The organism is Psychrobacter sp. S1-30-MNA-CIBAN-0213, from assembly GCF_040309845.1.
Classification (GTDB): domain Bacteria; phylum Pseudomonadota; class Gammaproteobacteria; order Pseudomonadales; family Moraxellaceae; genus Psychrobacter.
Genome location: NZ_JBEOPE010000005.1, coordinates 115,344 through 173,014, shown reverse-complemented (window position 1 = coordinate 173,014; position 57,671 = coordinate 115,344). Strand labels below are relative to the sequence as shown.

Below are 57,671 nucleotides of genomic sequence, written 5' to 3'. Positions count from 1 at the left end.
TGTCAATGAATTGAGTTGATTACCAAAATAATGATTTTAATAAGGAGCGTGCATGTCTGTTATAACGCAAGCAATGATTTTGGCCGCTGGCAAGGGGACACGCCTGCGTCCATTAACTCTTGAAACCCCCAAACCTTTAGTTGAAGTCGGTGGACAGCCGCTAATTGTCTGGCATATTCAAGCGTTACAAGCAGCGGGCATCACTGATATTACTATCAATGTCTCATGGCTTGCTGACAAACTAATGGATACACTGGGCGATGGGTCGCAATACAGGGTGACTTTGCATTGGTCAGTTGAAGATGATGAGCCTTTAGAGACCGCAGGTGGGATTTTTCAAGCGCTACAAATGGGTAAATTACGAGATGAACCTTTTATCCTAGTCAACTCCGATGTCTGGACGACATATGATTTTGCTCAGTTGCAGAATTATGAGCTAAGTGCCGATCAGCGTGCACATCTATTATTAATTGATAATCCAGAACATAATGATGGTGGTGACTTCGCTATCAATAATGGTTTGGCCAGTGAGAATCCAGTTGGTGATGCGGACAAATATACCTTTGCCGGTATTAGCGTGATGTCACCTAGATTGGTTGATGGACTGGTAACGGGGCAACCAGCGGCACTAGCGCCATTGCTTAAGCAGGCGATGATTAAGTTTCAGATTACCGCTGAAGTGATTAAAGATAACTGGATAGACGTTGGTACGCCTGAGCGTCTAGAGCAAGTAAATGATTTTATTAACAGTAAAGGCGCGGATAATCATTATGGCGCTTGATTAGTACGATAATGAAAGAAGTTTGATAATAAAAAGCAGCGCTAATCTTATGATCAGCGCTGCTTTTTTATCACATAAATAATATTTTAAACGCCCATCGCCAATTTGATTAATTGGGCAATAGTAAAGATAACTAAAAAACCTGCTAGATATAAACCAATGAACCATGCCCATTGGGATTGTTTCTTACTAAGCTTTCTCATGGTGACCTCCCAATTTGCGTTTTGATTGTGGCTGCTATCATTTAGTACAGCAGCTACAATCATTCTAATTTATCCATTGCATACTACTATTATTGATTAATACATAGGATTATGATCAGATTTACCTTTAAAGGTATAATACGCAAAAGCGGTGTAACTTAAGATAATCGGCAGCATAATAACTGCACCAATAAGCATAAAGGATAGTGAGGTATCGGCAGCGGCAGCTTCATAAATCGTCATCTGATACGGTACTATATAAGGGAATATGGCGAAACATACACCGATGTAACCCATCAAGAATAGAGCGACCGTCAATAAAAATGGACGATATTCACGCTCAGTATTTAAGTCCTTACGCATTAAGAAGAATAGCAGTAATACAATAATTGGCATTGGTGCAAGATAGAGCAAACCTGGGAAGCTAAACCAGCCTTCAAGAGCATCGATATCTGAGAAGAACATAGATATCGTGACGGCAATCATCGCGGCTACTAATGCCATTAGCATCCAGCCAGAGACTTTGCGCGCCCAAATTTGCAGTTTATGCTCAGTTTTGATAATCAGCCAAGTAGAGCCAAGTAACGCATAACCGATAATAAGTGCAAACCCGCACATAATTGGGAAAGGCGAGAACCAATCAAAAGGGCCGCCAGTATACAAGCGGTTGCTTGCCTCTAACCCTTGAACCAATGCACCAAGCATAATTCCCTGAGAGAAAGTAGCTACCACAGAACCTACAAAAAAGAAGGTATCCCAGACATGACGGCGTGAGGAAGCTTTAAAGCGAAACTCAAACGCCACGCCGCGCATAATAAGACCAAATAGCATTGCGGTAACGGGCAAGTAGAGACCCGTCATAATAATACCGTAAGCGACTGGGAAAGCGGCAAACAAGCCACCACCGCCCAATACTAGCCAAGTCTCATTACCATCCCAAAAGGGAGCAATAGAGTTCATCATCCGGCTACGGTTTTTATCTGAGCCCGCAAAGGGGAACAAAATGCCACAACCTAAGTCAAAGCCATCAAGCAGTACATAAATAAAGACAGATAGAGCGATTAGTCCGCCCCAGATTAAAGGTAAATCTAATACATCACCGTAGTTAAACATTAGCGCAACCCTCCATCTTCTTTATCATTCGCTGGCGTATCAAGATCTTCAGAGTCATGTTGCTCCATCTTTTCACTGGCATGGCTATCACCACTAAGCGTACGACCTTGACCCTCAGTGATAGAATGCTCATAAAAGTTGTCATCCGCAGGGTCTTCATACGGTTTAGGCCCTTGAGCAATCAAGCGTAGGATATAGAAACTACCCGCACCGAAAACAAAGATATACAGCACGATAAAGCCAATCAGCGTTGTTGCCACTTGCTGTGCAGCAACGGGTGACATACTTTCAGCAGTACGAATCACGCCATATACCGTCCAAGGCTGACGACCAGTTTCGGTAACGAACCAGCCAGCAAGCAGAGCAATGAAACCAAGAGGCGTCATCATCATCCATGCACGGTGGAACCATTTACTTTCAGGATTGAACTGCTGTTTTTTAAAGTATTTATAGAGGCTAAATAATCCTACTAACACCATCAGCGTTCCAATACCTACCATAACGCGAAACGACCAAAATACGATAGGGACATAAGGCTGGTCCTCTGGGGCCCAGTTCTTAAGCCCTTTAACTTCACCATCTAATGAATGAGTTAAAATCAGACCAGATACATAAGGTATTTTGACTTCATAATGGTTTTTTTGTGCCTCTTGGTCTGGGATAGCAAACAGGATTAATGGCGCACCGCGCTCATCTTCCCAAAGCCCTTCCATCGCTGCAACTTTGGCAGGTTGATGTTCAAGAGTATTTAAGCCATGCATATCGCCAATCAAGACCTGCGCTGGGGCGACAAAAATAGCCATGACCATCGCCATACCTAACATAACGCGGCCATGCTGACGATGTTCGGTATGCTTTTTAGACTGAATATAATAAGCACCGATACCACCAATCACAAAGGCAGTGGTCAAAAATGCTGCCGTCATCATATGTGCATAGCGGTAAGGAAATGAGGGATTAAAAATAATCTCAAGCCAGTTGGTTGGATAGAGTAGACCGTCAGCGCCCATCATAAAACCCTGCGGCGTTTGCATAAAGCTGTTAGCCGCCAAAATCCAAAACCCTGAAATGAGCGTACCAATGGCTACAATAGCGGTCGATGCAAAGTGCATGCGCTTACTGACTCGGCCCCAACCAAATAGCATAATTCCTAGGAAAGAAGCTTCTAAAAAGAACGCGGTCAGAACTTCATAGGCGAGTAGAGGACCTAAGACGTTACCAGCTCTGTCTGAGAATACTGCCCAGTTGGTTCCGAACTGATAGGACATGACCACGCCCGATACCACGCCCATGCCAAAAACAACGGCAAATATTTTTACCCAATGTTTATAGACTTCAGCGTAAATAGGCTCGCCGGTCCTGAGCCAGCGAAATTCAAGCACTGTCAGAAAGCTGGCAAGTCCAATAGAGAATGCAGGAAAGACAATATGAAAAGAGATAACAAAAGCAAATTGGATACGCGCTAGCATTAGCGCATCCATCTGATCAATCATAAACGTAGCGAACATAAACGGTTACCTTTACCTGTTAGCTGACTAGCGATAGCTTCCATGATACGCTCAAGTAACTGTCCGTAATCAGTAGTACGAGCATTACGGGCAATAGCCAATTGTTATTTAGCTACAAATGACATTCAGCTAAGAACGTCTTAAATAAAGATATCTTTATTTAAGACGTTCTTAATTGCAGTAGATAACTTATATCCTTATAAATTAAAGTCATTTGTCTATAAAATCAGTAGATTAATATGCATTAACGTGCATATATTATGCGCCACCATAGGTACACACGCAAGCTGTGCATAGTAAGCGTCATTAACTCAATGACTACTAGTCCGTCATTAATAACCACCAATAATTAAGGGGTGTTTTACCTATAATCAAAGCTCTGAGAAAGACCATCAATGTTGACTAGAGCTATGAATAGTTTGCTACCAGCAAAAGCATAACAAGCTACTCATTATTCTAAATGAAGTTTACTGTTGTAATTGTTTGTGCAAGATGCGGCGCAACGTCAAAATAGTTTGTGGGTTAGCTTGGATACTATGACCGCCACTGATTACTGTTTCGGAGGCAGCACCATCGAGATGGGCACTGGTGTAAGGCACAATGCCATCAGATAAACGCTCAGTGAGTGCTTGGCTAATATCTTCATCTACCATCACTGCGGCGACCAGTGGTGCGCTCGGTATAGAAGATATATCAGTATCACCACTTGTATCCGCTTTTGTTGCTTGGGATAAGTCTATCCTAGCTCCACCGGGCTGCATTCTTGCCAAGCCTTGAGTGATATCTGTATCATTATTGGCAATAATGGAGTGATAGGTAATACGATCGTTGATAATGATGTCTTTAGTCAACTGAATAAATGAGGACTTGTTACTCAGTTGACTTGCACCATTTTGCAGATATAGCGCACCTAACGGGTTCTGTGCCAAATCACCTTGAGTTGCAATAGTAGCTAAATTATCAGTAACGGTTTTTACTAAGCTTATTGGCAAATATATAATACGCCGTAGTGCACGGGTGAACCAGCGGTCTGCATAATCAGTACCCTGAAATGGCGCAGACAAAAATACAGCGGTATCAACCTGTGGTAAGGTTTGCAGCTGGAAACGCTTACGAATCTCTTCCTTACCAAAAGCCTGTCTGAGAGTTTGATCAATTTGACGTTTTGCGCTATCTGAAATTAAGTTCTTATCATCTAATGCGTCGAGATTTTTTGCCAAATTGTCGTCAGAGAGCATCATACGAGAAATAATAGCTCCCATACTGTGGCTGACAATCACGCTGTTTTTACTAGCGCGATTTTGTCCGTTAGGATCTGTTTGTTGATAAGTGGTTTCAAGAAGCTTTTGAATCTGATAGCGATTTTCTAGAATAGGCAGGTTGGTCGGATAAAATATTTGCCATACTTGATAGTTGTTACGTAGCTTGTCATCACTGAATATATCGTTGGTTAAGTTAACCCATGTCGCAGGACTGGAAGCTAAGCCATGTATCATGACAATCACACGCTTATTAGGATCATAAGGTTCAAGCATAAATAGTTTAGGCAGTGTTGTTTCTTGACGCCGCGTCAGTAAGTTCAAATAACCGACACCGTCAAGCTGGTTCTCTGCCAACCACAGTCCATAACCTGCAGAAAAGTTAGCGGCAAGCGGATAGTCATTACCAAGGATATTGACGCTGTTACTACGATAGGGATTATATAAGTGAATATCGAGCTGATTGCTACTAAGTACGTCAAGCACACTGTCACCTATTGGCTTTACCACACCGGTCATAAGTAGATGCCCAGTAGGATAGATGCGCGTGCTCGTTTCGCTATCTTCCATGCTACCGTTGCTTGCCATTGCAGATAGCTTACCTGATAGCGATGAAGCTAATAGTTGGCGGATAGTAGTCGTATAACGGTCATCCAGTGAGGCAACCAAGCTGACACCAAGACCTGGACGCTTACTGACTGAGTTTAGTCCCGTCAAACGCAGCTCATAAGTTGAAGTCAAATCAGCAAGAGCAGAAGCTTGCTTATGTGCGTTTTGTAGATAGTTGTTTTCATTAGGTAGATAAACGTTGAGGTCATAGTTGTCGACTTGGATATTCATGACGTTAATCTGATCAGTAGGCTTACCACGCAACGGCGCTCGATTGGCAATTGCTGCCTTGTTACTAGTATCAATCGTAGCATTGGTTGGCAGGTACTTTATTTTGGTATTGTCCATCATGCTATTTGAAGAGTCTGTTGAACGATATAACTGTGTAACAACGCTGTTAGTGGCCGCATTATAGACGTCTTGAGTTTGGATATCGATATCGGTTGGAATACGTTGGGGTTGGCGCACGACAGTTTTGTCAGTACTAGCCTCTTCAAAATCGTGGGTTAAGCTATCATAAAATAAATAAGTATAACTAAGTTTAATCGCATCAAAAAGCCGCGCCTGATAACTGTTGACACAGGTGTTGGTATTTTGCTCTTGAGTATCTTTTTGCTCTGCTGTCAAAGGAGCATTAGCGTAATAAGGGTCAAGGGGTGGTCGTGATAAAGCCTGTTGACAATCTGCTGAGTTAGCAAGTTGAAGCGCCTTTGCATAATGAATCTCAGCGTAGACAGCAAGTGCGGATCTATAGTGTTCGTTGAGTATGCTATCGGTTAATTGTGCTAAACATTGGTCAAAATACTGTATGCAGGCTTGCTCATTGAGACCGGCAGACAATAGGGTGGCAGAAGTAGCCGTACTAAGCTTATTTTCAGTAACGATACTACCACGCTGGTTTTTAATGGTTTTTGCCTGAGTTTGCTTATTGACTGAGACTGTACTACAGGCCGTCAATAGCATCATGGTCGCTGCCATTGCTACTGACGCGATAGGCATAGGTTTTTTCTTAACATATGCTGACAGGACTGCAGTAAGACTGGCAAATGACATAGAAGACCTCAGTAGATGAATTTTGTAAAATAACGCTTTCAATAAGTGCTTCTATAACGAATGCCCATATACTTACGAGTGTAGCGTACCTTGTGCGCTTACACTATATGCATTAACTGTTAACGTTTAAATCTTAATTATTGAACGGCGCAGACTGATAGAAGTAATGGTTAATATTATGGTTTTATAGATAGTTTCTTAAGACAGATATCTTAGCCCACAAAAAAGCGCGTTTGTTTTATGATTGATGCAATATCAATATAAAACGAACACGCTTTTTAAGGTAGCTCTTTATTTAATAATATAGATCAACGGTATGTATTTATAACAATAAATCTAGGTAATTGGAGAGTTCGGTTTAACGTTGATGTTCGGTGCCGGTAAGTCCCAGATGTAGAATTTGCCATCTTCAATCAGCTTGATCTGTTGACGAATGATGCTATTGTCCGGCACTTGTTGTTCGAGTCGACGTAGGCGATCTAAGGCTTCGTTACGGCGATCGCTCAATAAGTCTGACTGAGCTAGGCTTTGTTCTGCTTCGGTATAACCAAGTGAAACAGCCTTGTCCAGATACTTTTTCCCTTCTTTAAACCCACCACCTTCTGATAACATCATGCCATATAGGAAATTGGCTTCACCACTGTCAGGTTTGGCTTTGATAGCGCGATCGACATATTTACCACCGCGAACGGCAAAATCTGAACCTAAGTCTAAGTTACGACCCATACCGTTAAGTTTTGCAGCACGCAAGAGTACATCGTAAGAGGCATTAGGTGCACTGGCGTACGGTTCAATCCACTCGGTCATTACTTTAATTTTTTCGCGAGCATAGTGGCGCTGTGAGCGGTTAGGGAAGTTCGGTGGATAATGACGCGCGTTAGGTGACAATTCTTTAATAAAGTCATCAAGTAAACTGACATCAAGCTTGTCTGTACCAAGCCCCGTTGTCTGCGGAATCAATAGCGTAGGCACAAAACTGATATCTGAGATACGTACTTGTGGCGTTGGAAAATTGCCCAGCTGACCACCGCTAATGTCAACACCAGTACTAGTAATAGGACCACGTTGATAAACTTGCGTGGCACCTGTAGGTTTCGGAGTTACAGGAACCACAGGTGTGTAAGGGGTTGGCTGAGCTGGCGCAGCTGCACTGTTTTGCTGAGGCGTAGACTGAGCGGTAGTTGGGGTAGTAGCATCGGCTTCAGGAAGGCTTGGCTGTACACTACTGATAGTTGCATTTGGCTGTGCACGGCGAATAATGCGTTTGCTTGAGTCAATAGCACTCGGTGCGCTGGTACTGATTGCCGGTGCAGCAGTCGTATCAGGGGTCGCAGCTAAGGCAGGAGCTGAAAGCATCATTGTGCAAGCCGTTGCTAGGGCGGTTAGAGTAGCAAATTTATGGTGTTTATCGTGACTTATGGGTTGGCTCATGGCAATCGTTACCTTGGTTGTTAATAAGTTATTTTTAATCAATGATGTTCCATTAACATCTGCAATACTGCATGCAGTTAAAACGTTTGGCTAATAAAATATGCTCAGTGCTATAAAAACTGATGAAAAACTGTACAAATTTTTTATACCCTATCAAACTAGCATCAAGCCTCTCAATAGTAGGATTGTTAAAAATCCTACAGATTAGCTTCAGTTATCAGAATTTTGAAGTACTTTATCGACTAAAAGATTTTATGAGATTTTGAATTTTTAGCGGGCTATTTTGATTGTAAAATATATTTTTTGACTTTACACCTTTATAAATGATAAGCAGTGGCTTTCATACGATTGGCCATCCAGCGCATGGTATGGCGAATAGGGGGCGATAATGCTGTACCGCCGCTATTGATTGCCAGCTCCCGATGATGTAGCTCTTCAATATCCATCTGTGCCAGTATCTCACGCGAGCGCTTATCTTGTATGGGTAGCTGTCCTATATGATCTTGCAAATGCTCACTCACTTGAGCTTCAGTTTCAGCGACGAAGCCTAAGCTAAACTCATTCGAGATAGCACCAGCAACCGCGCCAAGACCAAACGACATGCCATACCATAATGGTGTAAAGACACTAGGATGACTACCCAGCTCTTGCAGACGAGTCTCACACCACACCAGATGATCTACTTCTTCCTCAGCTGACTGCTGCATGGCTTGCTTCACGCCATCATCTTTTGCACTAAAAGCTTGCCCATGATATAGCCCTTGCGCGCATACTTCACCAGTATGATTAATACGCATGAGCCCAGCCACGTGCCGTGCTTCAGTGATACTCAGTTCAGGAATAGTATCATCGCTGACAGGTAGCGGGCGAGTACTAGGATTGGAATGTGGAACGACTGCCCGTAGCGCCTTGTCGACGCCAAGTAACAGATTGTCTATCTTAGATAAGGAACGCAGTGCCATGATTAGCTCCTGATGTAGCTTTGTTTCGTTAGTGTCTTAATTTAATTTTGCAAAAATAATAATTCATTACTATAGCAAACAATATTGATTATCGGCATTAAAGTTCTGTTAGATCGATATTATCTACACCACATTAGTCTTGCCTGCTGAATGAGTCATCATCGTCAGTTTGCATGACAGCCTGCCTGAGATGTTTATTGAGCTTGGTATATAAAAATACACCAAAAACAATATTAAGTATGCCAGTGACCAAAAACAACTGTGGCAGCGACATATTTAACGTATTTAATACTACGATAGCAAATATGGCAGAGGTGACCATAAAAATAGCATTAAAAATATTATTGGCACCAACAATACGCGCACGATGGCTTTTGGGTGCATAAGCTTGCATAGATGCATATAAAGGCACGATATAAAGGCCGCCACTAAAGCCCAAAAAGAATAAATCAGCAAACACGCGCCAGCTGCCATTTATACCAAATAAATCGCTAATACCTAATAATGCTTCAGAATTAACGTTAATATTTAGACCTGATAAGGAGAAATAAAGGTCAATAGCAAAGATACTTAAGCCTGCAATACCAAAAGGTAATAAACGCAAGCTAACTTGGTTCTTGGTTAAGCTTTTGCATAGTAATGAACCGATAGAAACCCCAACGGAAAATAGGGTTAATAGGAAAATAACAACGGACTCATCACCATGTAAGATGACTTTGCTAAATTCAGGCGTTTGGGTCAAGAATGTTGCACCATAAAACCAGAACCAACTATTGCCCAAAATTACAAAGAACAAAAACGGCAAAGAATATAAATAGCGCACTGTGGCCATACTGGTGGTAAAAATATTCCAATTAATAGTTAGGTTAGGCTGCATTGCTGGCATGATGGGGATAAAGCGCGCTGCTACATAGCCTAGTATTGCTACCAACACAACCGTTACACTAATCCAATAAAGCGACTGCGGCAATTGCGTCAATACGCCAGCGATAATCATACCAAGCAAAATAGCAAGGGAAGTACCCATCTGAAACAAACCATTGGCACCGACTAGCTCGTCTTTTTGCATTGCCTGGGGTAGATAAGCATATTTAATCGGACCAAAAAAGGTAGAATGCGTACCCATCAAAAACAGCGCCACGAATAATAGCGCATACCACTCAAATATAAATCCTATGGCAGCGACCGTCATAATAACCAGCTCAAGTAGCTTCACAAAGCGAGTTAGTTTGGATTTTTCAAATTTATCGGCGATTTGGCCAGCCAATGCGGAAAACAAAAAATAGGGCAAAATAAATAGCATCGCTGCCAAATTATTTAAAATACTCACTTCTACGCCGATTTGACTGGCAGCGGTATAAGTCAAAACTAAGATTAACGCTTGCTTAAAAATATTGTCATTAAATGCACCCAAAAACTGGGTAAAAAACATAGCGTTAAAGCGACGACGCTTAAATAACTGAAACTGATTTGCCATGTGGACTCCTATAAGCGGCAGCGTCTAATGCATAAAGTGGGCTAAACATAGGCAACACAAGGTGCTTCTATGTTATATAATTATTAATATTATCAAAAACTTATCAAAATATAAGATAGGTTTTATTATTTTTAGACCGTATAATAGCAAGGCTTTGCTATAAATACATGTGCTAGATGCTATGATTTGATAATTAACTAAGCTATGATTTGTAAGTTTGACATGCTTTTATCGACGTTGATTATAAGCACTATTAATTTTAAATGTGATAAGTATATTCACCGGTAAGTATAGGCGGTATCCATCGTCAGTATAAGCATGCCGCGTGAGGTGATAGGAAATAAGTATGATAAGACAGCAGCCCTCAACGCAATCAGGTAACTTGTCAAACTTGCCGCGTACCTCTTTTACTCGCTCAACACTTTTTACTGCGCTGGCGAGTGCGTTAGTCGGTTTTGGCGCAGCATCTCCTGCCATTGGTGCTGATGATGTTAATACAAAAACCGATGGCTCAGCTCAGCTTTCAAGCTTGTCCAAATACAATGCTCTAATGTCTGATCAAGAGACCGAGCTTGATGCCGCTTTAGATGCGCTACGCCTAAAAAAAGCAGTAGAGCAAGGTGTTATTGATCAATCGGTATTAGATGATTATAGTGAGAAAAGTTTAGGTGGGAAGTCGCAAAAGTCTTTATCAACCAAACCCATCAAGCGTAACCCTAACGTCTCAAAAAGCTCAGATAGCTTAAATGATGTGGATATACTGCAAGCCAATATACCCGATGATAATCTGTTAGAGCAGGCAGCCACAGTGCAGCAGCAAGGCTATCAGATGATGACGCCTGAACAGATTGAGCGTGAACTTGCTGCGGTAGATGCAGAGAATAATCAAAACGATTCTGAAGGTAACAATTCTTCAAGCAACAATAGTAACAATGCTAATGATGGTTTTGATAATCCTGTCGCGACTTTAGATAGCCAAGAGATTCCTATTGGTTTAGATCCAAGCCTAGATGCGGCAAGTTTACCAGCGCCGACCAATCTTGATACCCTTGGACGTGTGCAAAATGCTGCAGAGCGTGCTGAGACGGCTGAAATCCTGTCACGTCCGCTTGATGTGAGTGATTCTGTTAGCAGTAGTAATGTCAATGATAGCCGACAGAGCCCTGCTCAAACTCTCGCACAGCAAGACAGTGATCCGGTGACTGGCGCTGAGGACACTATCGCTGAAATCAAGGCTGAGGCAAGTACAGGCAAATTACCTATCCAAGGTGAAACGGTAGGGCAGCAAGAAGGTGCGCAACCAAAGGCCTTGAATCCTGATGACTATTTACCTGAATACCAAGCTGTCTCTGAGACGCAGGCAGTCACTGACAGTATCGTGCAAGCCTCTAAACCTTCGCGCAAAAACGGTAATATTGTCAAGCGCCTATACAACCGTTTGTTTAACGGTGGGGTAATGGCGTTGCCAAACGTAGAAACGACTATTTACTTACAGCAAGCTGCCACTAATGATAATGCTCAGCCAAAATTGATCAAGGCTGACGACGACAGTCAGCCAATCAATAACATCAAAGCGGCACTTGATGATACGAACGTGCAATCTGTTGCTGATTTTACCGCCGCCTTACCACGTCTACGCCAAACTGCATTAGATGCCGCGCGTGCAGTTGGTTATTACGATGTTACCCTACGCCTGCGCCAACCAACTATTGATACTATTGACGTCATTATCGAAGAACTTGGTGAACCTGTGCGCGTTGATAGTCGTATTGTAGATATTCGCGGTGAAGGTATCGAACAACCTGAATTTCAAGCGCTCGAAAAAGATATGCCGCCACAAGAAGGAGATATCTTTAATCATCGTGTTTACAAAAACAGCAAAGCCGCACTTGAAGCCTTAAGTAATACCTATGGTTATTTTGATCAATACTGGTTAAACAAATCAGTCGATATCATTTTGCCGGACAACACAGCTGATGTTTCACTGGTTTACAATACTGGTAATCGTTATGATTTTGATGAAGTGGTGTTTTTTACCTACGATGAGGCGACAGGTACTCTTACACGAGATCCTGAAAAACTTCCGGTTGAGACTTCATTATTGAAACAGATGTTTGACTTTGAAGCAGGCGATCCGTTCTATCGTCCGGCCATTACCAAACTTGGTAATGACTTATCAGCGACCCGTTATTTTAATACCGTCAACGTTGAGACGATATTGCCACCGGATGAGCTCAGCGAAAGCAGCACCTTAGCTTTTGATAATACTCCGATAGATGCTGATAATGATGGCATCATAGATGATGATGTCGACAGTACGGCTAATGTTAACTCTTCTGATAACGGCAATAGTGGCGAGTCGGCGATGAATACCGTCAATGCTCAAAGTGCTGACGATAATGTTGATAGCAGCGATGATGTCGAGAACAATGGTGATAACATTGAAGCCAATAGTGGCGCTACTGTAGATGCAATGGATGTTGCTCCTATTGAGTTTGAAGTCGATCAAGAAACGCAAGACAAGCTGCTAGCTATCAAGCGTAAAGCAGATCGGTTAAGTGGCTTGCCAGATGATCGGCTGCTCGATGAAAAGACGCAAGAAGCAGATAGTATTCTAGGAAAAATCAGTGACTCCATTAGTAAAGTTGCCAAAAAGATCTTCCCTGATGAAGAAAGCATACTGGCTGATGAAAACTTTGTACCGCCTACACTTGCAGGACGTAAAACACCCCAGCAAGTTCAAGAAAGTAAAAAAGTACCACTGTATGTCTTTGTCTATGCTGATAAGCCACGTGATGCGCAAGTAGGTATTGGTTATGGCACAGACACAGGTGTGAGAGCGACTGCTAAGATAGACTATAACTTAATTAATCGTAAAGGTTATCAAGCAGGAGCAGAAACTGAGATCTCACGAATCAATAAAAATGTTGCCGTCTATGCCAGTCGACCATGGAAACATCCGCTCAATGATAAGCTAGAGGGACGTCTTACTTATGAAGAAGAAGTGATCGATCAGGGCGAAGGTAACTTTGATTTATCCACCAAAACGCTAAAAGCAGCATTAGCCCGTAATATTCGCCGCGAGAACGGCTGGAATCGTAGTTATTCTGTGCGCTATCGCTTAGATGAGCTGGAAACTGGCGTTGATGATACTAAGTTGGATGATCTGCCTATACGTTTTACCTCCTCTAGGCCTACGCAAAAGGCACTGCTACTTGGCTATGGTATAAATAAAACGGATGTCGATAGTGCTACTAATCCGACTCGCGGTATACGTCAATACTATGCTATTGAAGCAGGAGCAGATAAGGCGCTTAGTGATACTGATTTGGCTATAGTTCGCGCTGGTGTTAGTGGTATCTATAGCTTCGGAGACTCTAATAAGCATCAAGTGCTTGGTAGTTTAAATACAGGGTATATTTGGGCGGATGATTTTTATGAAGTACCTTATAAGTTGCGCTTTTTCGCTGGTGGCGATCAAAGCATTCGCGGTTATGATTATGAAAGCTTATCGCCATTAGAAAATGGTTATCTAACGGGCGGACAAGTACTAGCAGTCGGTAGTGCCGAGTACAATTATGAATTTATTCCTGGCTTTCGTGGTGCAGTATTTACCGATGTAGGTAATGCTTATGATAAAGACTTTGAGACTGAAACCAAAGTCGGTGTCGGTGTCGGTATTCGCTGGGCATCGCCTGTGGGAATCGTACGTGTAGATGTCGCTGCTGGCGTGACAGAAGATAGTGTTCCAATTAGACTACACTTCTTTATTGGCTCGCCTTTATAGCTGAAATTACAGACTCAATCGTCAACGTATAGGTTAAGTCGATCAAACTAGAAAAGCCCAATGAGTCGCTTTTATTAATTCTACCAATTGCTGGTAATAATCTTTTAACGTAGTTGAGTGTCATGTTGACCAAAAAGACCCCGCCTGACCGTTCACCGGATGAAGATCCTGCCCAAAGAGATGCCCGCGCGGTAAGACGCTGGTATCCACTATCCTTTGTACTCAAACTACTGGTACTGATACTTATCGTTCTGCTGATTATGTTTGCGATCTTCTTTTACATGACGGGAACAGAGTCAGGTACGAAGTTTATCTTAGAAAAGATAAGTGCTGAGACGGGGATTGAGCTTAAATACGGTAAGGGAAATTTACGTGACGGCATTTGGGTTACGGATATAGATATCCAAGCGACTGAGGATCTTGAAATATTGGTGGACAAAGCTTATGTAAAAATAGGCTGGCGTGCTGTCTTTGCTAAAGAAGTGCATCTTAGTGATGCTGATATTCAGCGTATAGAAATTATTAATAATAAACCTCCAACTGGTGAAGCATTTGATTATAAAACGCTTAAACTTCCGGTTAATTTGCGTTTTGATCAAGCAAAAATAAAGAATATCGTTTACAAGCAAGTAACCAAAGATCCTATCGTGGTGCACGATATTAATGCTCGTGATTTAACGTGGGTAGGTAGTAAAGTGACGGTTGGTCGTGGTGATTTACGTTATGCAGATATTGTCAAAATCAGTGCATTGCAAGGCAGTATAGATTTACAAGGCGACTATCCGTTAGATCTCAGTGCTATCGCTGAAGTCAGTGCGTTAGAAAAGGCCTATATTGATCCACTAAACGTGACAGCGACAGGAACTTTAAAGCGCACAGTAGGTAAGGTGCGTAGTCGTTACAACGAGGGCGATGTCCGAGGTGAGTTTGTGGTGCAGGGGCTTGATAACGACGCACCATTCCAAGCTAAATTGCAATGGGATGATGTCGTTATTCCTTATGTAGATGCACAAAATATTCATTTAAAAAGTGGCACCGCTATCGCAAATGGGGTTATTTCTGAGATACGTCTACGTATTAATACAGAATTGACTGCTAAAGACATCCCTTCAGGACATTATCAAGGACGCGCAATCATTGCCAATAGTCAACTGCGTATTGATCGCTTAGATGCTGATGTACCAGCTGGACGTTTAGTATTGCAGGGCATTTTAGACTGGCAAGACAGCTTCGATGCAAAAATACGAGCGACAGGTAGTAACTTTGATATGCGTCGTGCTATTCCTGATGAATATACTGATTTTAAAGCGTATGCGCCGCAAAAGCTCAACGGCCGGCTATCAATGCATTATCAACAACAAAATAGCGCTGGGAATACGCAGATTGATGCTGACTTGCGTCAGCGTGATGGCGAACACGTCAATGCCAATATTGTCCGTGGCAAAACGTCATTAAAATCTAAGCAAGTGGCACCTTGGTACATTGATGCTAAATGGCAAAATCTCACTCGTCGCAATGTACCTAACATTGGCAATATTGACAGTCCAAATGGACAGGCTGATGTCATCGTGCGCGGCTCAAGCTTATCGATCGATGCCAAGGCTCTTATCAATGAGCTAAACGCAGCGCCTAAAGGTAACTACGATGTAAAAGTTCGTAAAGTTGGTAATGTCATCGATATCAACGGTCTTAATTATAAAGGTATAGTCGGTGATTTATCAGGTAATGGGCAGATTCAGCTAGCGACTAAGCAGCGACCGTTGACATGGCAGATTGATGCACGTACCAATGGTTTGCTACCCAAACAATACCGTGACGATTTGCCACTTGAGCGCCTGACAGGAAGTCTCAGTGCTCGTGGTCGTTTGCTCAATATTACTAAAAACGGTGTCAAAGGTCAGCGACACATCATTAATTTGAATAAGACTGACTTGCAGGCTCAGCTTGATGCTACCCAAAATGGTCGCGACATTGGTATAGCAGGTAATGGCGATGCGAGCATTGATGTTGTCGGTGGCAAGCTATCAGTATTTGATGTACGTTTTAATGGTCAACTTGATACTGCTGATGTTCCCAATGGTCGACTATCGATTGATGCTGCTGGCACGCCAAAGTTAATCAACGTGCGTAAGTTGGATTATGCTGGTGAAGCTGGTGCTGTTAATGTGAAAGGTGTGATTGATTTGCGCCAAGATATTGGCTGGACAGTGAATGGGCGTTTTAACAATTTCGATCTAGGTTATTTTTTACCGAACAATCCAGCCATTCTCACTGGTGATTTGAACACGAGTGGACAATGGCAACCTGCGCCCAAAAACCGCCCTGATGCAAAGAGTAAATTGCGACGCTTTGCTATAAATTTCGATGGCGTACTGGATGCCAAGCAGCTCCCTGCTGGCAAACTGACTATTGATGCTAGTGGAGACTCACAACTCATTCGTATTAAGCGTTTCCGTCATGTGGGTGCCGCGGGTAGTATCGATGCTCAAGGGTCAATAGACGTGAGTAAAGGTATTGCGTGGGATATCAGCGCAGTGATGGATCGCTTTAACCTAGGTTACTTCCTAAAAGACACGCCAAGTACAATTACTGGCAGCATAAAAACGGATGGAAGCTGGAGTAAAGCGCAGCAAATTATCAATCTACAACAAATCAACCTAAATGGTACTTTAAAAGGTCAACCTCTGAGTGCTAAGGGTAGTTTAGCAGCCAAGTTAAACTTGCCGGAAGATTTAAGCAGTTATTTCCAGCGTCTAAAAGCCCAAGATGCTAAAGCTCAATATCAGCAGGTAAACGCGCTCATCGATAGTCTCAATGCTAATAATCTTGTGCTACGTTGGGGTGATAACTATCTGACTGCCAATGGCAACGCTAAGCAGCTACAAGCAAAGATTAATATTACTAGTCTCGATCAGCTTTCAGAAAAGCTTGCAGGTAAAGTAACTGGCGGGGCGACTTTGTCCCAGCCAGCAGGACAAGCGTTACCGACTATTTATATAGATCTAGTAGGTGAGCGTATCGCATTACCTGGGTTTATATTACGTCAAGGCCGCATACGTGGTAAGTTAGTGAATCTAGCAAACAGTCCTAGCCAGTTCATTATTAGTGCCGAAGGTTTGGATGCAGCTGGACAAAGCTTTAAAAATGTTAATGCGTCGTTCAGTGGCACCGAGCAGGCACATATCGTTAATCTTGAGGTAGCTAATGAGAAATTAGATATCTCAGCACGGCTGAAAGGTGGCTTTAACCGTGACCAGTTAAGTTGGTCAGGTGTGATAGGTAAAGGTCGCATCAAGTCACAGTATGCTACTTTGAATCAGTTGCAGCCTGCACAGGTAATCGTTAACTTGCCAAAACCAGAAAAAAACGGCGGTACTAGTGATCTAAAAGTTCAATTAGCGGCACATTGTTGGCAAGCAAAAGATCAGACTGGCAAGCTATGTTTACGTGAGAATCTCATTGCTTCAGCCGCTGGTGGACAAGTCAATCTTGCGTTACAAAAGCTCGATGCATCGCTGTTTTCAGTATTCTTACCTAAAGATATCGATTGGCATGGTCAGATTAATGGTAAAGCTATTGTGGGATGGCAACGTGGTAAGCCACCTACTATCAATATGACTTTGTATTCTGACAATGGCAAAATAGGTCTGATTCAAGATGGTGATGCTGCCCCTATAACCCTACCTTATGAGCGCGTATCTCTCATCGCATTGTCAATACCTGAAGGACTAAAACTGCGTACAGATATCAATACTGGAAACGGTGCTCGCGGCTATGCCGAAGTAATCGTAGACCCGTACAAAACACCCAAACCAATATCAGGTGCGCTAGTACTCAACGAGCTTAATCTCGCTGTATTCAAGCCTTTCTTCCCAGGTATGCGCGTACTTGAAGGTAATATTACTATGGCAGGGGGCGTTGGTGGCACCCTAGATAAGCCACAGTTTTATGGAGATGTAAAACTTGCTAATGGCCGTGTTGCCATGCTTGATTTACCAGTTAATCTATCTAACGTCAATGTAGCTGCTAAAATTCGCGGCACCCAAGCGACGATTGATGGAAAGTTTAACAGTGGTACAGGTACGGGTACGTTGATCGGAACAGTTAATTGGCAGCAAAAGCTGCAAGCTAAGCTCAGTGTTGTTGGCGAAAGATTGGTATTGACGCAACCACCATTGTTGTTGGCTGAGGTTAACCCTGATATTGATATAATCGTACGCCCAGGTGATCGTTACGTTAATATCGAAGGGGCGGTCAGTGTACCATCAGCGACTATTCGTCCTCCCGAAGCTAGCGAAGATATTATTACCCAGACCGAAGACGCTGTTGTGATTGATAGACGTTTAATTGGCAACATTGAGGACGTTTTGGCAGTCTCGAAACCATGGTCTATCAATGCTGATATAGGTATCGATTTGGGTGATGACATTAATTTCCGTGGTTTTGGTGCTGTTATTCCTTTGGCAGGTGCTCTCAATATTAATCAAAACGGTACTGGCATTATGCGAGCCAAAGGGGTTGTCCAAGTATCCCGTCGTACTAATATCAATGCCTTTGGTCAGAGCTTAGAACTCAATTACGGGCAAGTACGCTTCAATGGCGATGTTATGAAGCCAAACCTTAGTATCGAAGCAGTCAAAGTTATCGATGGCAAGACAGTAGGTTTGCGGGTTAAAGGTAATACTGAAAGTCCGAATATCATCGTCTTTAACAATGCAGGACTTACCCAGCAGCAAGCGATGAATGCATTGGTAACTGGCCGTATCAATAATACAGGTGCGACCCAAATCAGTGAGCAAGGCTTTAAGTCTCAGGTAACCAACAACCTAGCCGCTGCTGGACTAAGCTTCGGCCTTAGCGGTACACGTAGTTTAACTAATCAAATAGGTCAGGCTTTTGGTCTGCAAAGCCTAACTGTTGATGCTTCAGGAAGTAGTGAAGATACGAATGTTAATGTCACAGGTTACGTAACCCCTGACTTATATATTCGCTATGGAGTAGGTGTCTTTAATGCTCAAAATAGCTTGTCTATTCGTTATCAATTAACGCGCCGTATCTATGTTGAAGCAACTTCTGCAGCTGAAAATGCAGTGGATGTGGTCTATAGTTGGCAGTTCTAAACGGTAACGCTCTACATGCTTTCTTAAAAAGTGAGCGCAGTTGAAGACTATAATAAGAAGCTGCTATAAATAATCAGTACCCATTATTTTCCAATAAAAAACGCCTTTCGATAAAGGCGTTTTTTTGTAATAGCTTTCACATTATTTAGTCAGGATTAAACGATTATTACGAGTCAAACGCAGGCGGTATTCCTCACCTTCATGCTCAATACGCACCTCTTTAGTGAGTGCAAATAAATGCTGCGACTGAAGAGTAGGTAGTCGATTTTCACGGCAGTTCAAGTAACGAGAGATGACCATGCTCATAGTAAATTCCTTTTGATGAAATAGCTGTTTAAGTAATGACGATGCAATATTAATTAACGATAATAATTATCATTTACATTGGGGTTTTTTGCAAGGTAATTAATAAAATAAAATGCAGTCATTATGTAAACTTATCTGCAGTAGTCGTCATAAAGTGGTTATCAAGGAAGTTTTGAGTAAGATTTCGAGTAGATTAAACAGCTTCTTAAATTAACGTCAGCCTTACACCCTAATCTTTGTAAAATAATGAAACAGAGCGGTGATAAAAAAACCAATATAAGAACAGTAATAAAGGACATTACCATGCCAAACCAGTCAGATAAGCAATCAAAAAATATTCCAGTAACCATCGTAAATGTCGCTATCGCCGTCATTCATTATAAAGACAAATATTTGCTTGGGTTTAGAGATGCGTTGCAGCATCAAGGCAATCGCTATGAGTTTGTTGGCGGCAAGATAGACAACAAGGAAACGGCGAAACAGGCATTAATACGTGAAGTCGCTGAAGAGACGGGTATTGAAATTTCTGACAATACAATCGTTAAGCTTGGGCGCTTACATCATGACTATGGTAATAAGCAGGTAAGCTTACAGGTTTATAATATCGAGCTGACAACACAGCAGTACGAAAAATACAAACCTCTTAGCTACGGCTTAGAAGGGCAGGCTCTGACATGGGTAAATAAGTCTGAGCTATTGGCAGGGAACTATAACTTGCCAGCTGCTAATAAAACGATTCTTGAATGGCTACGTCTGCATTCAAAGATAGTGATTACCTATCCACTGGCACACTTTAGTACAAACCCTGACCCAGCGGCAGCATGGTTACAGTTTCATCAAAAACACTTAGCTGAAGAAGCTTGGGTATATATACGGGTCAAGGATGCAAGCTCAGAGAATATGGCAGAGCAACTGATGCGTTCACGTCCAGATATCTTCTCAATTATGCCTCATAATGATGATTGTCATTACTTGACAACTAGTCATCAAATAATAGCTTACCATTTGACGCATACTGCATTGATACAATGGTTCAATGCAGTTGAAAATAACTCTGTATCTGGTCAGTTATTACCTCCTAGTCATTCACTGATAATAAGTTGTCATGATGCAGACAGTATCTATGCAGCCAATAAGCTTGCCTCTGCACGTTTAGAGCAACAGCTGCCTCCAATAATCGGTATTTTTTTATCGCCAGTACTAGCAACTCAAACGCATTCTAATGCTACGCCACTGGGTTGGGAGGAATGGTCAGCATTGGCAGTGCTTGCGGATATGCCTGTCATTGGCCTAGGTGGATTGTCACCAACTCTATTGGAACAAGCAACGCACTATGGAGCGACCAGCATAGCTGGTATTCGACATTTTTTGTAATATTATGATAAAAGCTTCAAAGTAATAAAAAGACTGGCTATTATTTGATGAGCTATTGATTGCAAATCTCGATAATGCTTTTACATACGAGTTACTATGTGTTCGGTTTTTCAGATTAGAATAATATTACTTACAAACCGTTGCGTTTTCCTACATTGCCACACTGTTTTAAGATCAATCATGTCGTTAATATTGCATATGAAAGTATAGGGCGCTAAGTAAAAAGTAACAGTATTAGACACACAATACTCATTCTATTTTAACTAGATATTAAAGAACTCTATATTTCTAATATTCTATATTATTTTATAGATAAAATTTTTCGATAAACAAGATTCTAACCTATAAACCTCGATGGTATTTTTATGAAAACCAATGAGTTACCTACGCCAGAATGCTCTGACTTGCAGGCAGCTGGTTCTCAGTCTGGACGGACTCACCAATCAAGTTACAATTATTTGATGGGCGACAAAACAAAAGTAGTCGGTAATACCAGTTGTGCCAGTAATGATGCTAACTACAATGATAAGGCTGTGCACATGTTCTTAAGCGAAGAGATATCGATAGACGACGACTCTGCCGACGAGTGTTCAGATCATATTGCTGACATTACATCGATAAAAAAAAGCCGTTATAAGAAAAGTAAAGGCTTAGCATCAACCAAAGTATATGGCTCGAACGAACCTAGGGCAGCATCGCTCCATGCCTCTATAGATAGTAGCGAAAATAAAAAGCTTTCTAAAAATGATACATTACTAGCCGCAGCTGCTCAATGTAGCGAAGTTCCGGAGCGCGTATTTATGAATGGTCTTATCAAACATACTGGAATTGCGCTGGCAATTATTGTTCCGTTGGCAGCATTTTCTGCTTACGCTGCCACGCCACCAGCGACAACTATTCAAGCGGCAGGTACAGATACAGTAAATACTGAAAAAACGACAGCGGCGCTCATAGATATCAAGTCATCTTCTATCGTTCATAATTCAGCTACTGAACCAACTACTGTAGATAGTCTAGACTTAGCAAAATATAGCGGAACATGGTATGAAATTGGACGCTTGCCGATGTACTTCCAACGAAAGTGTGCCAGTGATGTGACTGCTACTTATACGCCAAAAACTGAAGGCTCTGGTATTACTGTACTTAATCAATGTTCTGCTGAAGATGGCAAATCTATTACTGCTGAAGGATTGGCAAAGCCTGCGGACAGTACAGGCAGTAAGCTTAAAGTTACTTTTTTACCTTCATGGATTCGTTGGTTACCTGTAGGCCGTGCAGATTATTGGGTGCTAGCACATGACCCGAGTTATAAAACAGCACTAGTCGGTACACCAGACAAAAAGTATTTATGGTTGCTGGCACGTTCACCAAATGTTTCGCAAGAGACTTATTCGAACTATCGTAAGATTGCTCAGCAGCAAGGATATAACTTAAAAGAATTTAAACTGACTGATCACCGTAATCAAACGGTTAATCTAGTACCTTAACTTTTAATAATTTAACCTCGTATTAGGCCATGATAGCTAGCAGCTTACCTATTAAGAGTTTGGTACTGGTTGCAAATTTGAATTAACAAATAATCGAAGAGACAGCTAGATAGGCTGTCTTTTTTATACTTACAAATGTGATTTTTGTTAAAAACAACAGATTAACAAGGTCAAACGTTAGCAATAAGCGTTATCACTGGCAAAATTAGGCATTTTGAGCTAAAATACACACCAATTAAAAGCCAAGATAAAGACTGCCAGAGAGGCTACAAACTTACATAAAAAAGCGGTTATAAATAAGTAGTTATAAGTAGCAATCTTATCTAAGTAACGATTAACCCAGTTCTTTATATTTTTTAGTACTTCTATAATTTTTCATATCCCACCAACTATATTTTACTGACCATAAGGATGTTCCTCGTGAGCCAAGCTAATACCTTACGCCAATTGCATCAAGACCGTCTAAACAGCTATAACAATCAAGAACAACAAGCTATTGAGCTGATTGGATTGTTAAATAAACTATATAACGAGCAAGACGTGCAAGTTACCTTGTTCGGTGAGACTCTTGACACAACTTCAGTGGGTCAAGTGCTAGCCCTGCATCAAAAAGCTGCAATTCGTGAGCAGAATGGCAAGCCTATCGCTATTGCTGATACTTTAGAGATGGTCAAAGCGTTAGCAACCAGTGGTGACATTCAATCCGCACGTGTGGATGTCGGTCAACTGATTGCTAATGACACCGATTTGCAAGATGCTCTGCAAGCCATTGGTGATGATAAAGCTGCACAAAATGGTACTACTGATGTAGTGTTGTATGGCTTTGGTCGTATCGGTCGTGTGTTGACACGTCTGTTGTTATCGCAAGCATCAAGCGCAAGAGGCTTACAACTAAAAGCTATCGTCGTACGTCCAGCTGCTGCAGGTGATCTTGCCAAGCGTGCGTCACTACTTGAGCGTGACTCAATCCATGGTAGCTTTACCGGTGGCGTCAGTATTGATGATGACAACAACGGTATGGTTATTAACGGCCGTTTTGTCCAAGTTATTTATGCTAATGATCCAAGTGAGATTGATTACACTGCCTATGGTATCGACAATGCGTTAGTAATCGATAATACAGGTATATGGAAAGATGAAGCGGGTCTAGGTAAACATCTGCAATCTCAAGGCGTAAATAAGGTGCTATTGACTGCTCCTGCTGGTGGTGAGATTAAAAACGTTGTTTATGGTGTTAATAACGATACTGTTGGCGATGACACTATTGTCAGTGCCGCTAGCTGTACGACTAATGCTATTACCCCAACGTTAAAAGTATTAAACGATGAATACGGTATTGAGAACGGTCATGTTGAAACGATTCACTCATTTACCAACGATCAGAACTTAATTGATAACTATCATAAAGCTGATCGTCGTGGTCGTAGCGCTGTACTAAATATGGTTATTACTAGTACTGGCGCTGCTAAAGCGGTGGGCAAAGCGCTACCAGAGCTTAGTGGTAAACTGACTGGTAATGCTATCCGTGTACCTACGCCTAATGTTAGTTTGGCGATTTTGAACCTAAACTTAAAACAAGCACCAAAGAGTGCGGATGCACTAAACGAGTTCTTGCGTAAGATGGCCAACAGCAACACTTGGCAATCGCAGATTTCATATACCGATTCGACAGAAGCGGTATCAACTGACTTTGTTGGTACTAAGCATGTCGGAATTGTAGATGCGCAAGCTACTATCGTTACTGATAACCATGCCACTGTGTACATCTGGTATGACAATGAAGTCGGCTATAGCACCCAAGTATTACGCTTAGCGACTCAAATGGGCGGCATTAGCTATACGCAAATTCCTGCGTAAAACTTGTCAATATTAAGTTAAGCTTTTATTGAGCCGCTTTTTATAAGTACATTGTTGCGTAATTGGAATGCCCTTAATGTAAAACAACACCCGATATTCCATTTGGTTATCGGGTGTTGTTGCTATAATAGCTCGCATAGTGGTTCTAAGAGTTATAAAAAATTTCTAATACCTTTATAATATGACGATAAAAGCTTTGCTAACCAGTATCTAGTTTGAATTCATAACATACTTGCTTTATGGTAAGCGTATCTTGAAGTTAATTTAGGTCATTAAGCATGAATTTGATAACTAATCGATAAACAGACTAGTAGACAGATGATTAGCAACCTAGACAAGCATACAGACACCTTGTAAGCACAAATATAAAATCAGTCAATGACTGTAATCCAGAAAGTAAATTAAGGAACGTAACATGCGATTTATTGATGAAGCCGTCGTAACGGTAAAAGCAGGTGACGGTGGTAACGGAATCGCCAGTTTTCGCCGAGAAAAGTACGTCCCGCGTGGTGGTCCTGATGGTGGTGATGGTGGTAGTGGCGGTGATGTATATGTCATTGCTGACGACAACACCAACACTCTAGTCGATTATCGTTATACTCGTCGCTACGATGCGATGCGCGGTGAGAATGGTCATAGTAGAAATTGCTCAGGTAAAGGCTCTGAAGATGTATTTTTGTCAGTTCCTATTGGTACTACCGTTATTGATACCGAAACTGATGAAGTCATCGGCGATATGACCGAAATAGGTCAGACGTTATTAATCGCTAAAGGCGGTGATGGTGGCCTAGGTAACACACATTTTAAAAGCTCAACTAACCAAGCACCGCGTAAGGCAACTTCAGGCTTTGAAGGCGAGTTGAAAATATTAAAGCTTGAACTGAAAGTTGTAGCTGATGTTGGGTTGATTGGTCTACCTAATGCCGGTAAATCTACTTTCATTCGTCAAGTATCTTCAGCTACACCTAAAGTTGCTGATTATCCATTTACGACTTTAGTACCCAATCTAGGTGTGGTTGATATTGGTATACATCGCTCGTTCGTGATGGCTGATATTCCAGGGCTTATCGAAGGTGCATCAGAAGGTGCAGGTCTTGGCATTCGCTTCTTAAAACATGTGGCACGTACCCGTCGTTTACTGCACATCGTTGATATTCAACCTCTTGACGGTAGTGACCCTATTAATAATGCTCGTATCATTCTAAACGAGCTTGAGCGTTTTTCTCCTGAATTGGCCAATCTTCCACAGATTTTAGTTTTAAATAAAATCGATCAAGTGGTTGATGAAGAAGAGTTGAATGAGCTGTGTGACCGTATCGTCTCCGAGCTTGGCTGGACAGGCGTGGTATTTCGCACTTCAACGTTAACTGGTGATGGCGTAGATCCAGTCAAATATCATTTGATGAACGAGATTGAGCTAGAACGTGAACGAGAAATTGAAGAGCCTGCCTTTGCTGAAGCACAAAAAGCGCGCTTTGAGCGTTTAGAGGCAGAAGTGCGTCGCAATACTGATGCACAACGTGAAGCTTATCGTGCTGCTCGTAAAGCTCAGCGCGAAGGTACTGATCTGGCAGATGACGATTTTGACGATGATGACGGTGTCGAAGTAATCTATACCCCTTAAATCGCCCATCTAAAATGTAGCGACATAACAAGCCGCATATTAGAAACAAAGAAATGCTAGCCGTAATGACGACTAGCATCCTCTGCTAACCATTATACAAATTTGTTATTATTATTTGTGAGCTTTAATCAGTTCCTCGTATTACAAAAGAACAGGTTGCCTATTAATCTTTTAAATCAATCCCCACAATATACAGGAGTTTTTATGGCAGATGACATGGAACAAACGACCGAAGAAGCAAGGTTCATCAAACAGGACCGCAACTTTGATATTCAGCGCGTTATTGTCAAGATTGGCTCATCATTGTTAACCAATAATGGTCGAGGGCTTGATCGAACTGCTATTTATGAGTGGGCTAAACAGATTGCTAATCTGCATAAACAAGGAGTGGAAGTACTACTGGTGTCATCAGGTGCAGTTGCTGAAGGCGTAGTACGTATGAACCTTGAGGAGCGCCCAAAAAAATTGGCGGCATTACAGGCCTGCGCTTCTATTGGTCAGATGGGTTTGATTGAAACTTGGTGGTCAGCACTAATTCAACATGGGATACAAAGCTCTCAGCTATTGTTAACCCATGATGACTTGTCTAATCGTAGCCGTTATTTAAATACGACTGGCGCGTTAACCCAATTGTTAGAATGGCGTGTGCTGCCAGTAATTAATGAAAATGACACCATCACTATTGATGAGATCAAGTTTGGTGATAATGATACTTTAGGCGCGATGTCAGCGGCTATGGTCAATGCCGACTTATATATTATCTTAACGGATCAAGAAGGCGTATTTACTGATAATCCGCGCAATAACCCTAACGCTAAAATGATACGTCAAGAGCGTGCAATGGCAGATTATCTCTTTGACATTGCAGGAGATGGTGGCAAGCTTGGACGTGGCGGAATGCTAACTAAAATTCGTGCTGGTCGTCTTGCGGCAATGGGCGGCTGCCCAACCGTTATCGTGAGCGGTGCGATTGATGATGTCATTACTCGCGTGGTATCTGGTGAAGCAGTCGGTACACTATTAACGACTAACGATGCTGATAAGATTATTGCGCGTAAGCAGTGGTTAGCAGCGCATTTGCGCATGTCAGGCACTCTCATTGTTGATGCTGGTGCTGCCAAAGCGCTGACAGAGCATAATAGAAGCTTATTGCCAGTCGGTGTGGTAGAAGTGCGTGGTGATTTTGATGAAGGCGATGTAGTAGAAATCGTTCACCAAGATACAGGCGAGCGTTTAGCAGTTGGGCAAATGAACTTCTCATCTAATGATGCGCGCCGTGTTGCTCGTGAGCGTACTGAGCAATTTGATAGAATTCTCGGTAACAAGGAAGAGCGTGTAGTAATGGTACATCGTGATAATTTAGCACTATCCATGTGATGTTATCTATTAAATGTAGATAGATGGCTTAAAGTGGTACGGATACATAGCTGGTCTATGAAAAACACTCACTATTGCCTAAGATTACTAAATAGTAGTAAGCATCGTTACTTTTTAAAACTAATGCCATATTAGATTCTTTCTTTATGGCATTAACTATGTATACGTTTATATTTGCTAATAATTGATAGTAACCTGTATTTGTTTTATATATTTTCAAGCTTAATTTTTCTTCATTTTTAATAATGATAACAATGAATATCGTACTCTTTTGGAGATTTGTGCATGAGTGCCTCAAATAGTATTAACACACCTCAGCAAGATTTTGCGCCCTTAAAAAATGACAGATTGTTACGCGCATTACGCTTTGAGCCTATAGATACCACACCGGTATGGATGATGCGTCAAGCTGGTCGTTATTTACCAGAATATAAGGCAACTCGTGCCGAGGCTGGGGACTTTATGAGTCTGTGTAGAGATACGGATCGGGCGACAGAAGTGACCTTGCAGCCATTGCGTCGTTATGATTTAGACGCTGCTATCTTATTTAGTGATATTCTGACTATTCCAGATGCCATGGGTTTAGGTTTATATTTTGAGACTGGGGAAGGGCCTAAATTTAAACATCCTATCCGTCAACAGTCAGATCTTGATAGATTGCCAACGCTTGATGTGAATGACTCTCTTGATTACGTCATGCGCGCTGTGACTAGTATTCGTAAAGCTTTAAATGGACAAGTACCGTTATTTGGTTTTTCTGGTAGTCCGTGGACGCTTGCTACTTATATGATTGAAGGCGGTAGCTCAAAAGATTATCGTTATACTAAAGGTTTTTTGTATAGCAATCCTGAGTTTTTACATCAGTTGTTAGATAAGCTAGCAACTGCTGTAATTGATTATCTAGATGCGCAAGTCATTGCTGGGGCCCAAATTTTACAGATATTTGATAGTTGGGGCGGGGCGCTCGGGCATCGTCAGTTCGTTAATTTTTCACACGCCTATAATAAGCGTATCGTTGCAGAATTGAAAATACGTCATCCTGATGTGCCAGTCGTATTGTTCACCAAGGGCGGTGGCCTCTGGCTTGATATCCAAGCTGATAGTGAGGCTGATGCTTTAGGCTTAGACTGGACAATGCCGATTAATCGTGCTCGTCAAGTGTTGATTGAAAGCCAGCGTCAGTTGACCAAACAGCATAAGAAGCTCCAGAGCAGTAAAGCCATCCAAGGTAACTTAGATCCAGCGACGTTGTACGGCTCACCTGCGACTATTCGCTCTGAAGTAAACGCCATGCTTCACAGTGCTTATATTGGTGGTGAAAAGACAGGTTACGTGGCAAACTTAGGTCACGGCATCACTCAGTGGGTTAATCCTGACAATGCTAAAATATTTATTGACGCCGTACATGATTACCAAATTTAAGCGTTATTAATCTAAGTACAAGCCTCAGAATAAACAGAGCTTTTAACTTCAATTAATCTAAAGCTTAGTAAGTGTAATATTTAATGACTAACTATTAGAAGGATATCTTATGATTTCAGCAGCTATTGTTGGCGGTACAGGCTATACAGGTATCGAGCTTATTCGCTTGCTATCAGCACATCCTAAGGTGTCCATTGATTTGTTAACGTCGCGAAGTGAGGCAGGAACACGGGCGGACGAGATATTTCCAAGCTTACGTGGTATCTCTGATCTTGTCTTTAGCGACTTAGGAGATGATACGCTATCTGCTTTGCAAAAATGTGATGTAGTGTTTTTTGCTACGCCACATGGGGTAGCGATGAAGCAAGCTGAAGCATTAGTTCAAGCTGGTGTGAAGGTTGTCGATTTAGCAGCTGATTTTCGCTTACAGTCATTAGCAGATTTCGAGCATTGGTATCAGCAGTCTCATGCCTGCCCTGAGCTGCTTAAGACGGCAGTATATGGGCTCCCTGAGCTTAATCGTGATAAGCTTGCGGCGGCATCAATTGTAGGCAACCCTGGTTGTTACCCGACCACAGCCATCCTAGGATTAAAACCCATTATTGAGATACAAAATAAAAAAGCAACACGATTGATTGAATCACGTATCGTCATCGACGCTAAATCTGGAGTATCAGGTGCTGGTCGTCAAGCAAGCCTTGCACTAAATTATGCCGAAACGACTGATAATTTTAAGGCTTATGGCGTTGGCGGACACCGTCATTTACCTGAAATTGAACAAGGCGTTGAGCAATTATTGGGCAGTCAATTCTCGCAGCAGATTCGTTTTTTACCCCACTTAGTGCCAATGATTCGTGGTATGTTTAGCTCTATTCATATGGTGCTAACAGAAGCTGGTAGTAGCGTGGACTGGCAGCAAGAGTTTGAGACTAGCTATACAGGGGAAGCCTTTGTGGATGTTTTACCACGCGGCATCTATCCTGATACGCGTAGTGTACGTGCTAGCAATCGTTTACGTATTGCCGTACATCAAGATAATGCACGCGGAGAGTTAACTGTGCTAGTAGTACAAGATAACCTCGTAAAAGGCGCAGCAGGACAGGCAATACAAAATATGAACGTAATGTTTGGGCTTGATGAGACATTAGGGTTAAACGCTGCACCGATTGTACCGTAAAATATAAAGCTTCAAAGTTAAAAGAGATATTTATACGGAATGTAGTACTGACTTATCACAGAAACTTTACTATTAAGTCATCACGCTTACAGCGCTATGCTAGGTATTGACTTTAAATTCCGTTATAATATCTCGCCTTTACTGTTAAGAGATATTGTCCAGATGCGTGTTAAGAATGCCCCCCGCTTGCGCTCCCAGCCAGCACGATCATCGTGTCACGCGTCTGCATTTGTATCTTGTCAATCTGTTTCTGATGATACGGTACAGCCGTTAATAAATAGGAATGACCATATAAAATATAATAAAGGCATTGGCATTAGACAACAAGGCACATCAACATGGCTGCTGGCATTATTCGTGGTAGCTATACTGGTGACCGCGATAGTTGCTATTTTACTGGGGCATAAGCTTGGCTATCAACGCGGTTATTACGCTTTAAAGTCAGAAACTCAGCAAGCGACTATCAATAGTCAGGAAGCTACTAATGAGCTCAAAGATCTACGCATTAGTCATAAAGTCTTGACTAACCAAGTAGAGACAGCTAAGCAAGAGCTTACCATTAGCCTAGCAAATTTAGATGAGCTACGTCAAAAGCAACAAGACTTGAAGGTCGATAACAGACAAGTCTCGCAGTTGAATGACTTATATGCCGAATTTATCGCTGAACAAGGAGGCATGCCTTTACAGATATTAGGTGCAAAAATTGAACCGTTACCCGAAAATGCCTTCGAATATGGTTTTGATGTAGGGATGCTTAGTGAGGATGGTCTCGCCAAAAATCTTAAGGTTACGTTGACTCTACAAAATAAAGATAACTTTGTCGAGGTTCCATTAGATCCTGCACGTTATGCTATTGAAGGAATTGTTCGTATTCGCGGTCGTTTTGTGATGCCTACAGGGTTTAAACCGTTACAAGTTAAGCTCAGCTTAGAAGCAGGTGATCAGCAAGTCGAGCAACTATATGACTGGAAGCTCGGTGCTATGATAGATAGTATGCCATTATCATTAATGGACTTACCAGAGGTTGATCAAAGTCCTATTGAGCCATAAACAGGTTACACACGACTATTATAAAACAGTTTTTAGGTAGAGTTTATATTGACTAACTCTTCCTAATTATCTTACTTCTTTATAACCTACTATTTATTCTATATCAATTATTCTTATACTAAACTCTCTATTGAAACTACCTTTATTATGACTAAAAAACAAATAATAGCGCACCCACAACCTACTGTTGCTGACTGGCATTTTCCAAGTATCCCAGCCGATCACCGTGCTCAAGATGGTGATACTGACAGCGAGACAGCTCCACAGGCAGACGTTTTGGTTGCAGAGCCTGAAGTAGCCAAGCCACCAATGTATGCTGTGGTTATGTATAACGATAATTATACTCCGATGGAATTCGTTGTATATGTTTTACAGTCGGAATTCCGCCATAACATCGACTCAGCGGTTGAAATCATGCTGACCATTCATAATAGCAGTAAAGGTATTGCCGGTATTTACCCTAAAGATATCGCTGAAACTAAAGCCAAAAAAGTAAATAGCTTGGCTCACCGTGAAGGCTATCCATTGCTTACTCAAATTGAACCTCATCAAGGCGAATGAAATTATCCATCTTATAAACTAATATCCAGATAATAAGTCAAACTCACACCTATCTTCGTATCCAATATAATCCCTCTACTCTTGATTTTTAATAATGATAGCCTTATATAAGGCTTATCGATAAATTTTGTTTACCTTGTCACTTCATCTACTTAAATCATTATATTTCGTTAATATTAATATTAATCTTATCTTACTTCTAAACGTTTTTGATTTGATAATCTAGGACGTCGTTTTCCCGTCTTTTTTACTTTGGTTTTTTGATTCAAAAACTAATTATTAGCAATGTTCCTTATCAAAACCTATCCCCAATTTATCGTCATTTTCAGCTTGATTGATATTATAAGTAGAGCTATCTGGATTGCGTAGTACGTGCTCTTATGTATAAAGTGAAGCTTATAATGCATGAATCCTGATAATTATACCCTTTGATACATTTTAGTACGTGTTAATAGATTGACTATATGTAACTATCATGTTGAGATGAATAAGTGCTGATGCTAAATGTGGTTGCAATTGTATTATAGCCAATGTCTTTTGATAACTATCATGTTTTGACCTTGAACAATCCCTTTGTCGCCCTGATTTATCAATTAAGCTATTAAATTATTATAAAGAGTTGTATAACCGTAGGAATTTCTTATGTTAAGTCGTCACCTTGAAGTCTCTTTGCGTTTGGCAATGACGCTTGCGCGCCAAAAATCACATGAGTATCTCACTGTTGAGCATTTATTATTAGCCCTTCTTGAGAACACGCATGCTGCTAATACCTTAACTGCCTGCAATGCAAATGTTTCAAATCTACGTACGGAGCTTGAAGCTTATATTGATAAGCACACGCCTACGATAGATGTAGATATGGAGCAATCACCACAGCCTACCCAAAGTTTTGATCGTATCTTGCAGCGAGCTATTTTTCATGTTCAGTCCATCGGCGGAGGCCGTTTGGTTGAAGGCTCAGATATTTTAGTATCTATGTTTTCTGAGCATGATACCTATGCTGTCTACTTGCTCAAAAAGCAAGGTATTAGCCGCTTGGAGCTTACTCAATATCTCTCACATGGACAAGATAAAGATGAGCCATCTGAGCCACGTGCTTCTATTACTGGAGAGCGACGTAGCGCCTCAGAGAAGACTAGTAAAGATCCGTTAGTAGAGTTTGCGAGCAACCTTAATCAGCGTGCGGCAGAAGGCAAGACTGATCCATTGATTGGCCGTGCTTCTGAGATTGAGCGCACCGCACAAGTACTATGTCGTCGCCGCAAAAACAATCCGCTATTAGTAGGTGAACCAGGGGTCGGTAAAACCTCTATTGCTGAAGGTTTGGCGTGGCTAATCATCAATGATAAAGCACCAAAACCGTTAAACGGCTGCGTGATTTATAGCCTTGATATTGGTGCACTGATAGCAGGTACTAAGTATCGTGGTGATTTTGAAAAACGTATGAAATCGCTACTCGATGCACTTAAGAAAAAACCTAATGCTATCTTATTCATTGATGAGATTCATATGATTATTGGTGCAGGTTCATCAATGAGTAGCAATATGGATGTGTCAAATCTGATTAAACCGGCTCTTGCAAACGGCGAGTTGCGCTGTGTGGGTTCGACGACCTTTACTGAATATCGTCAAGTGTTTGAAAAGGATCATGCGTTATCACGTCGCTTCCAAAAAATCGATGTAAAAGAGCCGAGTGTCGAGGATAGTATCGATATTTTACGCGGTCTCAAACCACGCTATGAAGAGTTCCATAACGTTGAATATACTGATGAGGCGCTAGTAACTGCAGTACAGCTATCGTCTAAGCATATTCATGAACGTTTTTTACCAGACAAAGCGATTGACGTTATCGATGAAGCTGGTGCCTATAAGCGTCTAGGGGTTATTCCAGATGCGGACGATATCAATGCAGAAGACAGTTTAATTGCTGATTTAGATAAAAATATCGGTGATCAAGATTATGAAAGTATCGATACTGACAATGCTGATATTGATAATGAAATGCAGGATGAGGCAGCCGCAGCTAAAGCAAATGATCAGTCTAAGAACTATGAAGATTTGCAAACTGCTAACAATAAAAAGCCACCGATGAAAATTGATGTTGCTGATATTGAAGCTATTGTAGCGAAGCTTGCACGTATCCCGCCCAAGTCAGTTTCCAGCGATGACAAGAGTATTCTTGAGCATTTAGATCGCGATCTTAAGCACTTAGTATTTGGACAAGATGAAGCTATTGCGACACTTGCAGATGCAATTAAGCTTTCGCGAGCAGGTTTGAAAGCTCCAGAAAAACCTATCGGCTCATTCATGTTTGCAGGGCCTACAGGGGTTGGTAAGACAGAAGTGTCGCGTCAACTAGCAAATCTATTAGGAGTAGAGCTTGTACGTTTCGATATGTCAGAGTATATGGAAGCGCATACTGCTTCACGTCTAATTGGCGCGCCTCCAGGCTATGTCGGTTATGACCAAGGCGGTTTACTTACTGAGAAGATTAATCAGCATCCGCATTGTGTGTTGCTATTTGATGAGATTGAAAAAGCGCATCCTGATGTTTTCAATTTATTGTTACAAGTTATGGATCATGGTACGTTAACCGATAATAATGGTCGTGTGGCTAGTTTTAAGCAAGTTATCGTTATTATGACTACCAACGTGGGTGCAGATAGTATTAGTCGCTCATCTATGGGCTTTACCCAGCAAGATCATAGCCGTGACAATACTGAAGCATTGAAACGAGTCTTTACGCCTGAATTCCGCAACCGTTTGGATGCAATTATTCAATTTAATCCATTAGATACATCGGTAGTTATTTCTGTCGTTGATAAGTTCTTAGTAGAGTTACAAGTACAGCTTGATGACAAACAGGTTACCTTAGAGATTGATGACGAGGTACGTGATTATTTGGCTGAAAAAGGTTATGACCGTCTGATGGGCGCGCGTCCGATGCAGCGTTTAATCCAAGATGAGATTAAAAAACCATTGGCAAATATGATTTTATTTGGTGATTTGGTTAATGGCGGGGTGGTACATATAACCCTAGAACCAGAACAAAATGATGAGCTAGATATCGCTGCTGATAGTGTTTCGCTTGACAAGAATGAAGCTACGCAAAGTAGTAACGTGCCAAGTGGCAACATGCAAAGTGATAAAGGATCAGCAGATAGCCGGATTATACTGACTGTCGTTGAAATCCATGAACCACGTTCAGATTCTGAGTCCCTAGCAAGCTAATTACCTTCTACTTCTAAATTAAAAAACGGTTACTTCGGTAGCCGTTTTTTTATGATTTTCGTTTATGCTATTGCTATACTTTATAACAAAGCGAACATAACATTTTGCTAGTATAGATTTTAAGATGAGTTTTGGAATATTACTGCCTATCTTTTATCTAACTGATAACGAATAAAAAAAGGATACATTATGGAACTGTTCAGTGAACAGACGACCAAAACAGCAGAGCAAAAACAGGCAATTTTAGACAATGTCCGTCTACCAGAAGACTGGAAAACTGCATTAGCAGATGAATTAACGTCTGAGAATATGGATAATCTACGTGAGTTTCTAAAGGAGTCTTATCAATCAGATGATAGTGTATATCCACCTGCTCCTTTGATGTTCAATGCTTTTAACTTAACGCCTTTATCACGAGTTAAAGTCGTTATTTTAGGACAGGATCCTTATCACCGTCCAGGTCAGGCAATGGGGTTATCATTTTCTGTACCGAAAGCAATTCCTAAACCACCTTCTCTTAACAACCTACTTAAAGAGATGGCAGATGATATCGGTACTAGTTACTCGGCACATGGCGATTTGACCTATTGGGCGCAGCAGGGTGTTCTATTGTTAAATAGTTCCCTAACAGTCAGAGAAGGTGAGCCAAACAGTCATCAAAATAAAGGCTGGGAGCAGTTTACTGATGCTGTCATTGATGTGGTCAATGAACAAACAGAGCATACCGTATTTATATTGTGGGGTAGTAAAGCACAGAAAAAAGGTAAATATATAGACACTGACAAACATCTTATTTTGACAGCAGTACATCCTTCACCTCTTGCAGCCAATCGCGGTGGATTTTTTGGTTCTAAGCCGTTTTCTAAGACCAATGATTATTTAGTACAGTACGGTCAAGCTCCGATTGACTGGCAGTTGCCACAATAAATGATAAATTACCAGAATATGAATTTACAGTCTTATGACTTAATAGATAGCCAGTTAATAGCTAATAAATTCGCTGATATCCAACTCGCAACCAGTACGTTTTGGTCAATCCAAGACGTTAAATGGATGCAGGAGGCTCTTAGAATTGCTAAGCAAGGTGCTGAGCGTGGAGAGGTGCCAGTAGGAGCAGTTCTAGTGCATAATCAGCGAATTATTGGGCAGGGATTTAATGAGCCAATTGGTCGTCATGATGCGACTGCCCATGCTGAGATAGTAGCACTAAGAGATGCCTGTACGCGTTTAAAAAATTATCGTTTGCCACTTCAGACCACACTGTATGTGACTTTAGAGCCTTGCACGATGTGTATTGGTGCGCTGATTCATGCACGTGTTGATAGATTGATATACGCAGCGAGCGAGCCACGCGCTGGCATGGTTGGTAGTCAAATGAATTTACCAATACAGTCCTTTTATAATCATAATATTGAAGTACATAATGGTTTATGTCGAGCACATAGTAGTCAGATGCTTAAGCGCTTTTTCCGTGAGCGTCGACAAGTAGTGAAAAAAATCAAGCACAATATTAATAATAAACAAGATATGAGTCTTGGTGATAGTGAGGTTTCTTTGCTATAATATTGCCCTATTTGATGGCTAACCAGTTAATCTGTTGTCAATCGTTTGATAAATAAGTAAATACTGTCCTAGGTTGCTATCACATAAGTAGCGTCTATTATTAAGTGAGTGTTATGACTGTCTCTACACCTAATGCTAACAACAGTAGCCAAATGCAGCCTTTGAGCTATCCTGTCATTTGTATTGATGGGCCAAGTGGCGCAGGTAAAGGCACAGTAACATGGCGATTAGCACAAGCGTTAAATTATCAGTTGTTAGACTCAGGTGCTTTATACCGTATTGTAGGACTGAAAGCTTTTGAGGCGGGATTGATTAGTGCAGATGCAAGCGAAGCCATTGATGAGATGGCTGTATTAGCGTTGACTCAAAGCTTAGAGATTGCTTTTGTACCTAATAATAATTCAGGGCGTGTCGATATTCTTGTCAATGGTGAGGCGGTCGGTGCACAAGTCCGTAACGAGACCATTGGAGGCTATGCATCACAGATAGCAATATTTCCGAAAGTTCGTCAAGCATTGTTAAAATTGCAACAAGATATGGCAACTCGTTCAGGGTTGGTTGCTGATGGTCGCGATATGGGTACGGTGGTGTTCCCAGACGCTGATGTAAAAGTGTTTCTGACTGCCAGTGCTGAAGCGCGTGCCGAGCGCCGTGTCACACAGCTATCAAGCGCCGGTCAAACAGCAGATTTTGAAGCGATTTTAGCCACGATTAAAGCCCGTGATGATCGTGATGAAAACCGCGCAACTGCACCATCAAAACCAGCAGAAGATGCATTGCTACTCGATAGCTCATCCTTAGATGCTAATATGGTTTACGAGAAAGTTAAAAAACATTGTCAGGATAAAGGTATTTGTTTTAATAGATAATAAAAACAACATAGTAAGTGCCAAAAACTTTGCTATAAGGTGTGGTTTTAGTATAAAATCATAGTAGTAAAAATCTATAGATTTTAGAATTCTATTTGTAGACATCGTTTAATAATACAGATACGTCTATAGTAGATATAAAAAATCTTAATGTGAGACAGTTGTTGCTAATGAGTTCGCCAAATAATTCGCTTATTATCAACAAACGTTTTTTTATATGATTGTATAAGATATAAAACCAGTATTCTCGTTTTATGTAATCATAAATTTGATCCGTACTGTGCTGGACAGGCTACGGCTATACAAAGGTAGACATAATGGAATCATTTGCTGAACTATTTGAAGCGAGCATCGAAGAAACAGGTCTGGATATCGAGCGTGGCTCGGTTATCACCGGTACTGTTGTGGCCATCGATAACGACTGGATCACTGTTGATACTGGTCTGAAATCTGAAGGTATTGTCGCTCGTGAAGAGTTTTTAAGCGAAGAAGGCGAACTTGAAGTTGAAGTTGGCGATAGCGTTGATGTCGTGGTTGAAGCAGTTGATAACGGTATGGGTCAAACCTTACTGTCACGCGAAAAAGCCAAACGCGTTGAAACTTGGAATATCCTTGAAAAAATCTCTGACAATGATGAGATCGTAAAAGGTATTATCTCAAGTAAAGTTAAAGGCGGTTTCACTGTAGATATCGGTTCAGTACGCGCATTTTTACCCGGTTCATTGGTAGACGTACGTCCTATCCGTGACACTACGCATCTTGAAGGTAAAGAGCTAGAATTCAAAGTTATCAAACTTGACCAAAAACGTAACAACGTTGTGGTAAGTCGTCGTGCAGTTATGGAAGCTGAAAACTCAGCTGAGCGCGAAGAGCTATTGAACAAGCTTGAAGAAGGTATCGAAATCGAAGGTATCGTTAAGAACCTTACTGATTACGGTGCATTCGTTGACCTTGGTGGTATTGATGGTCTATTGCACATCACTGATATGGCATGGCGCCGTATTAAGCACCCATCAGAAGTTGTTGAAGTGGGTCAAGACCTAAAAGTTAAAGTATTGAAGTTTGACCGTGAGCGTAATCGCGTAAGCCTAGGTCTAAAACAACTTGGTACTGATCCTTGGGATAACGTTGGCGGCACATACCCAGTAGGTAGTGTGGTTAAAGCACGCGTTACTAACTTGACTGATTATGGTTGTTTCGCTGAGATTTCTGAAGGTATTGAAGGTCTAGTACACGTATCAGAAATGGATCATACCAACAAAAACATCCATCCATCAAAAGTCGTTCAAGTGGGTGATGAAGTTGAAGTAATGATTCTTGATATCGATGAAGAACGTCGCCGTATTAGCCTAGGTATCAAACAGACTCTAGCTAATCCATGGGATGAGTTTGACAAGAAACATGAGCGCGGTGATAAAATCACTGGTACGATTAAATCTATCACTGACTTCGGTATCTTTATCGGTCTAGACGGTGGTATTGATGGTCTTGTTCATCTATCTGATATCTCTTGGAACGAAACTGGCGAAGACGCTATCCGTAACTACAATAAAGGCGACACCGTTGAAGCAATGGTATTGTCAGTAGATGCAGAAGCTAACCGTATCAGCCTAGGCGTGAAGCAGTTAAGCTCTGATCCATTCAACGAATACCTAGTCAACAATGACCGTGGTGCTATCGTTAATGGTAAAGTGAAAGAAGTGGATGCTAAAGGCGCTACTATCGAGCTTGCTGATGAAGTTGAAGCTTACCTACGTGCCTCTGAGATTCAACGTGACCGCGTTGAAGATGCTACTAAGCATCTAACTGTTGGTGATGATGTTGAAGCGAAAATCATCAGTGTCGATCGCAAAACACGCAACATCAACTTGTCTATCAAAGCGAAAGACGAAGCTGAAGAGCGTCAAGCGATTAAAGATCTTGGTAGCACGAGCACTACTGCTACTCCAGGTTCTGATGCACAGCCAAAAACTATTGGTGACTTGATTAAAGAGCAAATGCAGTAAGCTGCACGCTTTTGATATATTAGTAGCATAAAAAGAAAGCGACTTCGGTCGCTTTTTTTTATTTAATTTTTATCACTACTTATAAATAGTTATAATTTCATTTTCATTGCTATTAAATTCCGCTATTATTTGCAACTCTGAGTAACGAAATGTAAACTACTACCCGTAATCTAATATGTCATAGAGATTTAAACTATGACTGTCTATATTATAATTTTTTGAAGTACGCTACTCGAAACAGATTTTGACATTATATTAGTAACTTTTAAATGAGGGAGTTGGTTTAGATATTATGTTTCGCAATTAGCGTTAAGTTGCGAATCCAATGGTAGCTAGTACCTTAGTTAGCAAATATCTAATACTTTACTCATGTAATCAAGATGATGACCATAAATTAATAAGGCAAGTGTAACAATGCAACAAGCGATTAATAAGTCCGACTTTATTAGTAATTTGAGTGTGAGCTGTGACACCATGACTGAAATGGTCGTTGATGATGCAGTACGAGAAATACTAAACCTAATGGTAGATACTTTGGCGAATGATGGCCGTGTTGAGGTTCGTGGTTTTGGTAGTTTCTGTTTGCACCATAGAAGAGCTCGTATGGGACGCAATCCAAAGACAGGTGAAAGTGTACCTGTACCTGCTAAAGCTATTCCACATTTTAAGCCTGGTAAAGCACTACGTGAAGCAGTCAACGATAAAGTAGCATCATAGTCAATACAGGGTGGTAATTAACAGAATAGGTATAAAATGATAGTTGTTTATGATTTATCATAAGCAATTATTATCTCTATTATTTACCATAATATTATTTGCTGTTATTGAGCAGATATTTCTATCTACTATTGAGGTATATGTATCATGCGCTTTTTATTGTTTGTCCTACTATTTTTAAGCTTTGCTTATGCGCTTGGTTTGGTATTAGCAAATAATACTGAAATCGGGGTAAATCTACTATTTTCGCAAGCACCTACGATGAATTTGGGATTACTGCTGATACTTTGCTTAATACTGGGTATCGTAATTGGCATGTTATTGGCGCTATTGATTTTCCGTGTATTACAAAATAAATGGGAAATCTCACGTTTGCAAAAGTTGAATGCTAATTTGCAAGAACAAGTGACACAGGCTAATGTTGTTATCGATCGTCAAGCAAATGCTCCAACGGTAGAAGAAGCTGTCTATGGAGCAAATACAGGCCAAGTACAAGACGAAGTAACTAATACCCTTGATGATGAAACTATGCTTACTAAACGTAAGCGAGATTAACTCGATTGATGAGTAATCTGATATTGATTTGTATAAAAATATGATGCTTTAATAACTCCGATATAAAATGGCACAATTATGAATAACAATGTGATAACTTCTCCAGTCATTGTTGCTTTGGATAATATGACTGTAGATGCAGCGTTAGCGTTGGCCGATAAACTAGATCCAACGTTATGTCGGTTAAAGGTAGGTAAAGAGTTGTTTACGCGTTGCGGTCCTTCGATTGTAGAAGCTTTACATCAACGCCAGTTTGAAGTGTTTTTAGATCTTAAGTTCCATGATATTCCTAATACTACCGCACAAGCTGTGTTAGCAGCAGCTGAGCTTGGTGTATGGATGGTTAATGTCCATGCAAGTGCAGGTTTAGAAGCGATGTCTTTAGCAAAGGAACGTCTGTTAGCAGGTAATTATAAAACGTTGCTGATTGCGGTAACGGTGCTCACTTCTATGAGCAAAGACAACCTAGTACAGGTTGGTATCGCTGATGATTTAGATGATCAAGTGAGTCGATTAGCAAAACTTACTCAGCAAGCTGGTCTTGACGGAGTAGTTTGTTCAGCACAGGAAGCAAAAGCTCTAAAAACCCTGTGTGGCACTGACTTTAAATTGGTTACTCCAGGTATTCGGTTGCCTGAAGATAGCGCAGACGATCAGCAGCGTATTTGTACTCCGAAACAAGCTCTAAGCGATGGATCAGATTATCTGGTTATTGGTCGTTCAATCACTCAAGCGCCAGATCCTGCTGCTAAACTACAAGCGATAATAAAAGGTATTTAAGGTTTTTATTACTGTATAAATACTTTATTTACTTTTAAGAAATAATAAAAAGGACAGCTGAAAAGCTGTCTTTTTTACTTTTTGCTGGTAGATGGAAAAGTGCTACACTACCTTGATTTATGCTTATACCAATTCTAAAGATATAATTAGCTGTGTCAAACTCGCTTGGTCTGCTAGATATAGTGCTTACGCGTGTTTTCTTGGATTTTTAGAATTGAAACTATTGGATAGTATTGGATAATATGAAATTACAGATATTGAGTGACTTACACATTGATAGTTATGCTCGTCAGTCACACCCTATCGGGCACATTCCTAAAACTGATGCAGACATAGTGCTAGTGGCGGGCGACACTGCCAATAGCGATAGTGGTATGCCATGGTTACAAGAGCAAGCTACGCGTCTACAAGTGCCTTTAATCACTATTGCGGGCAACCATGAGTACTTTAATGAAGATGTGCTACATTTCGATAAAAAGCTCGCTATGTGGGACAACTATAGCGAAACGTCAGGTCAAGGCGTACGAGTACTTCAATGCCAGCATATCGATATCGGTGATATACGTATATTAGGGTGTACGCTATGGACGGATTATCAGTATCAGGCCAACGAAGATACAATGGTGGTTGCTAAACGTTTTATGCGTGATTATAAGCAGATATATGCAGGTAGCGAGCTATTCTCACCTGAGGTATCGATGCAGCTGCATGAAAAGCAGCGTCAGTGGTTAAAGCAAGCACTAATAACTGCACAGCAGCTAGGTAAAAAAACTGTTGTTATGAGTCATCACAGTATCAGCCCATTATCAGTTTCTGAGAAGTATGCCACGTTGCCGAGCAATGCTGCATTTGTCAGTGATTTTTCTGCTTGGATGCATGAATCTTGGGCGCCAACCTTATGGGTTCATGGACATACTCATGAAGCGTTCGATTATCGTATTGGCAATACGCGTGTGATTGTCAATCCGCGTGCTTATCCGAATGAAGTCAGTAGCACCGAGATTGAGTTTGCGTGGGATAAGGTAATCGATATCGGTTAAAGTACTTTAGATTATGTTATTGGTTCATTGTAGTATCCATGAGTATGAACATTAATCCTTTTAAAGCTTGATTGTTTTGATGATTGTTAGCTATGTTTTTTATTGCTAGTCAGCTGTTATTTCGTTCACTACCGTTCAAAAATCTGCTACGCTAGCTACCATGAGTAAACTCCCTGATACCCCAAATTCCGAGCAGTCTGAGACGACAAAGCCTCTTAAGATGAGCGCGCCTGCACCCGCGCATCTGCCTGATAGCATGATATCCTCAGTCAGCTTGTTGCCTACTGATAAACGCCTGATTTTGTTTACCAGACACTCACTACGCGAGCGCTCTGATGGTAATGGGTTTGCCAGCTATCAGCTACCATTGACTCCTAAAGGCCGAATATTAGCGAAGTCTTGGGGGCGTTGGCTAGCAGGTCATCTGCCATATTCTCTCGACGTAGATAGTATCTCAAGCCCAATCGGGCGTTGTATTGATACAGCGCAGCTAATGCAAGAAGGGGCTGGGTTACAGCGTGATATAGCCCATCAGTCGCTATTGGTTGAGCCAGGTAGTCTAGTGACTGAGCCTGATATTGCTAATGCAGTATTTAAAGAGATTGGTGTACTCAATTTTATCAATCGCTTCTTGCAAGGGAATCTCGAAGGCACCAAAAATGCCTATCAAGGTGGTCTCGATATCTTATCGCTTTTTTATCAAAACCAGCCACAGCATGGACATTTAATGCTAGCTGTTAGCCATGATACGTTGCTGTCTGCTTTCTTAGCGGTAATGTTTGATGTGAGTGAGATTGATTGGAATGATTGGCCAAAAATGATGGAAGGCGTATTTTTATGGTTTGATGATAAGCCATTCGAGCAGGCTAATGCTTATTTTGTATGGCGTGGTGAGATTTATGTACGTCCGATCAACACGTTGTTGGATAGCTACCGCGCTGCTGGTTTTCACCCTAGCAAACTATTATTACCACCAGAGGTAAAGTGGACATAATGACCAGCATGAATATTTGGGTTACTGTTTTAACTATTACATTTTGAATAGACATAAAAAAACCTTGCCACTAGGACAAGGTTTTTTTGATAACCGGTTATTAACGCAGCTGATCTTAAGCTTGGAGAGCTTTGATAGCTTTGTTTAGACGGCTCTTACGACGGGCAGATTTATTCTTATGAATAATGCCTTTGTCAGCCATACGATCAAGAACAGGTACCGCTTTTTTGTAAGCTTCGGTAGCTGCGTCATAATCTTTAGATTCGATTGCCGCATCAACACGCTTTAAATAAGTACGAACCATAGAGCGTTGTGACGCTGAATTCTGGCGACGTTTAGTGTTTTGACGGGCGCGTTTACGAGCTTGTGCAGTATTAGCCACGCGTATCTCCTTTATGAAAGACAGATAAAAATATGAATGTTGATTGCAATAATGGGTTTAACAATCATCGGTGACGAGCAGCCGTCTCGCCAAACATGATGTCGATGCCAAATATAAGCCATCGCAAGCGTCAAAGCCATTTGGAATAATTAAATAGCTATGACGTGTAAAGCCGGACATCTTAGCAAATTATTGCGCTTAGAACAATATATTTGACCATCAAAGCGTAAAGAAGTTGTATGTATTGCCATACTAAACCTTCTATAAGGTGAAATATGAATAAATAAACGGCTAATATTCAAGCGTTTGATAAAAACTCTTACAATAAATCATGGATAGTAGCGACAGTTATAGGGTAACTTAGTTATGATACTGCGCTATGATATCAAGATGATACGACTTGACGATTATAAATAGTTTTTATAACACTTTACGATTATGAAAAAATGGATAGGATATGCAGCAAAAAGCAATTTTAATTGGCGCGACAGGTTTGGTAGGTCAGCATCTTGTCAAACAGCTTAGCGAGCTCTATGATACTTTAATAGTGATTGCAAGGCGTCCGCCACGGTATATCAACGCTAGCATGAGGTTTTATCAAGTTAGTGACTTTGATAACTTAGCCGAAATTTTTGCAAGTGTTGGTGCAGATCGAACGACGGATGCATTTAGCTGCCTTGGTACAACTAAAAAGCAGGCAGGTAGTGATGAGGCATTTAGAAAAGTAGATCATGACTACAATGTGAATTTTGCCAAACTATGCCATGACAAAGGGGTTAAGAACTTCTTTTTGTTATCGTCCATGAATGCAGATATTGATAGTCGATTTTTATATAATCGAGTAAAAGCTGAAACTGAACAGTCGATTATGGCGTTAGGCTTTGAGCAATTAGCTATCTTCCGCCCTTCATTATTATTGGGTAAGCATAAAGGTCGTCCACTTGAGAGCATTAGCCAAAAAGCCTTTCAAATTATCTCACCTTTAGTTTCTGAGTCGTTACCGTTGCATCCTATTTCAGCCAAGCGCGTGGCAATTGCTATGGCAATGAGCGCTCATGATGTATATGAACGTCGTAAGTATAGTGAATATCGTTCTGAGTCAAAGCCTAGTGCTACTGATATCATCGAAAATAAACAAATGCTGGCGATGACCCGTGTAAAAAAGTGAATCGTAAAACAACTGATAGTCATCAACAAGGAGTGTATAACTATGTCAGAATCAACAACAATGAATAAAGAGAACTTTGTAACCTGTGATCTGTTGGATGCCAATCCAGAGTCGCAAGTATGCTTGCCAAATATTGAAGGTAAGTCTTTTTATAGCTTTGGAGCAAAAGATAAATTCTGCGGTGAGATTGTGACTGTTAAATGCTTTGAAGATAACAGCCGTGTAAAAGCATTATTGAATAGTGATGGCAAAGATAAGAATGGTGAAGGCAAAGTATTAGTCGTCGATGGTGGTGGTTCTATGCGTTGTGCTTTGCTTGGAGATATGATTGCACAGTCAGCGATAGATAATGGCTGGGCAGGTGTAGTGGTCTATGGCTGTGTTCGTGATGTAGATGATATGGCGCAGATGGAGATAGGCGTCATGGCGCTAGGTTGCATCCCGCGTAAATCTACCCGCCGCGATGAAGGCCAGACGGATATTGAAATTAGCTTTGGTGACTTGACTTTAAATTCTGGCATGTTTGTTTATGCAGATAATAATGGCATTATTGCTAGTAATAAATCACTGCTGTGATAAAGAGTTATTACATCTTAAGTGACTTTTTCAGTCACTTTTTCAGTCACTTTGTGTCTTAGGCTCTTATCATTGATATATACAAAGTAAGTAAGTGCCAATTAATAACAGTCAAAACCAGAGCCTAAGAAGCAACTTAAAATCTCAGCTCCTAAGCTGGGATTTTCTCATTTAAGAATATTATTTCTGAAATTAAAGGTTAACTATGAGTGATCCCGTTTTTACTCCACTCTGAGTGACAAACCGTTACGGCATTAATTTTGGTCAATTGCGAAAATATTCGTATAATAACCCCCAGACTCTTAACTTGATCCTACCTGCTATGTCTATCACTGCTTTAACCGACGCTTTTGCTCCCATTAATGATCAGCTATTTCCTATCCAAAACTCGCAGCGACGCTGGCTGGCACCTGTTCATGGTGCAGTCGGTAGTCTATGGCTGGCCAGTTTGGTTAAAACACCCATATGGGAGATGGCAGATCGTCTAAAAGTCGTTGTGGCTCGGGATCAAAATCAGCTCAATCAAATAGAAACTGAACTGGCTTTTTGCGGTGTGGATGCTTACGTGTTTCCAGATTGGGAGACCTTGACTTATGATGAGCTGTCTCCGCATCAGGATATCGTTAGCGAGCGGATTAATCTGTTGACGGATATGCCAACGTCAGGTGTGCTACTTATATCGGTACAGGCTTTGATGCATCGTGTTGCACCGCCCAGTTGGCTGATTGGACAACACTTTGATTTAAGCATTGGTGATCAATTTGATATTAATACCCAACGTGAGCTACTAGCGAAGGCTGGTTACCGCGCGGTTGAAAATGTATTCGAACCCGGAGAATTTGCGGTACGTGGTAGCATTATTGATATCTTTGCGATGGGGCAGCCGTTTCCACTGCGTTTAGATTTATTTGACGATGAGATTGAGACGATTCGTTTTTTTCATCCACAGACTCAGCGCACACTGACTAATGATGATCTAAAAGCAATGATGTCAGGTAATGACAGTAGTATGGGTCAAGAGTCGCTATCGCTTTTGCATAAACTGCCAGATATCTCTAAACCTATTCAGAAGTTTCAAATCCTACCAGCAAAAGAGTTTCCTTTAGAAGAGGGGAAAGAAACTTTTCGCATGAACTTTGCTGAGATGTTTCCAAATGCTAGTAGCCGTAAATTTGAGCTGCACAAAGATGTAATGGCAGGGATTGCAAGTAGTGGACTTGAATATTACCAGCCATTATTTTTTGATCTAAAAGATTGGCAGCAAGAAAGTAGTTTATTCATTTATTTACCTGAGGATGCTTTATTCATCACAGATGAGCTAATCAATGAGCGCCAAGCGGATTACTGGTCGCAAATCCAGCGCCGCTATGAGGAGCGCCGTCATGATATTGACAAGCCTATCGTGGCACCTGAGCTATTATATTTACTATCTAGTACTCTCAATGAGCATCTAAACCAGTATCCACGGGTAATATTGAGCGCGCGAGAAGAACTTGCATCTATGACAGATGTGGCCGCTATCGATGATGCGCAAGCAGCGCCAACATCTGCGTCTGCTCCGATGCAAAATAAGCAAGGCTTGGTGACACTTAGCGCTCAAGTACCGCCGCAGCTATCAGTAAACCATCAAAAGGCAGAACCTTTAGCTGAACTATTGGATTTTTTACATCTGCAGGCAGAAACGGCTACACCAGTATTAATCGTTGCCGAAACTGCAGGTCGCCGCGAGATTCTCATAGAGCTGTTTAAAGGTAAAATTGATGTCAAAGCCTATGATAGCTTTAAAGAATTTTTAGCAGCAGATAGGACAAGCGCAGCCAATTCGAGTAATAAACCATATGTTGGTCTGACAGTGGCACCGATCGAACGTGGAGTCTACGTTCCCGAACGTTTGGTACTGATTAGTGAGACTCAGCTGTTTGGTAGGCAAGTACTGCAAACGCGTCGTCGTCGGCAAAGTGGCGTATCAGAAGAGTTTCTGGTTAAAAGTGTCACTGAGATGACTCAAGGCAGTCCAATTGTTCATATCGAACATGGTATTGGTCGTTATAACGGTTTAATTATTCTAGATGTGGGTGAGGGTGAGCAAGAGTTTATTCATCTGAAATACGCCGATGATGCCAGTATTTATGTGCCTGTCGCTAATTTACAAATGATTAGTCGCTATAGTGGCGGTGATCCTGCGCTTGCGCCTTTGCACAAGATTGGTAGTGGTAAATGGGATAAAGCTAAGCAAAAAGCATTACAACAAATACATGATGTTGCTGCTGAATTGCTCAATATGCAGGCAAGACGAGAAGCTAAAGTCGGTATTCATTTCAAAATAGACATCTCGCAGTATGAGCTGTTCGCTAGTCAATTTGCCTTTGAAGAAACGCCAGATCAGGCTAATGCCATCCATGCTGTCATGGAAGATATGAAGCAAAACCAGCCGATGGATCGACTCATTTGCGGTGATGTAGGCTTTGGTAAAACAGAAGTTGCCATGCGTGCGGCCTTCATTGCGGTCAGTGCTGGTTACCAAGTTGCGGTATTGGTACCGACTACTTTGCTAGCGGGACAACACGAAGACAACTTCCGCGACCGCTTCGCTGATTGGCCAGTACGTGTCGAAACCTTATCGCGTTTTGGTGGTAAAAAACATCAAGATACAGTACTGGCGGATTTAGCTGCTGGTAAAGTTGATATTGTGATAGGTACGCATAAGCTGCTACAGCCTGATGTTAAGTTTACTAATTTAGGATTAATGATAGTCGATGAAGAGCATCGCTTTGGCGTGCGTCATAAGGAGCGTATCAAGGCTATCCAGACCGATGTAGACAGTATGTCTATGACAGCAACACCGATACCTAGAACGCTCAACATGGCGCTCTCTGGAATGCGTGATATGTCGATTATTGCCACCCCACCTGCACGTCGTTTGGCCATTAAAACCTTTGTGATGCAAAAGACAGAAGCTTTAATGAAAGAGGCTATTTTGCGTGAGTTGCTACGCGGCGGGCAGGTATATTTATTGCATAATGATGTTGCTAGTATTGAGCGTATGGCAGAGACTATACGTGAGCTGGTACCAGAAGCGCGAGTAGGTGTGGCTCATGGACAGATGCAAGAACGTCAACTTGAACAAATTATGCAGCAGTATTACCATAAAAAATTCAATGTTTTAATCTGTACGACTATTATCGAAACCGGTATCGATGTACCTAATGCCAACACCATTATTATTGAGCGTGCTGATAAATTTGGTTTGGCTCAGCTGCATCAGTTGCGTGGCCGTGTCGGTCGTAGTCATCATCAAGCGTATTGTTATCTACTAGTACCGTCAATTAAAGGTCTCAAAGGCGATGCTAAGCGCCGATTACATGCTATCGAACGTGCTAATACGCTGGGTGCAGGCTTTATGCTGGCAAGTGAGGATTTAGAGATTCGCGGTGCAGGTGAGATATTGGGTAAACAGCAAAGTGGCAATATGCAGGCTATTGGATTTAGCTTATATATGGATATGTTAGAGCGTGCTACTAAAGCTATCAAAGCGGGTAAAGAGCCGGATTTAAATACACCGTTATCGCTGACTAGCGAGATTAATTTGCATAGCTCAGCTTTGATACCTGAAGAGTATCTACACGATGTGCATCAGCGCTTGTTGTTTTATAAACGGATCAGTAATGCCGATGATAAAGAAATCCTGATTGATATTCGCACTGAAATGATTGATCGCTTTGGTATACTACCAGACCAAACCAAGCATCTATTCGCTATTCATGGTCTGCGCTTACAGGCAGAGCCATTGAAGATTAATAAAATTGATGCCAATAGTAATAGTATGACGCTGGAGTTTGCACCAGATACCCCTGTTGATGCGTTAGCAATCATTAAACTGATTCAATCTGATGGTCAGCGTTATCGCATGAATGGCGCGTCAGGTATTCGTTATAGTGATGCGGATAAACTTGAAACACCGCAACAGCGAGTAACGGTTATCCAAGAGCTGTTACGCTATTTTAGCGAGCATATGGTAGCCGAACCTGCATAGATTAATTTGACGACAATTGGATACTAGATAAGTCGTATAAAGGGAATAGGTAATGGCGCTATTTTATCCAGTAGATAACTGATAAAATAGCGCCATTATATTTATTAACTTATTTCATTGATGTTTTATAACAAGAGAAGCCGTCATTATGTTCCAACTACATCCTAAGCTTGCTGCCGATAGTTTTTTAGTGGGTGATTTTCCACTATCGACATGTCGTTTGATTAATGACTGTCAGTTTCCTTGGCTGATTTTGGTGCCTCGTGTGTCAGGTATCAAAGAATTGTATGAATTATCTGAGTCGGATCAAACGCAGTTTTTACGTGAATCAAGTTGGTTATCAAGCCAACTTGCTAAAACGTTCCAAGCCGATAAGATGAATGTCGCGGCACTTGGCAACCAAGTACCACAGTTGCATTTTCATCACATAGTACGCTACCAAAACGATATGCAGTGGCCAAATCCAGTATGGGGTGTGCCTGCAATACCGTACACAAAAGAAGTATTGGCTCAAATGCAACAGACTTTAATGATTGCATTGCGAGGACATCATCAGATGCCGTTCGATTGGCAAATGTAATTGATACTTAACGGTTGAATATTTTGGTTATTAGATGGTTCAGTTTCATGCTACTTACCTTTTGCCATTCATTTCTGTTATACGTTATTATATGATTTCTATTGTACGTTGTTATATTTTAGACACTATTTATCGATATTGCTAAAATTGTAGAGCAATTGAAGATAGATAGTGTCTTTTTAGTTATTAATTACATATATTATATTGGGTTATATCCTTATAATATATGTAATTATATCTCCTATTATTTTACTAACTAAAAATGAATTCTGAGTCTAAATTGCTCATGTTTTTCACTTCCTTTAACCTAAGTGAACATCAAGTATGTCTTTTTCTGTTAGATTAAAATCACCGACTTCATCAGAGAATAACGAAGTCTCTCGTTTTGACTATCCAGAAATATTGGTCTTGCTACTCACTGTCGTACTTGTCGCTGTACATTTTGAATTTGATTCTACCTCGATGGCGCTATTAGCTATCGTATGCCTGCCAAGTCTGATGATTCTAATCTATAACTATCAGCATCAGCCAAGCTTTTGGACTTCTAATATTGTCGTAGTGCTATTATCAACAGTCATTGGAAGTATGCAGTTCTGCATAGTATTATCGCTCAGTCTTGCTCTATTGATTGGCATTCGAATTATCTTAAGTGATCCTGAGAATCGACTTAAACTGATTATGATATCTGCCATTACGGCCATGATGTTCTATTACGTCAGTATTACTTTAAGTCGTGAGGTGATGGATTGCAATGAAGGTTTATTATCACCGACCATATTGCTAGCTAGCATTGTTACTATATTCTGGCAATTCTGGAACGTATATCATAAATACTTAAATCATAAAAAAACTGCAAAGCAAGCGAAAGGGCGACTGAATACGATGGTATCAGTCATCAGTAAATTGACCCGTTTTATACCTCCACAAGTTTGGCAACCGATTGTAAAATCAGATAGTGTCGTACATGTGAACAACAAACGCGCCAAGCTGACTATTATGTTTTCGGACATTGCTGGGTTTACTGAGCTGTCTGATAGCTTAAGCTCTGACAACTTAGCTGATATTTTAAATACTTATATGAAATGTATGACTATCATTGCTAACAGACACGGTGCGATGCTGGATAAGTTTGTTGGTGATGGCATGGTATGTTTCTTTGGTGAGCCTAATAGTCGAGGGACACGGCAAGATGCATTGGACTGCGTGGCTATGGCAATTGATATGCGCCGTGAAATGCGTAGTTTGCGACAGGAATGGCGCTTGATGGGCTTTGAAGGTCTATATGTGCGTATTGGTATTACTACTGGTTACTGTCATGTGGGGAATTTTGGTAGTAATAATCGCATGAGTTATACCATTATTGGTAAAGAGGCTAACCTTGCATCTCGTCTTGAGTCGATAGCAGGAAAGGGAGATATTCTTATTAGTCAAAGAACTTATGATTATGTTTGCCATGATTATGAATGCGAATACGCTGGCACTTATCAACTAAAAGGTTTCGATAGTAGCATCAATGCGTGGCAGGTTTTAGACCCTGATGCTAATAAAGGCCGCTTATCTAAGTGGGTAGACCATACGCTACCAGGTTTTAACTTACATCTAAACTTCAAAGATATGCAAAATTACGACTACAAAGAGATTAAAAACAAATTAAATTTTGCCCTTGAACGTATCGAAAAAGAAGAAAAGATAATGACTCCTGATAAAGAGGGAAAGGGTAAATAGAGTAGTAAACATTAATTTAAAAACCTTATAAGTAAAGGGAATTTGAATCTAAAACAAATAAAAAGCCAGCTATTACAGTGTAATAGCTGGCTTTTTATTGCAGAAAATAGTACTTGCTGATAGCGTAGCGCTTAATGATTTTCTTTTGCATGGTTGAGCGTATATTTAGGTATCTCAATGGTTAAGTCTTCATCTTCAAGCATAACCTGACAAGATAGGCGTGAGTCAGGCTCTAATCCCCAAGCACGATCAAGTAAATCGGCTTCGATATCATCCATCTCATCTAAGCTGGTAAAGCCTTTACGGACTACCACATGACAGGTGGTGCAGGCTTTTGACATCTCACAAGCATGCTCAATCTTAATGCCTTTTTCCAATAGCGCTTTGCATAAATTGCTGCCAGCTTCTAATTCGACTTCAGTGCCTTCAGGGCAAATTTCATGATGCGGTAGTACGGTAATCTTTGGCATAAATTGTCTTTCCAATGCTAATCAATTAAAAAAATGAAAGATATAAGAGGTCAGCTTAGTACAGTCGCTAATCTATATTTTCAGGCGTATGTATTATTAAACGTATCTACTACCAATCTTTGGCACTAGTACCTGCCATGCTGGCTTTAACGCTTTGATTCATAATACGAGCAGCAAAGGAATCACTATGTGGCTTGAGCTTTGCTTGCTGTGCCTCAATAAGTGGCAAGTCATCTGTACTAAGTGTTGTTTGTAGTGCTTGTATTTGCTCAGCTAATGATTGCTGTTCATCAGTTGTCAGTAGGGCTGCGAATTCTTTGAGCGCAGATTGTAAAGCAAGCACTTCACGCTCAGCTTCTACTTTGGTCTCAATTAAAGAGCGCGCATTTTTATCTGCTTCCGCGTATTTAAATCCTGCCACTAGTAGCTGCTCTTTTTGCTCATCTGATAGTCCATAAGAAGGTACAATCTCAATCTTACTTTCTGTCTTGGTAGTGGTTTCTTGAGCACTGACTGTTAGCTGTCCGTTGGCATCAATACTAAAGGTTACCTCAATACGTGCAAATCCAGCTTTCATTGGTGGAATACCGTATAGCTCAAAGCGTCCTAGTGAACGACAGTTATCAACTGTTTCGCGCTCGCCCTGTACCACATGAATCACCATGCCTGTTTGACCATCTTGATAGGTGGTAAACACTTGGCGTTTTTTGACAGGAATAGGCGTATTGCGTGGAATCAGTACCTCAACCAGACCACCCATGGTCTCAAGACCGAGCGATAACGGCGTTACGTCTAACAGTAATAAGTTATTGTCACTATCACCGTTGACCAATTGATGTGCGGTTTGGGCAGCACCTAAAGCCACCACTTCATCTGGGTTTAGACGGCAAAGCGGCTCTTTAGCAAAAAACTCAGTCACTACTTGCTGTACAGCAGGCATACGGGTAGAGCCACCGACTAAGATAACTTCATCTAAGTCCGAAGTAGATAGCTTGGCATCACGCAGTACTTGTTCACAGACACTTATCGTGCGGCGGCTAACGGGCTCTGCAATAGCCAGCAAGTCTTCACGGCGTAACACGCCTTTATAAGACTGCTCATTAACAGTAATGTCGATATCGACTTGTTCAGCATCAGTTAGTGCTTGTTTATAAGCTTTGGCTTGTTGTGCCAGTATCGACTTATCATGACGACTCACATCTTTAGGATCGATGTTTAACTGCTTGATAAGCCAATTAGTCATTAGACGGTCAATATCATCACCACCTAATGCACTATTACCACCAGTTGCCAATACTTCGAAGACGCCATCATTTAGCTTTAAGATAGAAACATCAAAAGTACCACCACCCAGATCGTAAATTAAATAATAGCTCTCTTTATCACCATCTTGCGTAGGCTGATCGAGACCATAGGCGACTGCAGCCGCGGTCGGCTCATTTAATAGACGCAGTACATTGATACCAGCCGCTTGCGCCGCATCTTTAGTCGCTTGACGCTGAGCTTCATCAAAGTAAGCAGGAACGGTAATTACCGCACCTTCAATACTGTCTGCAGGTAATGCAGTGGTGGCGCGTTGCTCAAGCGTTGCCAATATCCGCGCTGACACTTCCACAGGAGATACTTCACCCTGAGCAGTAACGAATGCAGGCATATCGTCTTTATTGCCACTCAATTCATAAGGGTGGGAGAATTTGATATCAGCTTGGCTACGACCCATAAAGCGCTTAGCCGAGACGATTGTATTTTTTGGATCATCCGCTAAGTGTGCTAGGGCATCATAGCCGACTAATGGGTTGCCTGTGCTTGGATAGTAGACGACAGAAGGTAGTAAAGTGTCATTAGCTGCGCCTGCTTCTAAGACTTGCGCCTTGCCTGAGCGTACCACAGCGACCAATGAGCGCGTGGTACCAAGATCGATTCCCAGACCAAAACGATGCTGGTGAGGTTGGGCGCTTTGATTGGGTTCGGCAATTTGCAATAAAGACATAAGATAACTCAGAGATAAAATGAATAAGTGAAATGGAGCAAATAAAAAAATATACACTATTATAGTTTAACCGCTGCAATCCCGCTTTCAAATTAGAGGAGGGTGGCGGTTAAGAGTGCTTAAAATAAGAGATTATACGGTATCGTTGGTACTATTTTAACTATCATTTTGGAATACTGCTTTTAAATGAGGTTCATATGTTAAAAGCACTTATAAATAAAATAAGTCATAAAGCTTATAAATCGGCTATTTAAACGTATAAATCATCGTCATCTGAATGTTCAGCAGTTACTACTTCATCAAGACCAGTAGTAACGTCAGCATTTAGCTTTACTAAGAACTTCAGCTTTTGCGTCGCATCGATCGCCGTTTGCCAGTCTTGACTTTGGTATGCAGTGCTAAAACGCTCAGACTGTTTAGCGAGACGCTGCGTAATCTGCGGATGTAGTTGCTGTAGGGTCGCAAGATCTTTATCTTCAATCGCTTCATCTAAATCAATACGCATCTGCATAGCATCTTCTAAGAAGTCTAAGTCTGCGATTGAATGCTCTAGATTTTGTGCTTGATCTGCCATATCTAACAAATAGCTAGCACGACTATCAGGCGTACTTAGCGTTTGATAAGCTTGATTAATCAACGCTGAAGCTTGCTCAGACTGCTGTTGCGCTTGTGCCGTATCTGACAAGTTTTTTGCGACATTATCAGGGTGATAACGTTTTTGTAGCAGACGTAGACGCTGATCGAGACTGTCTTGATTGACTTCAAATTGTACAGGCTGCTCAAATAGAGCAAAGAAGTTATTAAACTGTGCTTCTGCTGTAATGTCTGTCATATCATACGCCTTGCATTTTTATTTGTTTTTTCAAAACTTTGTCTAGTTGAGGACTTTTTTACGGATTGGTTCGTAATACTGAGTTAATCGCTCACTACTGTCTACTATTAAACTCACAAGCGTTGAGACCTTAGACTGTAAAGGATTCACCGCAACCACATTCACCTTTCTGATTCGGGTTAGTAAACTTAAAGCCTTCGTTTAAACCTTCTTTTTCGTAATCCATCAACAAGCCATCTAAATACACCAAACTTTTAGGATCAATAAAGATACTGACGTCACGACTTTCATAGCGCGTGTCATTTTCATCAGGCGTATCTACAAACTCTAAAACGTAAGCTAATCCTGAGCAACCCGCTGTACGGATACCAACTCGAATACCTTCGCCTTTACCGCGATTGTCCAAAAAATCTCGAACATGCTGAGCGGCGCGTTCTGTCATTTCAATCATGCCAACTCCCATTGACTATCAATAATAAAGATATTAATTTAATAAAAAACTGTTTAATAAGAAACTATCAATAATGAATATAAATAAAATTCTGTATAAATGGGCAACTAGGATAGCAAGATTGCCGAAATAACATTTTAATAACTTCTGGTTAATAACTGCTAGAAAATAAAAGGTGACAATTACATAAGCGTTATTGTCACCTCTTTAGCATTAGTAGCTGTTCAATGTACTGCTACTAAAGTATGACTATTAAGATAGTGTACTTAAAAATACAATACTCACGCTAATAGGCTTAGCTAGTCGCTTCTTCTGTCACTGCTGCAGCGCCATGTTTACCTTTATAGTCACTGATAGCAGCTTTAATAGCATCTTCTGCAAGTACAGAGCAATGCACTTTTACTGGTGGTAATGCAAGCTCTTCAGCGATATGGTTGTTTTTGATTTCGCCAGCTTGGTCTAGACTTTTGCCTTTAAGCCACTCAGTAACAAGTGAGCTTGAAGCAATCGCTGAACCACAGCCATAAGTTTTAAAGCGTGCATCTTCAATGATACCATTATCATCAACTTGGATTTGTAGACGCATTACATCGCCACAAGCTGGGGCACCAACCATACCAGTTCCAACGTTTTTGGCATTTTTATCAAGATTGCCGACGTTGCGTGGATTTTCGTAATGATCAATAACTTGGTCACTATAGGCCATGGGGTTTTCTCCTAGTTAGATGATGAGTAGTCAATTACTGACTTTAAATGTCTAACTACTCATCGATAATTGGGGTCAAACATTTAGTTAATAAAAACTATATTTATAATTGTCTGATCAATCGTTTAATGGCTATGGTCTATAACCATATCGTTTTTTGGTTTTAGTGCTCAGCCCATTCGACTGAATCTAAATCAACACCTTCTTGATACATATCCCAAAGTGGTGATAGGGCACGTAATTTGTCAACCGCTTCATGCATTTGCTTGATAACAGTATCGATATCTTCTTCAGTCGTATAACGACCAAAGCTAAAGCGAATCGAGCTATGTGCTAATTCGTCTGGGCGACCGATAGCACGTAATACGTAAGATGGCTCAAGTGTCGCTGAAGTACAGGCTGAACCTGATGAGACGGCTAAGTCTTTTAGCGACATCATGAGTGATTCACCTTCAACAAAGTTAAAGCTGATGTTTACAATATTAGGCACACTGTGCTCAAGATCACCATTTAGGTAAATCTCTTCGATATCTTGTAGACCGTCCCATAGTTTCTGACGCAATTTTGCTGCATGAGCATTATCTTCTTCATAACGCTCATTGGCTAAGGCAAATGCAGCACCAAGGCCAACAATTTGATGCGTCGGTAGTGTACCTGAACGCATACCGCGCTCATGACCACCGCCATGTTGCTCTGCTTTTAGGCGAACACGTGGCTTACGACTGACGAACAAGGCACCGATACCTTTAGGACCGTATGCTTTATGGCCTGAAAAACTCATCAAGTCGATTTTCATCTCTTGAATGTTAATAAGAACTTTACCAACAGACTGTGCGCCATCGACATGGAAGATAACACCAGCTTCACGGGTTATTTCACCAATAGTAGCTACATCAGTAACTGTACCAAGCTCGTTGTTTACCATCATCAATGATACTAAAATCGTGTCATCGCGTAGCGCTTCTTTAACTTGCTCTGGCAAAATAAGACCAGTACTTGGTTGTGGCTCAAGATAAGTAATCTCAAAACCTTCTTGCTCAAGTTCGCGACAAGTGTCCAATACGGCTTTATGCTCGATTTTGCTGGTGATAATATGCTTACCACGAGACTGATAAAAATGCGCAGCACCTTTAATCGCTAGGTTGTCAGATTCTGTCGCACCTGAAGTAAAGACGATTTCGCGCGGATCAGCATTGATAACATCAGCAACTTGCTGACGAGCAGTTTCGACTGCTTCTTCTGCTTGCCAGCCATAGCCATGTGAGCGCGAGGCTGGGTTACCAAAGATGCCGTCTACAGTCAGATATTCGCTCATTTTAGCGGCTACTGATTTAGCAACTGGCGTGGTGGCGGCATAATCTAAGTATATAAGGTTGTTATGTTGGCTCATGCTGGGTTTGCCTCGCTGGTCGATAGGGTAATAGTATTAATGTCTTTTATGGAAATCTCTTTAGTAGAGTTTTGC

Annotated in this window: 43 protein-coding genes (1 of these 43 only partly in view); 27 read left to right on the top strand and 16 right to left on the bottom strand. The window is 41.2% G+C overall.

Translation table 11 applies throughout. The features are described from left to right. Nucleotides 1-52: 52 nt before the first annotated feature. Nucleotides 53-781 (top strand): N-acetylmuramate alpha-1-phosphate uridylyltransferase MurU, encoded by a 729-nt coding sequence (gene murU, locus AAEY87_RS07205; protein WP_350656555.1) that lies wholly within the window; start codon nucleotides 53-55, stop codon nucleotides 779-781. Nucleotides 782-867: 86 nt separating this feature from the next. Here the strand turns inward: murU and AAEY87_RS07200 are convergent, their stop codons facing one another. The 7 genes from AAEY87_RS07200 to AAEY87_RS07170 all read right to left on the bottom strand — a co-directional run bounded on the left by AAEY87_RS07200 (nucleotide 868) and on the right by AAEY87_RS07170 (nucleotide 10,396). Beyond that, on the bottom strand, nucleotides 868-1,047 hold the full coding sequence (locus AAEY87_RS07200; RefSeq protein WP_350656554.1) for a hypothetical protein: 180 nt from the start codon (nucleotides 1,045-1,047) through the stop codon (nucleotides 868-870). A 33-nt stretch (nucleotides 1,048-1,080) separates the two neighbouring features. Further along, nucleotides 1,081-2,097, bottom strand: coding sequence for a cytochrome d ubiquinol oxidase subunit II (gene cydB, locus AAEY87_RS07195; RefSeq protein ID WP_350656553.1), 1,017 nt, complete (start codon nucleotides 2,095-2,097; stop codon nucleotides 1,081-1,083). Then, nucleotides 2,097-3,605: a cytochrome ubiquinol oxidase subunit I gene (locus AAEY87_RS07190; protein ID WP_068036325.1), complete on the bottom strand. Its 1,509-nt coding sequence runs from the start codon at nucleotides 3,603-3,605 to the stop codon at nucleotides 2,097-2,099. The genes cydB and AAEY87_RS07190 overlap by 1 nt, the downstream gene beginning before the upstream one ends. A 467-nt stretch (nucleotides 3,606-4,072) precedes the next feature. Then, on the bottom strand, nucleotides 4,073-6,472 hold the full coding sequence (locus AAEY87_RS07185; RefSeq protein ID WP_350656552.1) for an esterase/lipase family protein: 2,400 nt from the start codon (nucleotides 6,470-6,472) through the stop codon (nucleotides 4,073-4,075). 390 nt (nucleotides 6,473-6,862) lie between these two features. Then, nucleotides 6,863-7,957 carry a tetratricopeptide repeat protein gene (locus AAEY87_RS07180; protein ID WP_350656551.1) on the bottom strand — a complete coding sequence of 365 codons (1,095 nt, stop codon included), beginning with the start codon at nucleotides 7,955-7,957 and terminating at the stop codon, nucleotides 6,863-6,865. Between the two features lie 317 nt (nucleotides 7,958-8,274). Then, nucleotides 8,275-8,913, bottom strand: a complete 639-nt coding sequence (gene coq7 / locus AAEY87_RS07175; protein ID WP_228138942.1) for a 2-polyprenyl-3-methyl-6-methoxy-1,4-benzoquinone monooxygenase — start codon at nucleotides 8,911-8,913, stop codon at nucleotides 8,275-8,277. 139 nt (nucleotides 8,914-9,052) lie between these two features. Then, on the bottom strand, nucleotides 9,053-10,396 hold the full coding sequence (locus AAEY87_RS07170) for an MFS transporter (RefSeq protein ID WP_350656550.1): 1,344 nt from the start codon (nucleotides 10,394-10,396) through the stop codon (nucleotides 9,053-9,055). A 346-nt stretch (nucleotides 10,397-10,742) separates the two neighbouring features. On the opposite strand from AAEY87_RS07170, the gene AAEY87_RS07165 reads away from it, so the two are divergent. Together AAEY87_RS07165 and AAEY87_RS07160 are read left to right on the top strand one after the other, a co-directional pair. Next, on the top strand, nucleotides 10,743-14,183 hold the full coding sequence (locus AAEY87_RS07165) for an autotransporter assembly complex protein TamA (RefSeq protein ID WP_350656549.1): 3,441 nt from the start codon (nucleotides 10,743-10,745) through the stop codon (nucleotides 14,181-14,183). 122 nt (nucleotides 14,184-14,305) lie between these two features. Beyond that, entirely contained in the window at nucleotides 14,306-19,303 is a 4,998-nt protein-coding gene (locus AAEY87_RS07160; RefSeq protein WP_350656547.1) for a translocation/assembly module TamB domain-containing protein, read from the top strand. A gap of 141 nt (nucleotides 19,304-19,444) precedes the next feature. Here the strand turns inward: AAEY87_RS07160 and hemP are convergent, their stop codons facing one another. Then, on the bottom strand, nucleotides 19,445-19,603 hold the full coding sequence (hemP, locus tag AAEY87_RS07155) for a hemin uptake protein HemP (RefSeq protein WP_227672156.1): 159 nt from the start codon (nucleotides 19,601-19,603) through the stop codon (nucleotides 19,445-19,447). Nucleotides 19,604-19,912: 309 nt separating this feature from the next. Between hemP and AAEY87_RS07150 the strand changes: the two genes are divergently transcribed. The 19 genes from AAEY87_RS07150 (at nucleotide 19,913) to AAEY87_RS07060 (ending at nucleotide 43,293) form a co-directional block, all read left to right on the top strand. Further along, entirely contained in the window at nucleotides 19,913-20,983 is a 1,071-nt protein-coding gene (locus tag AAEY87_RS07150; RefSeq protein ID WP_350656546.1) for an NUDIX domain-containing protein, read from the top strand. A gap of 365 nt (nucleotides 20,984-21,348) precedes the next feature. Continuing rightward, nucleotides 21,349-22,470: a lipocalin family protein gene (locus tag AAEY87_RS07145; RefSeq protein WP_350656545.1), complete on the top strand. Its 1,122-nt coding sequence runs from the start codon at nucleotides 21,349-21,351 to the stop codon at nucleotides 22,468-22,470. A 411-nt stretch (nucleotides 22,471-22,881) separates the two neighbouring features. After that, nucleotides 22,882-24,327 carry a glyceraldehyde-3-phosphate dehydrogenase gene (locus AAEY87_RS07140; RefSeq protein ID WP_068036310.1) on the top strand — a complete coding sequence of 482 codons (1,446 nt, stop codon included), beginning with the start codon at nucleotides 22,882-22,884 and terminating at the stop codon, nucleotides 24,325-24,327. Nucleotides 24,328-24,742: 415 nt separating this feature from the next. Next, entirely contained in the window at nucleotides 24,743-25,951 is a 1,209-nt protein-coding gene (gene cgtA / locus AAEY87_RS07135) for an Obg family GTPase CgtA (RefSeq protein ID WP_068328196.1), read from the top strand. A gap of 204 nt (nucleotides 25,952-26,155) precedes the next feature. Further along, on the top strand, nucleotides 26,156-27,328 hold the full coding sequence (gene proB / locus AAEY87_RS07130; protein ID WP_068036306.1) for a glutamate 5-kinase: 1,173 nt from the start codon (nucleotides 26,156-26,158) through the stop codon (nucleotides 27,326-27,328). Between the two features lie 285 nt (nucleotides 27,329-27,613). Further along, nucleotides 27,614-28,750, top strand: coding sequence for a uroporphyrinogen decarboxylase (hemE, locus tag AAEY87_RS07125; RefSeq protein ID WP_350656544.1), 1,137 nt, complete (start codon nucleotides 27,614-27,616; stop codon nucleotides 28,748-28,750). A gap of 109 nt (nucleotides 28,751-28,859) precedes the next feature. Then, nucleotides 28,860-29,927, top strand: a complete 1,068-nt coding sequence (gene argC, locus AAEY87_RS07120) for an N-acetyl-gamma-glutamyl-phosphate reductase (protein ID WP_068328193.1) — start codon at nucleotides 28,860-28,862, stop codon at nucleotides 29,925-29,927. Between the two features lie 162 nt (nucleotides 29,928-30,089). Continuing rightward, nucleotides 30,090-30,977, top strand: a complete 888-nt coding sequence (locus AAEY87_RS07115; RefSeq protein WP_350656542.1) for a hypothetical protein — start codon at nucleotides 30,090-30,092, stop codon at nucleotides 30,975-30,977. A 147-nt stretch (nucleotides 30,978-31,124) separates the two neighbouring features. Beyond that, nucleotides 31,125-31,538 (top strand): ATP-dependent Clp protease adaptor ClpS, encoded by a 414-nt coding sequence (locus AAEY87_RS07110; protein ID WP_068328190.1) that lies wholly within the window; start codon nucleotides 31,125-31,127, stop codon nucleotides 31,536-31,538. A 642-nt stretch (nucleotides 31,539-32,180) separates the two neighbouring features. Then, entirely contained in the window at nucleotides 32,181-34,769 is a 2,589-nt protein-coding gene (clpA, locus tag AAEY87_RS07105) for an ATP-dependent Clp protease ATP-binding subunit ClpA (RefSeq protein WP_350656541.1), read from the top strand. 189 nt (nucleotides 34,770-34,958) lie between these two features. Next, the gene (locus AAEY87_RS07100) at nucleotides 34,959-35,696 is read left to right on the top strand and encodes a uracil-DNA glycosylase (RefSeq protein WP_068036297.1); all 738 of its coding nucleotides are present in this window, start codon (nucleotides 34,959-34,961) and stop codon (nucleotides 35,694-35,696) included. A gap of 18 nt (nucleotides 35,697-35,714) precedes the next feature. After that, nucleotides 35,715-36,332, top strand: a complete 618-nt coding sequence (gene tadA, locus AAEY87_RS07095; RefSeq protein WP_350656540.1) for a tRNA adenosine(34) deaminase TadA — start codon at nucleotides 35,715-35,717, stop codon at nucleotides 36,330-36,332. A gap of 113 nt (nucleotides 36,333-36,445) precedes the next feature. Continuing rightward, nucleotides 36,446-37,201, top strand: a complete 756-nt coding sequence (cmk, locus tag AAEY87_RS07090) for a (d)CMP kinase (RefSeq protein WP_350656539.1) — start codon at nucleotides 36,446-36,448, stop codon at nucleotides 37,199-37,201. A gap of 314 nt (nucleotides 37,202-37,515) precedes the next feature. Further along, a complete protein-coding gene (gene rpsA / locus AAEY87_RS07085; protein ID WP_203226536.1) occupies nucleotides 37,516-39,207 on the top strand; it encodes a 30S ribosomal protein S1 in 1,692 nt (563 codons plus the stop codon). A gap of 414 nt (nucleotides 39,208-39,621) precedes the next feature. Further along, the gene (locus tag AAEY87_RS07080) at nucleotides 39,622-39,924 is read left to right on the top strand and encodes an integration host factor subunit beta (protein WP_068036291.1); all 303 of its coding nucleotides are present in this window, start codon (nucleotides 39,622-39,624) and stop codon (nucleotides 39,922-39,924) included. A 147-nt stretch (nucleotides 39,925-40,071) separates the two neighbouring features. Beyond that, nucleotides 40,072-40,479 (top strand): lipopolysaccharide assembly protein LapA domain-containing protein, encoded by a 408-nt coding sequence (locus AAEY87_RS07075; protein ID WP_068036289.1) that lies wholly within the window; start codon nucleotides 40,072-40,074, stop codon nucleotides 40,477-40,479. Nucleotides 40,480-40,557: 78 nt separating this feature from the next. Next, complete coding sequence (pyrF, locus tag AAEY87_RS07070) at nucleotides 40,558-41,259, top strand: orotidine-5'-phosphate decarboxylase (protein ID WP_350656538.1); 702 nt, start codon at nucleotides 40,558-40,560, stop codon at nucleotides 41,257-41,259. A gap of 242 nt (nucleotides 41,260-41,501) precedes the next feature. After that, complete coding sequence (locus AAEY87_RS07065; protein WP_350656537.1) at nucleotides 41,502-42,299, top strand: metallophosphoesterase; 798 nt, start codon at nucleotides 41,502-41,504, stop codon at nucleotides 42,297-42,299. A 160-nt stretch (nucleotides 42,300-42,459) separates the two neighbouring features. Next, nucleotides 42,460-43,293 carry a histidine phosphatase family protein gene (locus tag AAEY87_RS07060; protein WP_350656536.1) on the top strand — a complete coding sequence of 278 codons (834 nt, stop codon included), beginning with the start codon at nucleotides 42,460-42,462 and terminating at the stop codon, nucleotides 43,291-43,293. Nucleotides 43,294-43,408: 115 nt separating this feature from the next. Here the strand turns inward: AAEY87_RS07060 and rpsT are convergent, their stop codons facing one another. Then, nucleotides 43,409-43,675 (bottom strand): 30S ribosomal protein S20, encoded by a 267-nt coding sequence (gene rpsT, locus AAEY87_RS07055; RefSeq protein WP_058369082.1) that lies wholly within the window; start codon nucleotides 43,673-43,675, stop codon nucleotides 43,409-43,411. Between the two features lie 457 nt (nucleotides 43,676-44,132). Between rpsT and AAEY87_RS07050 the strand changes: the two genes are divergently transcribed. The 5 genes from AAEY87_RS07050 to AAEY87_RS07030 all read left to right on the top strand — a co-directional run bounded on the left by AAEY87_RS07050 (nucleotide 44,133) and on the right by AAEY87_RS07030 (nucleotide 51,757). After that, nucleotides 44,133-44,843, top strand: a complete 711-nt coding sequence (locus AAEY87_RS07050) for an NAD-dependent epimerase/dehydratase family protein (protein WP_350656535.1) — start codon at nucleotides 44,133-44,135, stop codon at nucleotides 44,841-44,843. 60 nt (nucleotides 44,844-44,903) lie between these two features. Then, entirely contained in the window at nucleotides 44,904-45,419 is a 516-nt protein-coding gene (gene rraA, locus AAEY87_RS07045) for a ribonuclease E activity regulator RraA (RefSeq protein WP_350656597.1), read from the top strand. A 322-nt stretch (nucleotides 45,420-45,741) separates the two neighbouring features. Further along, nucleotides 45,742-49,452, top strand: coding sequence for a transcription-repair coupling factor (gene mfd / locus AAEY87_RS07040; RefSeq protein WP_350656534.1), 3,711 nt, complete (start codon nucleotides 45,742-45,744; stop codon nucleotides 49,450-49,452). Nucleotides 49,453-49,600: 148 nt separating this feature from the next. Further along, a complete protein-coding gene (locus AAEY87_RS07035) occupies nucleotides 49,601-50,032 on the top strand; it encodes an HIT domain-containing protein (protein ID WP_068036275.1) in 432 nt (143 codons plus the stop codon). A gap of 324 nt (nucleotides 50,033-50,356) precedes the next feature. Beyond that, nucleotides 50,357-51,757 carry an adenylate/guanylate cyclase domain-containing protein gene (locus AAEY87_RS07030; RefSeq protein WP_350656533.1) on the top strand — a complete coding sequence of 467 codons (1,401 nt, stop codon included), beginning with the start codon at nucleotides 50,357-50,359 and terminating at the stop codon, nucleotides 51,755-51,757. Nucleotides 51,758-51,888: 131 nt separating this feature from the next. Here AAEY87_RS07030 and fdx read toward each other — a convergent pair whose 3' ends face one another. From fdx to AAEY87_RS06995, 7 genes are all read right to left on the bottom strand, one after another. Continuing rightward, nucleotides 51,889-52,227 carry an ISC system 2Fe-2S type ferredoxin gene (gene fdx, locus AAEY87_RS07025; RefSeq protein WP_350656532.1) on the bottom strand — a complete coding sequence of 113 codons (339 nt, stop codon included), beginning with the start codon at nucleotides 52,225-52,227 and terminating at the stop codon, nucleotides 51,889-51,891. Nucleotides 52,228-52,336: 109 nt separating this feature from the next. Further along, a complete protein-coding gene (hscA, locus tag AAEY87_RS07020; RefSeq protein WP_350656531.1) occupies nucleotides 52,337-54,217 on the bottom strand; it encodes a Fe-S protein assembly chaperone HscA in 1,881 nt (626 codons plus the stop codon). A 250-nt stretch (nucleotides 54,218-54,467) separates the two neighbouring features. Then, nucleotides 54,468-55,049, bottom strand: coding sequence for a Fe-S protein assembly co-chaperone HscB (hscB, locus tag AAEY87_RS07015; RefSeq protein ID WP_068036267.1), 582 nt, complete (start codon nucleotides 55,047-55,049; stop codon nucleotides 54,468-54,470). Between the two features lie 130 nt (nucleotides 55,050-55,179). Continuing rightward, nucleotides 55,180-55,500: an iron-sulfur cluster assembly protein IscA gene (iscA, locus tag AAEY87_RS07010; RefSeq protein WP_025653020.1), complete on the bottom strand. Its 321-nt coding sequence runs from the start codon at nucleotides 55,498-55,500 to the stop codon at nucleotides 55,180-55,182. Between the two features lie 295 nt (nucleotides 55,501-55,795). Further along, complete coding sequence (gene iscU / locus AAEY87_RS07005; RefSeq protein ID WP_350656530.1) at nucleotides 55,796-56,206, bottom strand: Fe-S cluster assembly scaffold IscU; 411 nt, start codon at nucleotides 56,204-56,206, stop codon at nucleotides 55,796-55,798. Nucleotides 56,207-56,369: 163 nt separating this feature from the next. Beyond that, the gene (locus AAEY87_RS07000) at nucleotides 56,370-57,596 is read right to left on the bottom strand and encodes an IscS subfamily cysteine desulfurase (RefSeq protein WP_068036263.1); all 1,227 of its coding nucleotides are present in this window, start codon (nucleotides 57,594-57,596) and stop codon (nucleotides 56,370-56,372) included. After that, on the bottom strand, nucleotides 57,593-57,671 hold the end of the coding sequence (locus AAEY87_RS06995) for an Rrf2 family transcriptional regulator (RefSeq protein ID WP_068036260.1). It continues 431 nt past the right edge of the window; only the last 79 of its 510 coding nucleotides appear in the window; its start codon lies off the right edge, out of view; the stop codon is at nucleotides 57,593-57,595. The genes AAEY87_RS07000 and AAEY87_RS06995 overlap by 4 nt, the downstream gene beginning before the upstream one ends.

Bases quoted from the DNA above. Each gene is read 5' to 3' on its own strand.
- murU (WP_350656555.1), top strand. From the start codon at position 53: ATGTCTGTTATAACGCAAGCAATGATTTTGGCCGCTGGCAAGGGGACA.
- AAEY87_RS07200 (WP_350656554.1), bottom strand. From the start codon at position 1,047: ATGATTGTAGCTGCTGTACTAAATGATAGCAGCCACAATCAAAACGCA.
- cydB (WP_350656553.1), bottom strand. From the start codon at position 2,097: ATGTTTAACTACGGTGATGTATTAGATTTACCTTTAATCTGGGGCGGA.
- AAEY87_RS07190 (WP_068036325.1), bottom strand. From the start codon at position 3,605: ATGTTCGCTACGTTTATGATTGATCAGATGGATGCGCTAATGCTAGCG.
- AAEY87_RS07185 (WP_350656552.1), bottom strand. From the start codon at position 6,472: ATGCCTATCGCGTCAGTAGCAATGGCAGCGACCATGATGCTATTGACG.
- AAEY87_RS07180 (WP_350656551.1), bottom strand. From the start codon at position 7,957: ATGAGCCAACCCATAAGTCACGATAAACACCATAAATTTGCTACTCTA.
- AAEY87_RS07170 (WP_350656550.1), bottom strand. From the start codon at position 10,396: ATGGCAAATCAGTTTCAGTTATTTAAGCGTCGTCGCTTTAACGCTATG.
- AAEY87_RS07165 (WP_350656549.1), top strand. From the start codon at position 10,743: ATGATAAGACAGCAGCCCTCAACGCAATCAGGTAACTTGTCAAACTTG.
- AAEY87_RS07160 (WP_350656547.1), top strand. From the start codon at position 14,306: ATGTTGACCAAAAAGACCCCGCCTGACCGTTCACCGGATGAAGATCCT.
- hemP (WP_227672156.1), bottom strand. From the start codon at position 19,603: ATGGTCATCTCTCGTTACTTGAACTGCCGTGAAAATCGACTACCTACT.
- AAEY87_RS07150 (WP_350656546.1), top strand. From the start codon at position 19,913: ATGCCAAACCAGTCAGATAAGCAATCAAAAAATATTCCAGTAACCATC.
- AAEY87_RS07145 (WP_350656545.1), top strand. From the start codon at position 21,349: ATGAAAACCAATGAGTTACCTACGCCAGAATGCTCTGACTTGCAGGCA.
- AAEY87_RS07140 (WP_068036310.1), top strand. From the start codon at position 22,882: ATGTTCCTCGTGAGCCAAGCTAATACCTTACGCCAATTGCATCAAGAC.
- cgtA (WP_068328196.1), top strand. From the start codon at position 24,743: ATGCGATTTATTGATGAAGCCGTCGTAACGGTAAAAGCAGGTGACGGT.
- proB (WP_068036306.1), top strand. From the start codon at position 26,156: ATGGCAGATGACATGGAACAAACGACCGAAGAAGCAAGGTTCATCAAA.
- hemE (WP_350656544.1), top strand. From the start codon at position 27,614: ATGAGTGCCTCAAATAGTATTAACACACCTCAGCAAGATTTTGCGCCC.
- argC (WP_068328193.1), top strand. From the start codon at position 28,860: ATGATTTCAGCAGCTATTGTTGGCGGTACAGGCTATACAGGTATCGAG.
- AAEY87_RS07115 (WP_350656542.1), top strand. From the start codon at position 30,090: ATGCGTGTTAAGAATGCCCCCCGCTTGCGCTCCCAGCCAGCACGATCA.
- AAEY87_RS07110 (WP_068328190.1), top strand. From the start codon at position 31,125: ATGACTAAAAAACAAATAATAGCGCACCCACAACCTACTGTTGCTGAC.
- clpA (WP_350656541.1), top strand. From the start codon at position 32,181: ATGTTAAGTCGTCACCTTGAAGTCTCTTTGCGTTTGGCAATGACGCTT.
- AAEY87_RS07100 (WP_068036297.1), top strand. From the start codon at position 34,959: ATGGAACTGTTCAGTGAACAGACGACCAAAACAGCAGAGCAAAAACAG.
- tadA (WP_350656540.1), top strand. From the start codon at position 35,715: ATGAATTTACAGTCTTATGACTTAATAGATAGCCAGTTAATAGCTAAT.
- cmk (WP_350656539.1), top strand. From the start codon at position 36,446: ATGACTGTCTCTACACCTAATGCTAACAACAGTAGCCAAATGCAGCCT.
- AAEY87_RS07080 (WP_068036291.1), top strand. From the start codon at position 39,622: ATGCAACAAGCGATTAATAAGTCCGACTTTATTAGTAATTTGAGTGTG.
- AAEY87_RS07075 (WP_068036289.1), top strand. From the start codon at position 40,072: ATGCGCTTTTTATTGTTTGTCCTACTATTTTTAAGCTTTGCTTATGCG.
- pyrF (WP_350656538.1), top strand. From the start codon at position 40,558: ATGAATAACAATGTGATAACTTCTCCAGTCATTGTTGCTTTGGATAAT.
- AAEY87_RS07065 (WP_350656537.1), top strand. From the start codon at position 41,502: ATGAAATTACAGATATTGAGTGACTTACACATTGATAGTTATGCTCGT.
- AAEY87_RS07060 (WP_350656536.1), top strand. From the start codon at position 42,460: ATGAGTAAACTCCCTGATACCCCAAATTCCGAGCAGTCTGAGACGACA.
- AAEY87_RS07050 (WP_350656535.1), top strand. From the start codon at position 44,133: ATGCAGCAAAAAGCAATTTTAATTGGCGCGACAGGTTTGGTAGGTCAG.
- rraA (WP_350656597.1), top strand. From the start codon at position 44,904: ATGAATAAAGAGAACTTTGTAACCTGTGATCTGTTGGATGCCAATCCA.
- mfd (WP_350656534.1), top strand. From the start codon at position 45,742: ATGTCTATCACTGCTTTAACCGACGCTTTTGCTCCCATTAATGATCAG.
- AAEY87_RS07035 (WP_068036275.1), top strand. From the start codon at position 49,601: ATGTTCCAACTACATCCTAAGCTTGCTGCCGATAGTTTTTTAGTGGGT.
- AAEY87_RS07030 (WP_350656533.1), top strand. From the start codon at position 50,357: ATGTCTTTTTCTGTTAGATTAAAATCACCGACTTCATCAGAGAATAAC.
- fdx (WP_350656532.1), bottom strand. From the start codon at position 52,227: ATGCCAAAGATTACCGTACTACCGCATCATGAAATTTGCCCTGAAGGC.
- hscA (WP_350656531.1), bottom strand. From the start codon at position 54,217: ATGTCTTTATTGCAAATTGCCGAACCCAATCAAAGCGCCCAACCTCAC.
- hscB (WP_068036267.1), bottom strand. From the start codon at position 55,049: ATGACAGACATTACAGCAGAAGCACAGTTTAATAACTTCTTTGCTCTA.
- iscA (WP_025653020.1), bottom strand. From the start codon at position 55,500: ATGATTGAAATGACAGAACGCGCCGCTCAGCATGTTCGAGATTTTTTG.
- iscU (WP_350656530.1), bottom strand. From the start codon at position 56,206: ATGGCCTATAGTGACCAAGTTATTGATCATTACGAAAATCCACGCAAC.
- AAEY87_RS07000 (WP_068036263.1), bottom strand. From the start codon at position 57,596: ATGAGCCAACATAACAACCTTATATACTTAGATTATGCCGCCACCACG.